At 65.4% G+C, this 56,250-nt stretch carries 51 protein-coding genes (1 of these 51 only partly in view); 26 read left to right on the top strand and 25 right to left on the bottom strand.

Going from position 1 to position 56,250, the window contains the following annotated elements; genetic code table 11:
* A protein-coding gene (metH, locus tag AC1DD3_RS18840) for a methionine synthase (RefSeq protein ID WP_476882254.1) crosses the window boundary here: on the top strand, window positions 1-2,990 show its 3' portion. It extends 661 nt beyond the left edge of the window; the window shows 2,990 of its 3,651 coding nt (coding positions 662-3,651); its start codon lies beyond the left edge, outside the window; the stop codon is at window positions 2,988-2,990.
* Here the strand turns inward: metH and AC1DD3_RS18835 are convergent.
* From AC1DD3_RS18835 to AC1DD3_RS18805, 7 genes are all read right to left on the bottom strand, one after another.
* Complete coding sequence (locus tag AC1DD3_RS18835; RefSeq protein ID WP_476882253.1) at window positions 2,980-5,835, bottom strand: ATP-binding cassette domain-containing protein; 2,856 nt, start codon at window positions 5,833-5,835, stop codon at window positions 2,980-2,982. The two genes, metH and AC1DD3_RS18835, sit on opposite strands and share 11 nt — an antisense overlap.
* Complete coding sequence (locus AC1DD3_RS18830) at window positions 5,832-6,389, bottom strand: hypothetical protein (RefSeq protein WP_476882252.1); 558 nt, start codon at window positions 6,387-6,389, stop codon at window positions 5,832-5,834. Before AC1DD3_RS18830 ends, AC1DD3_RS18835 begins: the two co-directional genes overlap by 4 nt.
* 148 nt (window positions 6,390-6,537) lie before the next feature.
* On the bottom strand, window positions 6,538-8,124 hold the full coding sequence (locus AC1DD3_RS18825) for an APC family permease (protein ID WP_476882251.1): 1,587 nt from the start codon (window positions 8,122-8,124) through the stop codon (window positions 6,538-6,540).
* 125 nt (window positions 8,125-8,249) lie between these two features.
* Window positions 8,250-9,890 carry a GMC family oxidoreductase gene (locus AC1DD3_RS18820; RefSeq protein ID WP_476876799.1) on the bottom strand — a complete coding sequence of 547 codons (1,641 nt, stop codon included), beginning with the start codon at window positions 9,888-9,890 and terminating at the stop codon, window positions 8,250-8,252.
* Window positions 9,891-11,429, bottom strand: coding sequence for an aldehyde dehydrogenase family protein (locus AC1DD3_RS18815; RefSeq protein ID WP_230120374.1), 1,539 nt, complete (start codon window positions 11,427-11,429; stop codon window positions 9,891-9,893).
* Window positions 11,430-11,528: 99 nt separating this feature from the next.
* A complete protein-coding gene (locus AC1DD3_RS18810) occupies window positions 11,529-12,155 on the bottom strand; it encodes a TetR/AcrR family transcriptional regulator (RefSeq protein WP_230120376.1) in 627 nt (208 codons plus the stop codon).
* Between the two features lie 106 nt (window positions 12,156-12,261).
* A complete protein-coding gene (locus tag AC1DD3_RS18805; RefSeq protein ID WP_476882250.1) occupies window positions 12,262-13,185 on the bottom strand; it encodes a LysR family transcriptional regulator in 924 nt (307 codons plus the stop codon).
* A gap of 263 nt (window positions 13,186-13,448) precedes the next feature.
* Here AC1DD3_RS18805 and AC1DD3_RS18800 point away from each other — a divergent pair, with 263 nt between their 5' ends.
* From AC1DD3_RS18800 to AC1DD3_RS18790, 3 genes are all read left to right on the top strand, one after another.
* The gene (locus AC1DD3_RS18800) at window positions 13,449-13,796 is read left to right on the top strand and encodes a CBU_0592 family membrane protein (protein WP_476882249.1); all 348 of its coding nucleotides are present in this window, start codon (window positions 13,449-13,451) and stop codon (window positions 13,794-13,796) included.
* 186 nt (window positions 13,797-13,982) lie between these two features.
* Complete coding sequence (locus tag AC1DD3_RS18795) at window positions 13,983-14,858, top strand: aminoglycoside phosphotransferase family protein (RefSeq protein WP_476882248.1); 876 nt, start codon at window positions 13,983-13,985, stop codon at window positions 14,856-14,858.
* A 58-nt stretch (window positions 14,859-14,916) separates the two neighbouring features.
* Window positions 14,917-16,341: an HNH endonuclease signature motif containing protein gene (locus AC1DD3_RS18790; RefSeq protein ID WP_476882247.1), complete on the top strand. Its 1,425-nt coding sequence runs from the start codon at window positions 14,917-14,919 to the stop codon at window positions 16,339-16,341.
* A 120-nt stretch (window positions 16,342-16,461) separates the two neighbouring features.
* Here AC1DD3_RS18790 and AC1DD3_RS18785 read toward each other — a convergent pair whose 3' ends face one another.
* On the bottom strand, window positions 16,462-17,700 hold the full coding sequence (locus AC1DD3_RS18785; RefSeq protein WP_230120956.1) for an NYN domain-containing protein: 1,239 nt from the start codon (window positions 17,698-17,700) through the stop codon (window positions 16,462-16,464).
* 100 nt (window positions 17,701-17,800) lie between these two features.
* Window positions 17,801-18,601 carry an IclR family transcriptional regulator gene (locus tag AC1DD3_RS18780; RefSeq protein WP_476876795.1) on the bottom strand — a complete coding sequence of 267 codons (801 nt, stop codon included), beginning with the start codon at window positions 18,599-18,601 and terminating at the stop codon, window positions 17,801-17,803.
* Window positions 18,602-18,722: 121 nt separating this feature from the next.
* Between AC1DD3_RS18780 and AC1DD3_RS18775 the strand changes: the two genes are divergently transcribed.
* The 8 genes from AC1DD3_RS18775 to AC1DD3_RS18740 all read left to right on the top strand — a co-directional run bounded on the left by AC1DD3_RS18775 (window position 18,723) and on the right by AC1DD3_RS18740 (window position 25,943).
* A complete protein-coding gene (locus AC1DD3_RS18775) occupies window positions 18,723-19,226 on the top strand; it encodes a tripartite tricarboxylate transporter TctB family protein (protein WP_476882246.1) in 504 nt (167 codons plus the stop codon).
* A 2-nt stretch (window positions 19,227-19,228) separates the two neighbouring features.
* A complete protein-coding gene (locus AC1DD3_RS18770; protein WP_230120962.1) occupies window positions 19,229-20,731 on the top strand; it encodes a tripartite tricarboxylate transporter permease in 1,503 nt (500 codons plus the stop codon).
* 64 nt (window positions 20,732-20,795) lie between these two features.
* Window positions 20,796-21,797 (top strand): tripartite tricarboxylate transporter substrate binding protein, encoded by a 1,002-nt coding sequence (locus AC1DD3_RS18765; RefSeq protein WP_476882245.1) that lies wholly within the window; start codon window positions 20,796-20,798, stop codon window positions 21,795-21,797.
* Between the two features lie 36 nt (window positions 21,798-21,833).
* Window positions 21,834-22,463: an RraA family protein gene (locus tag AC1DD3_RS18760; RefSeq protein ID WP_476882244.1), complete on the top strand. Its 630-nt coding sequence runs from the start codon at window positions 21,834-21,836 to the stop codon at window positions 22,461-22,463.
* Window positions 22,464-22,482: 19 nt separating this feature from the next.
* Window positions 22,483-23,271: an NAD(P)-dependent oxidoreductase gene (locus AC1DD3_RS18755; RefSeq protein ID WP_230120967.1), complete on the top strand. Its 789-nt coding sequence runs from the start codon at window positions 22,483-22,485 to the stop codon at window positions 23,269-23,271.
* Window positions 23,272-23,349: 78 nt separating this feature from the next.
* Complete coding sequence (locus AC1DD3_RS18750) at window positions 23,350-24,687, top strand: TRAP transporter large permease subunit (protein WP_476882243.1); 1,338 nt, start codon at window positions 23,350-23,352, stop codon at window positions 24,685-24,687.
* A gap of 12 nt (window positions 24,688-24,699) precedes the next feature.
* A complete protein-coding gene (locus AC1DD3_RS18745; RefSeq protein WP_476876791.1) occupies window positions 24,700-24,957 on the top strand; it encodes a hypothetical protein in 258 nt (85 codons plus the stop codon).
* The gene (locus AC1DD3_RS18740; RefSeq protein WP_230120973.1) at window positions 24,954-25,943 is read left to right on the top strand and encodes a cyclase family protein; all 990 of its coding nucleotides are present in this window, start codon (window positions 24,954-24,956) and stop codon (window positions 25,941-25,943) included. The genes AC1DD3_RS18745 and AC1DD3_RS18740 overlap by 4 nt, the downstream gene beginning before the upstream one ends.
* 105 nt (window positions 25,944-26,048) lie before the next feature.
* Here AC1DD3_RS18740 and AC1DD3_RS18735 read toward each other — a convergent pair whose 3' ends face one another.
* Window positions 26,049-26,750: an SCO1664 family protein gene (locus AC1DD3_RS18735; protein ID WP_476876790.1), complete on the bottom strand. Its 702-nt coding sequence runs from the start codon at window positions 26,748-26,750 to the stop codon at window positions 26,049-26,051.
* A gap of 3 nt (window positions 26,751-26,753) precedes the next feature.
* On the bottom strand, window positions 26,754-27,425 hold the full coding sequence (locus tag AC1DD3_RS18730; protein WP_230120977.1) for an MSMEG_4193 family putative phosphomutase: 672 nt from the start codon (window positions 27,423-27,425) through the stop codon (window positions 26,754-26,756).
* A gap of 87 nt (window positions 27,426-27,512) precedes the next feature.
* Here AC1DD3_RS18730 and AC1DD3_RS18725 point away from each other — a divergent pair, with 87 nt between their 5' ends.
* Complete coding sequence (locus AC1DD3_RS18725) at window positions 27,513-28,901, top strand: sigma 54-interacting transcriptional regulator (protein ID WP_476876789.1); 1,389 nt, start codon at window positions 27,513-27,515, stop codon at window positions 28,899-28,901.
* A gap of 14 nt (window positions 28,902-28,915) precedes the next feature.
* Window positions 28,916-30,922 (top strand): vWA domain-containing protein, encoded by a 2,007-nt coding sequence (locus tag AC1DD3_RS18720; RefSeq protein ID WP_476876788.1) that lies wholly within the window; start codon window positions 28,916-28,918, stop codon window positions 30,920-30,922.
* Between the two features lie 18 nt (window positions 30,923-30,940).
* Here AC1DD3_RS18720 and AC1DD3_RS18715 read toward each other — a convergent pair whose 3' ends face one another.
* From AC1DD3_RS18715 to AC1DD3_RS18705, 3 genes are all read right to left on the bottom strand, one after another.
* A complete protein-coding gene (locus AC1DD3_RS18715; protein WP_230120988.1) occupies window positions 30,941-31,390 on the bottom strand; it encodes a CBU_0592 family membrane protein in 450 nt (149 codons plus the stop codon).
* 167 nt (window positions 31,391-31,557) lie between these two features.
* Window positions 31,558-33,747 (bottom strand): amylo-alpha-1,6-glucosidase, encoded by a 2,190-nt coding sequence (locus AC1DD3_RS18710; RefSeq protein ID WP_476882242.1) that lies wholly within the window; start codon window positions 33,745-33,747, stop codon window positions 31,558-31,560.
* A gap of 171 nt (window positions 33,748-33,918) precedes the next feature.
* Window positions 33,919-34,173 (bottom strand): hypothetical protein, encoded by a 255-nt coding sequence (locus tag AC1DD3_RS18705; protein WP_230120991.1) that lies wholly within the window; start codon window positions 34,171-34,173, stop codon window positions 33,919-33,921.
* A 241-nt stretch (window positions 34,174-34,414) separates the two neighbouring features.
* On the opposite strand from AC1DD3_RS18705, the gene AC1DD3_RS18700 reads away from it, so the two are divergent.
* From AC1DD3_RS18700 to AC1DD3_RS18690, 3 genes are all read left to right on the top strand, one after another.
* Complete coding sequence (locus tag AC1DD3_RS18700; protein WP_476882241.1) at window positions 34,415-35,173, top strand: SDR family NAD(P)-dependent oxidoreductase; 759 nt, start codon at window positions 34,415-34,417, stop codon at window positions 35,171-35,173.
* 740 nt (window positions 35,174-35,913) lie between these two features.
* Complete coding sequence (locus AC1DD3_RS18695) at window positions 35,914-36,075, top strand: hypothetical protein (RefSeq protein ID WP_230121067.1); 162 nt, start codon at window positions 35,914-35,916, stop codon at window positions 36,073-36,075.
* 48 nt (window positions 36,076-36,123) lie between these two features.
* A complete protein-coding gene (locus AC1DD3_RS18690; RefSeq protein ID WP_230121065.1) occupies window positions 36,124-36,363 on the top strand; it encodes a TetR/AcrR family transcriptional regulator in 240 nt (79 codons plus the stop codon).
* A 72-nt stretch (window positions 36,364-36,435) separates the two neighbouring features.
* Here AC1DD3_RS18690 and AC1DD3_RS18685 read toward each other — a convergent pair whose 3' ends face one another.
* The 3 genes from AC1DD3_RS18685 to AC1DD3_RS18675 form a co-directional block, all read right to left on the bottom strand.
* Window positions 36,436-37,254, bottom strand: a complete 819-nt coding sequence (locus tag AC1DD3_RS18685; RefSeq protein ID WP_230121064.1) for an IclR family transcriptional regulator — start codon at window positions 37,252-37,254, stop codon at window positions 36,436-36,438.
* A 299-nt stretch (window positions 37,255-37,553) separates the two neighbouring features.
* Window positions 37,554-38,360: an HpcH/HpaI aldolase family protein gene (locus tag AC1DD3_RS18680; protein WP_230121062.1), complete on the bottom strand. Its 807-nt coding sequence runs from the start codon at window positions 38,358-38,360 to the stop codon at window positions 37,554-37,556.
* Between the two features lie 122 nt (window positions 38,361-38,482).
* Window positions 38,483-39,766: an MFS transporter gene (locus tag AC1DD3_RS18675; RefSeq protein WP_476876785.1), complete on the bottom strand. Its 1,284-nt coding sequence runs from the start codon at window positions 39,764-39,766 to the stop codon at window positions 38,483-38,485.
* A gap of 378 nt (window positions 39,767-40,144) precedes the next feature.
* On the opposite strand from AC1DD3_RS18675, the gene AC1DD3_RS18670 reads away from it, so the two are divergent.
* From AC1DD3_RS18670 to AC1DD3_RS18640, 7 genes are all read left to right on the top strand, one after another.
* A complete protein-coding gene (locus AC1DD3_RS18670; RefSeq protein ID WP_230121058.1) occupies window positions 40,145-41,545 on the top strand; it encodes an LLM class flavin-dependent oxidoreductase in 1,401 nt (466 codons plus the stop codon).
* A gap of 38 nt (window positions 41,546-41,583) precedes the next feature.
* Window positions 41,584-42,885 carry a flavin monoamine oxidase family protein gene (locus AC1DD3_RS18665; RefSeq protein ID WP_230121057.1) on the top strand — a complete coding sequence of 434 codons (1,302 nt, stop codon included), beginning with the start codon at window positions 41,584-41,586 and terminating at the stop codon, window positions 42,883-42,885.
* Window positions 42,882-43,391 carry a flavin reductase family protein gene (locus tag AC1DD3_RS18660; protein WP_230121055.1) on the top strand — a complete coding sequence of 170 codons (510 nt, stop codon included), beginning with the start codon at window positions 42,882-42,884 and terminating at the stop codon, window positions 43,389-43,391. The genes AC1DD3_RS18665 and AC1DD3_RS18660 overlap by 4 nt, the downstream gene beginning before the upstream one ends.
* Window positions 43,392-43,423: 32 nt before the next feature.
* Window positions 43,424-43,975: a flavin reductase family protein gene (locus AC1DD3_RS18655; RefSeq protein ID WP_230121053.1), complete on the top strand. Its 552-nt coding sequence runs from the start codon at window positions 43,424-43,426 to the stop codon at window positions 43,973-43,975.
* Window positions 43,972-44,388 carry an ester cyclase gene (locus AC1DD3_RS18650; protein WP_230121052.1) on the top strand — a complete coding sequence of 139 codons (417 nt, stop codon included), beginning with the start codon at window positions 43,972-43,974 and terminating at the stop codon, window positions 44,386-44,388. Before AC1DD3_RS18655 ends, AC1DD3_RS18650 begins: the two co-directional genes overlap by 4 nt.
* A 92-nt stretch (window positions 44,389-44,480) precedes the next feature.
* Window positions 44,481-46,064 carry an aldehyde dehydrogenase (NADP(+)) gene (locus AC1DD3_RS18645; RefSeq protein ID WP_476876784.1) on the top strand — a complete coding sequence of 528 codons (1,584 nt, stop codon included), beginning with the start codon at window positions 44,481-44,483 and terminating at the stop codon, window positions 46,062-46,064.
* 105 nt (window positions 46,065-46,169) lie between these two features.
* On the top strand, window positions 46,170-46,955 hold the full coding sequence (locus AC1DD3_RS18640) for a 2-keto-4-pentenoate hydratase (RefSeq protein WP_230121048.1): 786 nt from the start codon (window positions 46,170-46,172) through the stop codon (window positions 46,953-46,955).
* Between the two features lie 75 nt (window positions 46,956-47,030).
* Here AC1DD3_RS18640 and AC1DD3_RS18635 read toward each other — a convergent pair whose 3' ends face one another.
* Window positions 47,031-49,187 carry an amylo-alpha-1,6-glucosidase gene (locus AC1DD3_RS18635; RefSeq protein ID WP_476876783.1) on the bottom strand — a complete coding sequence of 719 codons (2,157 nt, stop codon included), beginning with the start codon at window positions 49,185-49,187 and terminating at the stop codon, window positions 47,031-47,033.
* 441 nt (window positions 49,188-49,628) lie between these two features.
* Between AC1DD3_RS18635 and AC1DD3_RS18630 the strand changes: the two genes are divergently transcribed.
* Complete coding sequence (locus tag AC1DD3_RS18630; RefSeq protein ID WP_476876782.1) at window positions 49,629-50,489, top strand: FG-GAP repeat domain-containing protein; 861 nt, start codon at window positions 49,629-49,631, stop codon at window positions 50,487-50,489.
* Window positions 50,490-50,592: 103 nt separating this feature from the next.
* Here AC1DD3_RS18630 and AC1DD3_RS18625 read toward each other — a convergent pair whose 3' ends face one another.
* On the bottom strand, window positions 50,593-51,798 hold the full coding sequence (locus tag AC1DD3_RS18625) for a glycerate kinase (protein WP_476876781.1): 1,206 nt from the start codon (window positions 51,796-51,798) through the stop codon (window positions 50,593-50,595).
* 172 nt (window positions 51,799-51,970) lie between these two features.
* Here AC1DD3_RS18625 and AC1DD3_RS18620 point away from each other — a divergent pair, with 172 nt between their 5' ends.
* A complete protein-coding gene (locus AC1DD3_RS18620; protein ID WP_476876780.1) occupies window positions 51,971-52,645 on the top strand; it encodes a GntR family transcriptional regulator in 675 nt (224 codons plus the stop codon).
* A gap of 92 nt (window positions 52,646-52,737) precedes the next feature.
* On the opposite strand, the gene AC1DD3_RS18615 is transcribed toward AC1DD3_RS18620, so the two are convergent.
* From AC1DD3_RS18615 to AC1DD3_RS18590, 6 genes are all read right to left on the bottom strand, one after another.
* Window positions 52,738-52,965 carry a hypothetical protein gene (locus AC1DD3_RS18615; RefSeq protein WP_230121039.1) on the bottom strand — a complete coding sequence of 76 codons (228 nt, stop codon included), beginning with the start codon at window positions 52,963-52,965 and terminating at the stop codon, window positions 52,738-52,740.
* On the bottom strand, window positions 52,962-53,693 hold the full coding sequence (locus tag AC1DD3_RS18610; protein ID WP_230121037.1) for a GAF and ANTAR domain-containing protein: 732 nt from the start codon (window positions 53,691-53,693) through the stop codon (window positions 52,962-52,964). Before AC1DD3_RS18610 ends, AC1DD3_RS18615 begins: the two co-directional genes overlap by 4 nt.
* A 123-nt stretch (window positions 53,694-53,816) precedes the next feature.
* Complete coding sequence (locus AC1DD3_RS18605; RefSeq protein ID WP_230121036.1) at window positions 53,817-54,527, bottom strand: GAF and ANTAR domain-containing protein; 711 nt, start codon at window positions 54,525-54,527, stop codon at window positions 53,817-53,819.
* Window positions 54,528-54,856: 329 nt separating this feature from the next.
* Window positions 54,857-55,282, bottom strand: a complete 426-nt coding sequence (locus AC1DD3_RS18600; RefSeq protein ID WP_230121034.1) for a MarR family winged helix-turn-helix transcriptional regulator — start codon at window positions 55,280-55,282, stop codon at window positions 54,857-54,859.
* Between the two features lie 6 nt (window positions 55,283-55,288).
* Entirely contained in the window at window positions 55,289-55,930 is a 642-nt protein-coding gene (locus AC1DD3_RS18595) for a DUF3618 domain-containing protein (protein ID WP_476876779.1), read from the bottom strand.
* On the bottom strand, window positions 55,927-56,250 hold a 324-nt coding region (locus AC1DD3_RS18590), incomplete at its 5' end, for a phage holin family protein (RefSeq protein ID WP_476882240.1). The genes AC1DD3_RS18595 and AC1DD3_RS18590, both read right to left, overlap by 4 nt.

The raw sequence follows: 56,250 nt of genomic DNA, 5'->3' as shown, positions 1-56,250 counted from the left end.
TCGGCGCGGCCCTCACCGCGCTCGAGCCGCTCGGCGTCGACGCCATCGGCCTGAACTGCGCCACCGGGCCGGACGAGATGAGCGAGCACCTGCGCCACCTGGCGAAGCAGTCCTCCGTGGCAATCGCCTGCATGCCCAACGCCGGCCTGCCCGTCCTCGGTGCCAACGGCGCGCACTATCCGCTCTCACCCACCGAACTCGCCACCGCGCACGAGCAGTTCGTGCGGGAATTCGGCCTGGGCCTGGTGGGCGGATGTTGCGGTACGACGCCGGAGCACATGGCCGCCGTCGTCGAACGTCTTGCGCCCTTGCGCGCCAGCGCCGCTGTCACCAGCGGCGGGAGGGGCGCCGACGGCAGCCGCGTTCCCACCGAGCGTGAAGCGGGCATCGCTTCCCTCTACCACCATGTGAATTTCGACCAGGAGTCCGCGTACCTCGCCATTGGCGAGCGCACCAACGCGAACGGTTCGAAGGCGTTCCGCCAGGCGATGCTCGAAGAGCGCTGGGACGACTGCGTCGACATCGCCCGCGAGCAGGTCCGTGTGGGCGCGCACCTACTCGACGTCTGCATCGACTACGTGGGGCGCGACGGCGTGGCCGACATCAAGGAGGTCGTCTCACGATTCGCGTCGGCCTCCACGCTCCCGCTCGTCATCGACTCCACCGAACCGCCCGTCCTGCAGGCCGGGCTCGAACACATCGGCGGACGCCCGGTGGTCAACTCCGTCAACTATGAGGACGGCGACGGCCCGAACAGCCGCTTCGCGCGCATCATGCCGCTGGTGAAGGAACACGGCACCGCCGTGATCGCCCTGACCATCGACGAGCACGGCCAGGCACGCACCACCGAGGGCAAGGTGGCCATCGCCTCGCGCCTCGTCGACGCCCTGGTGGGCGAATGGGGGATGCGCGTCGAGGACATCATCGTCGACGCCCTGACCTTCCCCATCGCCACCGGCCAGGAAGAAACCCGCCGGGACGCCATCGAAACCATCGAAGCCATCCGCCAGATCACCGCGAAGTACCCCGGCATCAACACAACACTCGGCGTCTCCAACGTGTCCTTCGGCCTGAACCCGGCAGCGCGCATGGCCTTGAACTCGGTGTTCCTGCACGAGGCCGTGCAGGCCGGCCTGACCAGCGGCATCATCGACGCCGCCAAGATCGTGCCGCTCGCTTCACTGCCGGAGGAACAGCGCAAGGTGGCCCTGGACCTCGTCTGGGACCGCCGCGAATACGACGCCGACGGCAACCTCACGTACGACCCGCTGGCCAGCATGCTGGACCTGTTCGCCGGCGTCGACACCGCAGCGCTGAAGGACCAGCGCGCCGCAGAACTCGCGGCGCTGCCCACCGGCGAGCGCCTGGAGCGGCGCATCATCGACGGCGAAGGAAAGGGCCTTGAAGAGGACCTGGACCTGGCCCGCGCCGAGGGCATGACCCCGCTCGGCATCATCAACGACTACCTGCTCGAGGGCATGAAGGTGGTGGGCGAGCGCTTCGGAGCCGGCGAGATGCAGCTGCCCTTCGTGCTGCAATCCGCCGAGGTGATGAAGACCGCGGTGGCGCTGCTCGAGCCGCACATGGAGAAATCGGATGCCTCGGGCAAGGGCACCATGGTGATCGCCACGGTGCGCGGCGATGTGCATGACATCGGCAAGAACCTGGTGGACATCATCCTCACCAACAACGGCTACAAAGTGATCAACCTCGGCATCAAGCAGCCGATCGCCGACATCATCGCCGCGGCCGAGGAACACAACGCGGACGTGATCGGCATGTCCGGCCTGCTCGTGAAGTCCACCGTCGTGATGAAGGAGAACCTTGCGGAGCTGCAGTCCCGTGGCCTGGCCAAGAAGTGGCCGATCATCCTCGGCGGCGCAGCCCTCACCCGCGCCTACGTCGAGCAGGACCTGGCGGGGCAGTTTGAGGGAGAGGTCCGCTACGCGAAGGACGCCTTCGAGGGCCTGTCCCTCATGGAGCCGCTGGTGCAGGTGGCCCGCGGCGCCGACCCTGCAGAGGCGGGCCTGCCCGCGCTGAAGAAGCGGATCCACCGAAAGGGCGGGACGCTCACCCTGACTGAGCCGGAGGCTATGCCCGGCCGTTCCGACGTCGCCGCCGACAATCACGTGCCTTCGCCGCCGTTTTGGGGCACCCGCATCGTGCGCGGAGTCTCGCTCCACGACTTCGGGGCGTTCCTCGACGAGCGCGCCACGTTCATGGGGCAGTGGGGGCTCAAGCCGGGCCGCGGCGAGGACGGCGCCTCCTATGAGGAACTGGTGGAACGCGAGGGCCGGCCCCGCCTGCGGTACTGGATGGACCGCATCCTCGGCGAGGGAATGCTTGACGCGTCCGTCGCGTACGGCTACTTCCCGGTGGTTTCCGAGGGGGAACAGGTGGTGGTGCTGCACCACGGGGAGGACCGCGACGGCGTCCTCGGCACCGCAGGCCTGCTCGCCCCCGACGGCGGCTCAGGCGGTCCGCTCGGCACCGAGCGGCTGCGGTTCGACTTCCCGCGCCAGCGCCGCGACCGGCACCTGTGCCTCGCCGACTTCGTGCGCTCGCGCGAATCGGGGCAGGTGGACGTCCTGCCGGTGCAGCTGGTCACCGCCGGCGGCAATGTCGACCAGGTGACTGCCAAGCTCTTCGCCGGCGACCACTACCGCGACTACTACGAGCTCAACGGCCTGGTCATGCAGCTCACCGAGGCGCTCGCGGAATTCTGGCATGCACGCATCCGCTCGGAGCTCGGTTTTGCGGCCGAGGAGCCGAAGGACAAGGCCGGCCTGTTCAAGCTCGACTACCGCGGTGCGCGGTTCTCGCTCGGCTACCCCGCGTGCCCGGACATGGAGGACCGCCGCAAGGTAACGGAACTGCTGCGTCCCGAGCGGATGGGCGTGGTCCTGAGCGATGAGCTGATGCTGCACCCCGAACAGTCCACCGATGCGTTCGTGTTCCACCACCCGGAGGCGAAGTACTTCAAGGTGTGAGTTGGTGTCGGTCCCTGCCCTGCGTCGATGGAGCCTGGGTGGAATGAGCCTGCCCGGCCTGCCTGTCCAGGCTGGAGACCGGCTTCACTCGCCGGAGTGCGGCGAGAATGGCCCGCCCCACGACGGCGATTCCGACGATCGTGGTGATGGCACGCAAGGTGTCCCAGCCCGCCGTCGACGTCACCAGCGAGTAGAGCAGGAAGCTGCTGAGGTTGGTGCCCAGCGGCGCGCCCGGCACGTAGGAGATGCCGGTGCCGGCGCCCACCGCGAAGGGCCAGAACCACAGGTTGGTCAGCAGGCCGAACAGGTAGGACGCCAGGATGCCGTAGCCGCACAGCATCCACAGTTCGGCTTTGCCCCGCACCCGCCGGGGAAGCAAGCCGGCCCCCGCGCCCACCCACGCGCAGGCGAAGATCTGGAACGGTGTCCACGGCCCGATGCCACCCCACAAGGCGCTTGAGAGGGCGATGGTGGCGGCGCCGAGGAGCATGCCGAAACGGGCACCGAACGCCCGGCCGGCCAAGATCAGCAGGATAAAGACTGCCTCCACGCCGCCGACGCCGGTGCTCGCCACCCGCACCGCGGAACCTACGGCGGCCAGGACGCCGAGCAACGCCACCGTGTGTGCGGAACGGACCGACCCGTCCATGCAGACAACGACGGCGACGGCGGCGAGCGGCGCAATGGCCAGCGCCGCGTACGGGAGGGCCGCGGCGGCATCCTCCGGAAGGGCCGCCGCCAGCAAAGGCCAGCAGAATGCTGCGAGAGCCAGAAGGTTTGCAGCTGCGAGAACTGCCAGCTCGACGCCCCGCGGCATCCGGATGCGGCGCCGTCTTTCCGCTCCCGGGGAGTCTGCTGGTTCGATGGCCCGCGGCCTTGGTCCGGTACCCGCTTGCCGGGAAAGCGGGAGGGGCGGTTCAGGTGCATTGGCCGGCACAGAAGAGGGCACGACGCCGTCACTCATCTGCAGGATCCGGGCGCCGAGGCCGTGGGCAAAGTCGAGGTCGTGGGTGGCGATCAAGACCGCCGCTCCGTCGTCCGCTGCCGCCCGCAGCGCTGCCGACACTGCTGTGCGCGCCGCAGGATCGAGTCCGCGAGTGGGCTCATCGATCAGGAGTACCTGGGGGTCGTCCATGGTCTGCAGCGCGATGGCAAGGATCCTGCGCTCTCCTGCAGAGAGATCCCGCGGATGCTCATGTCCAATGGGAATCCGGACGTCTCCCCGCAAACGGGCAAGACGAGATGCCGCGGCGCAAAGCGTGGGCTGTCCGCCGTTCTTTCGGCGCGTAAGGCGCCGATCCGCCGCGAGGAGCTCTGCTGCCACCGTATCCCTGGTGAAGAGGTCATCCGAGGCGTCCGGGACGAGGGCGACGCGGCCGCCGTCGACCGTTCCGCCGTCGACAGTGCCTTCACCGGCTGTACCCTCACCCAGTGCGAGCGCCACAAGGAGGGACGACTTTCCGGCCCCGTTCGGCCCCACCAGGGCCACCACTTCACATCGGTGCAGGGTCAGGGATGCGTCGCGCACGAGCGACGTGCCCTTGCGGTGCACCGCGAGATTTGTCGCAGTCAGGACGGGCACGTGCCCGGTATCTGCAACGGGCGTTGGATGCGCAACCGTCGGGGAAGCGGATGGTGCAGCACCCGGCACCAGGGCGCCGTCGTCGATGGTCCACCACGAGTCGGCAACCGGGACGAGCCGCTCCGCCCGGTGCTCCGCCACGATGACGCAGACACCGTCGTCGCGGGCGAGGGCGTTGAGCACGGCGATGACGTGTCCGCGTGCCGCGGTGTCAAGGTCGGCCAGTGGCTCGTCAACCAGGAGCAGGGCCGGATGCTCCACCACCGCGGCGGCAATGGCCACGAGCGTTGCCTCACCCGCCGAGAGGGTGCTGACATTCCGGTCCAGCAGCGCCGACACTCCGATATGCTGCGCGACCTCCAGGACCCGGGCCTTGGCGGTCGTGGATGTCATGCCGCGCAGCTCAAGTGCGAGGGCGATTTCGTCCCGGACCCGAGTGGTGGCGAAGGCGGCGCGGGGATTCTGTAATACGACGCCGACGACGCGGGCGGTATCGCGGGGCGGCGCAGTGGCACGGTCCGTTCCGGCGATGCTAACGGTGCCGGAAATTTCTCCACCGTCAACGTGTGAGAGCAGGCCGGCGATGCCTCGCAGGATGGTGGACTTGCCGGAGCCCGTCGGCCCGGTAATGACCGTTATTGACCCGCTCGACGGCGTGAACCCGGCGACGCGCACCTGCGCGTCGCCGATGCGGAACTGTGCGTCCCGGACCAGAAGCGGTGCCTCGGTACCGCGGCCGGGTTGATGGGCTGCCCGGCTCCCGAAGCCGCGCAACTCCAGGGCCGCGGCAACCCGGCCGGCGTGCTCAAGGGTGCGCTCGAGCACGGGCACAAGGGCGCGGGGTCCGAAGCGTTCGCCCCGCAACCGAAAGGCCAGGCGTACGGAGGCCACGGCGTCGGAGAGCGCCGGGAGTGCCGCCCAGGCCACCACGAGCGTCCGGGCCAATCCCTGCAGGGGGCCGCCGCGGGCCAGGTGCACGAAACCGCGGGCCACGTCCACCCAAGCGTTGAGCAGGCCGAAACCGAGGATCATCCCGGCAATCGGCAGGGCGGACAGGACCGCCTCCCGCAGGCCAGGCGCCGTTACCGGACCGAGGAGGACCACATGGGCGTACGGGGCGGGCAGCGGCACCGCCGGCAGACTGAACAGGACCGGCTCACCAATGCCGGCCCCGTTGAAAAGGATGCGGTAGATGACCCGCGCCGCGATGAAGACGGCGGCGAGAGCCGCCGCTGCGCGTAACGGCGCGGGTCGAAAGGTCATGCCGCGGGTGCGGCCGGTGCGCCGTCCACCGTGTAAAGCAGCTCGAGGCTCTGGCCGGGGCTCACCTTCAGGGTGGCGAGGCCTTCCTGCGCGTATGCCCAGGCGCCGGAGGCCGGCTTCACCCAGAGAGCCCAGTAGGCGAAGGCGGCGGGCATCTTGCCGCAGTCTTCCCGGTACGTGCCGCCCTTGTGGGCGATGTCGAAGTCCGCGGCGGGCACACCGTTCACGCGGCAAACCAGTTCCTTGGGATATTGGGCAGTGCCCTCAGTCTTCACCTTTGCCTCCTCGAGCACCTTGGAAGCGGGAGTCGCCGCGTCGACGGGCACGCAAACGGATGTGTCAGCGGCAGCCTGCTTCAGGGCGCCTGAATCGACGATGACCTTCACGCCGGCGCAGGGTCCGGCTGCGGCGCTGGATGAAGCCGTTGCCGTCGACGCCGGGGCAGAGGTAGTTGGCTGGGTGGCGACCGGCGTGGAACAGGCGGCGAGGGTAAACAGGAGACCTGCGGCGGCGAGGGAGCTCGCGGCGGCGGTGCGGATCTTAGTCAAAGTCACGTGTCAAGGGTAGGGCGTTGCATGTCCGGATCCGGATGCCGTCGCGTTGTGTGACGTTAGGTCTCTCATATGCGCGTGGGCCACCGACGCAAAAGGGCCGACGACGGCGCTCAGGTGAGTGCCGTCGTCGACCCTTCCGGGGGCGTTACTAAGCTTCCGACGCGGCCATCTTCACCGCCGGCGCATCCTCCGGGGCTTCGTACTGAGCGGCGCCGTACTGCGCGGCGCCCGACGACGGATGTGCTGCGACTGCCGCGGCGTGCTCGGCCAGCACCCCGGTCTGGTGGCGGATCTTCAGGCGGTAGAGCAGGGTCCCGCCAATGATCACGGCGGCCACGAAGATCACGCCGCCCCACTGCAGGTACCACTCGAACGGCGGCACCGAGTTGTAGATCTCCGGCCTCGGCCAGATGAGGTTCAGGGTCATGGCCCCGCCCCAGAGGACCGCCAGGATGTTCACCGGCAGTCCCCATTTGCCGGTACTGAATCCGGCTTCGGACTGCTCATCCCGCAGCGGCCACTGCTTCAGGAGCCGCTTGCGCAGCAGGGGAACCGTCACCAGGAGGTAGGACAGGTAGATCAGGACGATGCTGATGCTGGACAGGATGGTGAAGATGGCCGGCTGCATGACGTTGACCAGCAGCGGGATCACGGCCATGACACCGATCACGATCGCCGCGACCTTCGGGGTCCTGCGGACCGGATCCACCTTGCTGAGCTGCCGGCTGAACGGCAGGTTGTTGTCCCGGGCCATGGCGAACATCATGCGGATGGCAGCGGCGTGGACGGCCAGCGTGCAGACCACCACGGCAACCACGATGCATGCCAGGAACGCCTTGCCGAATGGTCCACCCAGAACGGAGAGCACGATGTGCTGGAGGCCGCCGTCGGCAGCCCCCACCTGCGGGTCGCCCAGGTCCGGTGCGGCCAGGATGCCGAAGAGCAGGATCAGCCCGCCCAGCAGGAACGAGGCAGTGACGGCGCGCAGGATGGCCTTGGGTGCCGTGCGCTTGGGGTCCTTCGTTTCCTCCCCGAGCGAGCTGGCGGTGTCGAAGCCGTACATGACGTAGCCGGACGCCATGGCGCCGATCAGGAAGACGCCGAAGAAGCCGAGATCGTGGCCCTCGCCGAAGCCGTTGGTTTCGAAAAAGACCTCCGGGCCGCGCACAACATGCCAGGCCAGCGCGAGGATCAGCAGGACGGCCGCGGTCAGCTCCACGAAGACGCCGATGCTGTTGATTCTGGTCATCAGCTTCACGCCGAACGCGTTGATGAGGGTGGAGATGGTGATCATGATGGTGGCCAGCACCACGCCATTCATGGCGAAGTCGTAGGGGCCGGTGCCGTCACCGACGAACTGGAAGCCGGACCAGAGCTGCGGCAGGGTGATCTGCAGGGCCAGCGCCACGGATCCGAGCGCCATGATGGAGGAGAGCAGGAGCAGCCAGCCCGCCAGCCAGGACGAGGTCCCCGACGCGAGGCGCTTGGCCCAGTTGTAGACCGATCCCGCAACGGGGTAGCGGCCGGCCAGCTCGGCGAAACAGAGCGCCACCATCAGCTGGCCGACGAAGACGATGGGCCAGGACCAGGCGTACGCCGGGCCGGCCATGGAAAAACCAAAATAGAACAGTTGGAAGACGCCGGTGAGGATGGAGATGTAGCTGACGCCTGCGGCGAAGCTGGCAAACTTGCCGATGCTCCGGTCCAGGGTCTGGGTGTAGCCAAATTCGTCCATGCCGCTTGAATCAATACTCTTGCTGGGTTCCAAAATGTGAACTCCTAAGTCAGAAAAGTACGCTCGATGCAACCCGCGGCCGCCATTGGATGCGGGTGAAATCAATAGCCTCCGGAACTTGCCTCTCAGGCGAAGGACGGACTGAGCTCCACCTCTTTCCTTACAGCGCCACCGGTGTGGCCGGTGCGGATGAGCTCGGCGCAGCGCTCGCCGATCATCATGACGGTGATGTTGGGGTTGACGGTGACGTGTTCAGGCATCACGGAGGCATCCGCCACGCGCAGACCGGTGACGCCCTTGACCCGCAGCTCGGGATCCAGCGGTGACATCCCGTCGTCGGCCGGGCCCATCCGGACCGTGCCCACCGGGTGGTACACGGTGTTGTGGGTCTTGCGGATGTACTCCCGCAGCTCCTCGTCCGTCTGCGCCTCGACGCCGGGGGATAGCTCGCGGCCGGTCCATTCGGCCATGGCGGGCTGGGCGGCGATTTCGCGGGCCTTGCGGACGCCGGCCACCATGACCCGCATGTCGTGGCCTTCGGGATCCGTGAAATAGCGCGGATCCACCATGGGCTTGTCGCGGAAATCGCGGCTGCGCAGCCTGACGGTGCCGCGGGAGCGGGCGTGCGTGACGTTCGGGGTGAGGCTGAAGCCGTTCTCCGTGGTGGGGTAGCCGTGCCGCAGGGTGTTCATGTCGAACGGGACGGAACCGTAGTGCATCATCAGGTCCGGGCGGTCCAGGCCGTCCTCGGTGGGGGTGAAGATGCCGATCTCCCACCATTGGGTGGACGTTTGCACCATGGGCTGCCTGGCCTCGAACTGGACCACGCCTTCGGGGTGGTCCTGCAGGTTTTCGCCCACGCCGGGGGAGTCCACCAGCACCTCGATGCCGTGCTGGGCCAGGTGCGCTGCCGGGCCGATGCCGGAGAGCATCAGCAGTTTAGGGGAGTCGATGGCACCGGTGGAAAGGATGACCTCGCGGTGCGCGGAGAGCCGGTGGGTCCGGCCGAACGCGGAGTCCACCACGTCCACGCCGGTGCAGCGCTTGTCCGCGTCGAACACCAGCTGGCGGGCGCGGAGGCCTGTGAGCAGTGTGAAGTTGTCGCGGTCGACGATCGGGTGGATGTAGGAGACCGAGCTGGACGACCGGGTGCCGTCCGCGCGGCGGTTGATCTGGAAGAAGTTGGCGCCGTTGATCACGGTGGTGCCGGTGTTGAACTTTGTGCGGGGGATGCCCGTCTGTTGGCAGGCGTCCAGGAGCGCGACGCCGGCAGGATCCACCGGGGGCACGTTCATCAGGTGCACGGGCCCTGAGTCCCCGTGGTGGGGTGCGTCCGGCCCGGCATCCTCATTGGTTTCCAGCCGTTTGTAGAGGGGCCAGGCAGCGTCGGCGTTCCAGCCGGTGGCACCGTACTTGGACTCCCATTCGTCCAGGTCCTCCCGGGGTGCCCAGAAGGCGATGCAGGAGTTGTGGCTGGAACAGCCGCCCATCACCTTGGCGCGCGCGTGGCGCATGAAGGAGTTGCCGTTCTCCTGCGGTTCCACCGGATAGTCCCAGTCGTAGCCGGACTCCAGCAGCTCCATCCAGCGGTCCAGCTGCAGGATTTCGGGCAGGTTGCGGTCATCCGGGCCGGCCTCCACGAGGGCCACGGTCACGTCTGGATCCTCGCTCAGCCGGGCGGCGACGGCGGCACCCGCGGATCCGCCGCCGATCACGACGTAGTCGAACCCGCGCTCGGTGACGTCGTCGATGTTGTCGTAGTGCATCTAGTTCTCCTTGCCGTGGTCAGCAAACCAGCCGGTTACCTGCGGGCTGGTGTTCTGGTAGATGTGCTTGGCTTCCTGGTATTCGGCCAGGCCCGTGGGGCCCAGCTCGCGGCCGACACCGGACTGGCCGAAGCCGCCCCACTCGGCCTGGGGGAGGTAGGGGTGGTAGTCGTTGATCCAGATGGTGCCGTGCCGCAGCCGGGATGCCACGCGCTGCGCCTTGCCGGCATCCTGGGTCCAGACCGCGCCGGCCAACCCGTAAATGGTGTCGTTGGCAGTGACCACGGCCTCGTCCTCGGTGCGGAACGTCTCCACGGTGACCACCGGGCCGAAAGCCTCGTCCACCACCACCGACATTCCCCTCTGGACACGGTCCAGGATGGTGGGCTGGTAGTAGAAACCGCCGTCGTACTTTTCTCCTTGCGGCGCCGCACCGCCGGTCCGCAGCCGCGCACCCTCCTGGATGCCGCGCTGGACATAGGCGTGGACTTTGTCGCGGTGGGCCGCGGAAATCAGCGGCCCGGTTTCGGCGGCGTCGTCAAAGGGGCCGCCCAGCCGGATGTCCCGGGCACGGCGGACCAGCTCGTCCACGAAGCGTTCGGCGATCGATTCCTCCACCACCAGCCGCGCCCCCGCGGAGCAGACCTGCCCGGAGTGGACGAACGCGCCGTTCAGGGCATTGTCGACGGCGGCGTCGAAGTCCGCGTCCGCGAACACCACGTTGGGGTTCTTGCCGCCAAGCTCCAGTGCCACCTTCTTGACGGTGCCGGCGGCGGCCGCCGCGATGCGCTTGCCGGTTTCCAGCCCGCCCGTGAAGGAGACGAGGTCGACGGCGGGGTGTTCGGAGAGCGGGGCGCCCGCCTCCGCGCCGGGGCCGGTCACGAGGTTGGCGACGCCGTCGGGCAGGCCAAGGTCGTGCAGCAGCTGCATTGCCAGGATGCTGGTGGACGGGGTCAGCTCGGAGGGCTTGAGGACGAAGGTGCAGCCGGCGGCCAGCGCGGGCGCGATCTTCCACGCCGCCTGGAGCAGGGGGTAGTTCCACGGGGTGATCAGGCCGCAGACGCCCACGGGTTCGTACACGATTTTGCTGACGACCGTGGGGTTCCCGGCGTCGACCATGCGGCCCGCCTGCTGCCCGGCGAGCCTGCCGAAATACTCGAAGCAGGCGGCAATGTCGTCCATGTCGATGCGGCTTTCGACCATTCGCTTGCCTGTGTCCAGCGACTCGGCGCGGGCGAACTTTTCACGGCGTTCGCGTAGTCCGGCGGCGACCTTGAGCAGGAAGGTGCCGCGCTCGGGTGCCGGCACGGAGGACCAGACGCCGGAGTCGAAGGCTGCACGGGCTGCGGCGATGGCGCGTTCGGCGTCCTCCCTGCCGGCCTCGGACACTGTGGCCACCGACTCGCCGTCGGCGGGGTTGCGGATTGCGCGCACAGCGCCGGAGGCGGCTGGCTCCCATGCGCCGTTGATGAACAGGGTCGATGCTGTCTCGGTTCTTGCGATCCGAACGACGTCATGGGCTGGTGTGGCGTAAGTCATACGAGGGACAGTACTGCACATTGAACGAGTGTTCAATACTTTTCTTGAACAGTTGTTCAATGCTGCTTATGGAGCTCACTCTGCCCGGTTGCCGGTGGTTCAGGACTCGTGAAGCCGGTGATCCTTGATGGTGCGGTCCTGAAGCGGCGCGAAGGCGATTTGCTCCGTCCGGGCGATGCTTCGCTGGATGGAGGCCTCATCAACGCCGAGAAGCGCCGTCAGCCACATGCCGTTTTGGATGACGACAATGTCAGCCGCCCGCTCCCTGCATGCCTCCCATGAAAGATGGGGTTGGGCGTTGGAAACCAGCGCAGCGAGGCCGTCGAGATAGCGGTCGAAGGCCTCGGCGTTGATCTGTGCATAGCCCTCGTCCGCCTGGGCGAGGGCCCAAAGGTGCAGGCGCAGGGACAGATAGCGGGTGGTCAGCAGATCAGCGGCTGCCACTCGCCGCAGGGCCTGGCGCAGCTGTTGCTCCGGGTCTGACGACGGGTCGGGCGCCACGAGCAGAAGGTCGTGTTCGTCGACCCGGCGCAGGGCTGCCCGTATCAGGCTCGTCTTGTCGTCGTAGTAGTAGTTCACCAGGCCGAGCGCGACGCCGGCTTCGCGGGCCACGGCCCGCATGCTCACACCCGAAATCCCATGGCGGGACAGCAGATCCAGCGCCGCCTCGAGAATGCGCGACTGCCTGTCCATTTGTTCGCCGGAGTTCACGGCATTGGTCCCCATCTGGCCAGACTATTGCCTAACCCGTAACGAGTGCACTTTCCGGGGTCGCATGACCTTGCTTCGAAGTCCCGTCCACACGCCAAAAGGCACGAAAAGTTGTAGGCGGTCAGGACGTCGACCGCGTGTCGAACGCCGCTGCCGATTCCCGTAGAAGGCGCGCGACGGTGTCCACGGGCATGCTGGCTGACCGCCGGCGGTCGAACCGTCGCAGGACGATGCGTCGCGTGCCCAGTCCAGGGACGTCCAGGACGTCCACCCCGTCATGGCTGACGCCGCTCAATGCCAAGGTGGGTACGATGGCGACACCCTCCCCCGCCGCGACCAGTGCCAGTGCGGTCAGCGTTTCCTGATATTGATGCACCGTCTCCATCTGGGCACCGATGGACTGACGGAGCCGGCCGAGCACCGCAGCGTTGGCGGCTGAGGAGTCGACACCGAGCCAGAGAAGTGGCAGATGCCCAAGGTCGATGTTCTCTGTAGTGAGCAGGGCGCCCGCGGGAACCACCAGTTTCCAGGGCTCGTCCAGCAGGGGCTCCTCGATCATTCCGGCGGAAAGTGAACGTTGGCCGGCCGTCATCGAATCGAGCTCGACCACAACAGCGTCGAGCTCGCGCTGCCGGAGCAGGCGTAACAAGTCAGGGAAGTCGTCTTCAATCAGCCGGATCTGCAGTTGCGGGTACCGGATGCGCCACTCGGGCAAACGCGGGATCACCACCGTGCGAACAAAGCTGGTGAATCCGCCCACCCGCACCACCCCCGCGACCTTGGCCCCGCCCTGTATCCGGGCGCGGGCGACGCTGAGGGCGCGTTCGATCTCTTCGCCGGCTTCTGCAACGGCCATGCCGGCGGGTGTCAAAACCGAGCCTTTGGGTGTGCGCACCACCAGCGCATGCCCCGTCTCGTCCTCTAGTTTGCTGAGCTGCTGGGACACGGCCGAGGGCGTGATTCCCAGTTCGTCAGCCGCGGCGAGCACCCCGCCGGTGCGGGCGATCGCAAGGAGAACTCGCAGCCGGCGCGGATCAATATCCATGTTAAGTAGTTCTAAACCACATCTTCAGAGGAATGCAATTGAACTACACGCCTGTCGTGCTCATAATTGCTTTTGAAAGCCAAAACCAACAGCGGAAATCCAGACTGGCGGTCCAAGCGAATGAAGCCCTCGCGCGGACGGCGGAGCAAACGCTGATCCAGTGATTCAGTCGGCAAGGGCCTCTTCCAAAACGCACACCAATAGCCCGCCAGCTCCACTCCGCCCGGCGGATGGCAGCCGGGCACCACCCCTGAAAGGACATCATGGAACTGCTGTTTGAAATTTCCGGCTGGGCAGGTGCGGTTGCGATTCTCAGTGCTTTCCTGGCGGTGTCCATGGGGTGGCTGAAGGCTGGCAAGGGCTTCCAGGCCGCGAATCTCCTGGGTGCTTGTGCCTTTATTATCAATGGCGCCTTCCACGAAGCATGGCCGTCCGTGGTCACGAATATCGCCTGGTTCCTCATTTCCGCGGTCGCACTTCTTCGCATGCGGTCCGCACAGGATTCGCCGGCGGCCGCTGCTGCGGCCCCGCAGCTGCAGTTTCCTGGCGGCCCTGACACCACCGGCCAACTGGCCATCGTTGAAGTGACTCGGGCAGCCAGCTTTACTTAGCCAGCTTTTCCTGAGCGGACGACGGCGGGAAGTCCCGCCGTCGTCCGCTTTATCGCCTGACTTCGCGCCTAAACCTGGCTGCGCGAAGGCGCCCCATCCGCTCTCGGGAATCTGGACTATATTCGGACAAGGGAGAGGACCATATTGCATCGCAGGAACAGGGAGGCGGATCTCTGAATGGCGGGGATGCCACCAGTAACGGTGGAAGTGAGTGACGCCGTCGTCCAGTGCCTCGTCCGGGACCAGCGGCCCGACCTCGGCGGTCGCCCTTTGGCGCGGGTTGCGAATGGCTGGGACAACGCGACCTTCCGGCTCGGCGACGACCTGGCCGTGAGGCTGCCGCGCAGGGCGGAGGCCGTTTCGCTGATACTGCATGAGCGGCGCTACCTTCCCGACATAGCCCGCCGCTCCCCGGTTGCGGTTCCTGTGCCCGTCCATGCCGGCCGGCCGACGTCGGACTTTCCTTGGCCGTGGAGCATCGTGCGGTGGGTCCCCGGAGCCGCCGCGGCCGATGTCGGCCCGGCAGACCGCAGGCCGGCGGCTGAAGGCCTGGCCGATTTCCTCCGGTCCCTCCACGTGCCCGCCGAAACCGGCGTCCCGGTGAATCCTTTCCGCGGCGTGCCGCTGACGGACCGTGACCCTGCGGTGGTGGAACGGCTCGGGGACCGCGAACGCTACCCGCAGGCGGCAGCGCTGAGAGCGGTGTGGGCGCGGGCCTGTGCTGCTAAAGCCTGGGATGGTCCGGCGATGATGCTCCACGGGGACCTTCACCCGGGCAATATCCTGCTGGCGGACGACGGCTCGCTGGCTGGGGTCATCGATTTCGGCGACGTCGGGGCAGGGGACCCTGCTGTCGATCTTGCGGTGGGGTGGCTGATGTTCGACACCGGCGCCCGCCGCCGCTTCATCGACGCCTTTGGCCCCGCAGTGGAAGGGGACACCTGGATGAGGGCCCGGGGCTGGGCTCTCATCCTGTCCACCGCCATGCTGAGCAACTCCGACGATAATCCGCGGATGTTCGCCGTCGGAAAGTTCGGGATCAGGCAGATCCTGGAAAGCTGACATTGCCTGCAACTCCGAGGCCGGCGTTAATGTCAGTGCCTGCTGTCATGCTGTGCGTATGGATGGCAGAGCAGTCGCGGAGACGTTGGAGGCCATGAAGGCCTCCCTTGCTGCGTTGGCTGCATTTGCCGGTCGCGGGGCCGGGAACGTGGCCCCGCCTGGTGCTGATCTTCTTCAGGACGAAGCGGACGCCTGCCTGGACGGTCTGGCTGAGGCGGGCACCATGGAAGCCATGATGGCCGCGCTGAAAGTGCACTTCGCCGCCGGATGCGCCCACGCTGCCGCAGCCATGGCGGCCCCGGCGGTTTCGCCGCAGGAGCGCACGGCCCAGGAAATGGCAGTGACAGCAGAGGTGGCCTGTGTCATGACGGTGAGTGAGAGATCGGCAGCGGCGATACTGGCGGACTCAGCCACCCTGACCACCGGGTTGCCACTGACGCTCGCTGCGCTGCTGGCAGGGAGCATTTCATGGCAGCACGCGCGGGTGATGTGCGATGAAACATCGGGTCTGGACCCTGCCGCGGCTGCTGCCTTGGAGGCTCATTTCCTGGACCCCGAAGCCCCCTTTGCAGCGCGTGGCTGCCCGGCCGGGGAGCTGGTGCCGGGAAGGTTCCGCGCCAAAGCGCGCAGCTGGCGTGAGCGGCACCATCCCGTAAGCATCGAAGCGCGCCACCGCAGGGGTGCGGAAGGCCGCCGGCTGGAATATGTCCCGGACCGGGACGGCATGGCCTGGCTCTCGGCCTATGTGACTGCGGATGTGGCAGCGGCTGTTTGGTCCCGTGCCACGGAAGCGGCGCGTACCCTGCAGGGGCCGACCGAATCCCGGACTCTGACCCAGCTCCGTGCGGACGTCGCCGCTGACTGGCTGCTGGTGGGGGTGGCGGAAGGAACCCCGTCGCCCAAGGCGCAGGTCATGGTGACCGTTCCGGTGTTGTCGCTCTTGGGCACCGGGACGGACCCGGCCACGCTGGACGGGTACGGTCCTATTCCGGCGAGCATGGCCCGCCGGCTGGTCGCGGATGGCGCCGGATCGTTCCTGCGAGTGCTGACCGATCCGGGCAGCGGAGCGCCGCTGGAGATCGGCCGCACCAGCTACCGGGTTCCGAAGGCGATGCGCCAATGGTTGCGGCTTCGGGATGGACGCTGCCCTTTTCCCGGCTGCAACAACCACTCCTTGGATAATGAAGCGGACCATCTGCTGGCTTGGTCCGAGGGAGGCGGCACCGGCATCACCAACCTGGGCCAGCCGTGCCGGAGGCACCACCGACTCAAACACACCTCAGCGTGGAGGCCAGGTGACGCCACCCGGGACCAGCCGCCAAGCTGGATCTCACCCGCGGGACGCTCCTATCCCAGCGAACAACAGGAGTGGGAACCGCCCGACTGGCCGCACGTACTTGCCAGTGCCGCCGGTCCCGGAGAGACCGGGCCACCATTACCGGTGGATCCCTTGCCTGGCTGGGCACTATTCATCGCGGCGTAGGGTTGACTCTCGACGGTCTTGCTGACGTCGACAACCAGCAAAACCTAACCCGTGCCCACCAGAGTGCAGCCACAGCGCGGGGCTAAATCAATGTCGGCGGCGGGGACGTCCCGCCGTCGGCTAGCTCTCCAGCAGCCCGCCGCCGGCCCAGCGCCGGAGCGCGAGCTTTTCTGCGTCGTCGAACTCCATGAGGGCAAGCCGGCACAGCTCTTCAACATTTCTTGTCCACGCGGCAGCGAGGTCCCTGGCCGGCATGTCGTCCGGGAGGGATCCGCCCGCGTACACCACGCCTTGGATCACGAAGTTGACGGCTGAGCGGGACACCGGCTGCCCGGCCGCAACACAGTCGTCCCGGACGGACCGTGCCAGTTCGCTGCGATTGCCCGAGTGCTCGCGCAACTTCGCCTCCAGCGACAGGAAAACCTGACGGAACTGTTCGGACGACAGCGCCGGCACGTCAGTGACCCGGGTGACCTGCTCCTCGATCGCCGGCCGGCCCTCGGGTGCCAGCGCGGAGAGCTCCGGCGAAAACCGCTTGGCGTCCCACACCCAGCCGGGCGACGGCGTGGACGAGTACTGCACGCCCTGGCCGATCTGGGCGATCCAGGCCCCGAACTTGCCGAAGCCGCCCCAGTCGGTCTTGAGCGACGGGTCTGCGGTCAGGGCCCTGTGCGCCGCAACCGCCCCGGTGACCGGGCCCGGCGCAGCCTGCACCAGGGCGCGGACCTCGTCGGCCGCCGCCGTCGCGGATCCTGGGACACCTGGTGCGGTGCGGAGCGGTGCACCAAGTCCGGCAGACGCCACCATGCGGGGGACTCCGGCCGGGGTCCCGTTGAGAATTGCCACGAAGTCGTGGGACTCCACCACGTTATCGGCCATCTCCCGGTACGCGAATGCTACGGCGCCGGCGGCAATGACGGTTGTCATGCGGTCAGCCGCCCGGAACCGCTGGATCAGGGACGTGAAGTCCGCATCCGCCGACGCGATGAAGAATTGCTCGACTTGTGCCGCGCCGGACAGGGCGTCCATCGCGTCCAGCACCAGATTGATGTCGGTGCTGGACTTGCCCCGTTGCGTGAGGGAGGGGCAATCGATCACGCGGAAACCCGCCCGGGTCCAGTACGGCCTGTACTTGGAGTAGACCACCGGATTGAGATAGCAATTGCGGATCAGGAAGCGCCGGGATTCCTCACCTGCGCCGCCATCGGCCAACGCTTCCGTCCAATGTTTGGGATCCTCTGCGAATCTCCTGGCCGCGGCCGGGTCCAATGCCATCAGGCCCGTGTAGACGTTGTCGAAGTCAACGAACATCGCGGCGCGGATGCCGGGCCGCCTGGACTGGTGTTGAGGTTCCGTCATCGGCTCAGTGTGCCAGCAAGAGCGGCGGACAGACCAGATGTGTCCCACACTTTGGCGCCCTTTGAACCGTGGCTTACCCCGCTGGCATTCTCGAGGCGTACTAGTAGACGGAACCTTCGAGGAGTTCCGAGAGCCTGCCGGCGGCGCGCCGGAGTTCCGGAACGCCGGCATTGAGGCCGCCTTCGCTGGCTGTCTCGACGGGACTGGTCAGGGCGATGGATTCGCTGGGGCGGCCACCCCTGTTGGGCACGGCGACGGCTACGGACAAGACGCCGGTGGCCCGCTCATCGGCGGAATAGGCGTAGTCGACCCCTGGTTCCGGCAGGCGCGCCCGAAGCTCGTCGGCCGTGAACGTACTGTCTTCATGCCCGGCTGCGATGGCTGCAGACACCACCTGCTGAAGTTCTTCCTCCGAGACCGAGGCCAGCAGGATCTTCCCGGCCGCCCCCACCGTGAGGGGGAGGCGCTTGCCCAGCGGCAGGTCGTAGCGGAGGGGCGAGTCGCCGTCGACGCGTGCCACGAGGATCCTTTCGAAGCCGAGCCTCGTGTACAGCGATGCCGTTAGCCCGGTCTGGGAGGCCACCTGCTGAAGGATCGGTCGCGCGGCCACGACCAGGGGGTCGTTCTCTAGATAGCTTCGGGCGGCAGGCAGGACCGCCGGCCCTATCCGGTAGGACTTGTCAGTCTGGCTGACCATGCCGAAATCCTGAAGGACGCGCAGGATCCGCAGCGTGGTCGGCAGGCTCATGCCGCAGGCCCTGGCCAGGTCACTGAGGCGCTGTGGCCGCTCCGCGCGTTGCAGTTCGGCGTAGAGCTCCATTGCCCGTGACAGCGAGCGCATGTTCCCGGACTTCGGGCCGTCCTCGGGAGAGCTGGCTGAGTGTGTCGAAGTCACCGTCATTCTTTCATTGTATGTAACTTCCTTGCGCTTGACAGGGCCTGTGTCGCCTGTCACTATTTCTTCAGACGCAATATTCTTTCATTGTATGAAATGAACTAACACGGAGCGTAAGAAGGAAAAGATGACAATGGAGTCAGTAGTGACCAAACCAAGGAGCACCAGCCGCGTCGCTCCCTCGGTGCTGACAGGTATCGGTGCGTTCACCGCCGTCGGCGTGTACGTCCTGGTCAGCTCGGTCGGCCTCGGCCTGTGGACATCGCTGGGCCCTGGCCCCGGCCTGTTCCCGTTCGCCATGGGAGGGGTGCTGGTGGCCATGTCAGCTCTCTGGTTGGTCCAGGAGCTTCGCCGGCCGAGCGAGAGGTCCGAGGGGATCGACCGGGGGGTAGTGATCGCCGTCGTGGTCAGCCTCGTTGTTCTGGCGTCGGTCATGGACTTGCTTGGCTTCCAGCTGAGCATGTTCCTGTTCCTGCTGTATCACCTGAAACTGCGCGGCGGCCGGACCTGGGTGTCTTCGCTGATCATCGCCCTCGCCGGAAGCGTCGGCGCGTTCTATGCCTTTAGCTACGGCCTCAACGTCGCACTTCCCGTTTCGGCATTCGCTCCGCTGAACTTGATCGGACTCTAATCGTGGACACACTCACCGAACTGCTCGGCGGCTTCGCGGCCGCCATGACATGGCAAAACCTGATCTTCGCCTTCCTGGGCTGCCTGCTGGGCACCATCATCGGAGTCCTTCCCGGCGTCGGCCCCGTAGCAGGCGTGGCACTGCTGATCCCTCTCACCCTGAACCTGGATCCGACCGGCTCGATCATCATGCTGTGTGCCATTTTCTACGGCACCCAGTACGGCGGAACCATCACCAGCGTCCTTTTGAACACACCGGGTGAGGCATCGTCGGCGATCACTACCATCGACGGCTACGCGATGACCAAGCTCGGCAGGGCAGGTGCCGCGTTGACCCTGGCCGCGGTGGGATCCTTCGTTGGCGGAACCATCGCCACCATCGGCTTGGTCGCCGCCGCCAAGCCACTCGGTGAACTGGGCCTGCTCGTCGGCCCGCCGGAGTTCTTCGCACTCATGGTCGTCGGCATCTCCCTGCTGGTTGCCTTGGCCGGCAAGTCAATGGTCAAGGCCCTCATCTCCGGGGCCCTGGGCCTGCTGATCTCCATGGTGGGTATCGACCCCGTCGCCGGCGCCCCGCGCTTCACCTTCGGGATGGACCGGCTCCTGGACGGCGTCAGCTTCGTCGCCGTCATCGTCGGCGTCTTCGGGCTCTCCGAAATCCTGTCCTACCGCAAGAACGCGGAGACCCCCTTGGTGCACGCCCCCGGCATGCGCTCACTGCTCCCGACCCGGGCGGAATGGCGCCGCAGCGCCCCCGCCATGGCCCGGGGCACAGGCGTCGGCTTCGGCCTCGGACTCATTCCAGGCATGACCGGATCGGTGTCGTCCCTCCTGTCTTACGCCGCCGAGAAGAAGTTCTCCCGCTTCCGCCACCAACTCGGCAAAGGCGCGGTGGAAGGAGTGGCCGGCCCCGAAACAGCCAACAACGCACACGCCAACGCCGCCCTGATCCCGCTCTTCACCCTCGGCATCCCGGCATCCCCGACCATCGCCGTGCTGATGGGCGCCTTCCTCCAGCAAGGCCTGACGCCCGGACCCAGCCTGTTCACTGAACACTCCGACATCGCCTGGGCCATCATCGCCAGCCTCTTCATCGGCAACCTGCTACTGCTGCTGCTCAACGTCCCCCTGGTCGGCCTCTGGACCTCTATCCTGCGCGTCCCCACTCCCATCCTGACCGCCCTGATCCTGCTGTTCATGGTCATCGGTGCCTACACCATCAACTTCAGCGTCTTCGACGTCTTCGTCATGATCGGCTTCGGACTCCTCGGCCTGGCCCTGAGGAACCTGGACATCCCACTGGCGCCGATGGTCCTCACCCTGGTGCTGGGCCCGCTGATGGAACGTTCACTGCGCGAATCCCTGGAAATCTCCCAGGGCGACTTCAGCGTCTTCGTCAACCGCCCCATCTCCGCCGTACTGATCGGCCTTGGGGTGCTGATCATCTGCAGTCCGTTGCTGAAGTTCCGCAAGCCCAAGGCCCTCACCGAGGACCCCGAAGCCTAACCCTGCTTTATCCCCTACGTCCGACTACCTACCAACCCACACCTCTCTTCGAAGGAGAAGACCCTTGTCACGCATAAAAATCACCGCAGCCTTCGCCGCTGCAGCCCTCATCGCTCTCACCGGCTGCGGCGCCAACGCCGGCGCCTCCACCGTCTCCGGGGACGACTTCCCCAAGAAGGGCAAGTCCATCGACCTGATCGTGGCCTTCTCCTCTGGCGGTGCCGTGGACACCGCGGCCCGCCTCGTCCAGCCCATTCTGGAAAGAGAACTAGGCACGAACGTCGAGGTCATTAACAAGCCCGGCGCCGGCGGGCAGATCGGCTACACGGCACTGACCAGCGCCAAGCCCGACGGTTACACCATCGGCGCAACGGGCTCCCCGTCGGTCGTCGTCTCACCTCTGGACCCGGCCCGCGGCGCCAAGTACACCCGGGCCAGTTTCCAGCCCCTCGGACGGCAGGTTGTCGATCCGGCCGTCATCGCCGTGCAGCCGGACAGCCCCTACAAGACGCTGAAGGAACTCCTCGACGCCGCCAAGGCCAATCCGAAATCCATGACCGCCAGCACCACCGGACTGCAGACCGGCGAACACTTCGCCCTGGCCCAGATTCAGGAAACCACCGGTTCCGAGTTCGCCCCGGTGCACTTCTCCGATGGCGCATCCCAGGCCACCACCGCGTTCCTCGGCAAGCACGTGGATGTCCTGGTCGCCAACGTCAGCGACGTGACCGACCTGACCAAGCAGGGCAAGGCCCGTGTCCTGGGCATCATGACGGCCGAACGCTCACCCTCGCTGCCGGACGTCCCCACCTTCAAGGAATCCGGCTACGACGTCGAAGCGGGCACCGCCCGCGGATACTCCGCACCCGCCGGGCTCCCTGACGCCGTCGCCAAGAAGCTCGAAGCCGCCCTGCAGAAGGCCATCGAGGACCCTGCCGTCAAGGAAAAGATGAGCGCCCTCGGCCTTCAGACCAGCTACCTCTCAGGCGCCGACTACGAGAAGTTCTGGGCCGGACAGGAAGAGGACTTCAAGAAGGCCCTTCCGCTGGTCCAGAAGAAAAACTAGCCCCTCCTCCTGCCGCCACCCACGGAAGAATTCACCATGACAACGCCCGTCCTTGAAGACACCAACGCGGACTTCGCCCGCCCCGACCGGGCCCTAGTCGAGCGCCTCGCCAAGCTCCCCGCCGCCAACATCGGCGACGCCATGGACCGCCTCGGAGTCGCCGACTCAGCCATCCAGGCCATCTGGCCCGGCGCCCGCCTGGCCGGACCCGCCTTCACCGTCTGGACACGCCCGGGAGACAACCAGGGCATCCACCGCGCCCTGAAGCTCGCCCGACCCGGAGACGTCATCGTCGTTAGCGGCGGCGGGGACGAATCCCGGGCGCTGCTGGGTGAACTGATCGGTGAACGGGCCATCAACCTCGGCCTCGCCGGATTCGCCCTGGACGGCGCGGCCCGCGACGCCGAAGCCCTCGGCGAGATCGGCATGCCCGTCTTTGCCCGAGCCACCACCCCCGCCGGCCCCTACAAGGACGGGCCCTCCCGCTTGGGGACACCCGTCTCCTTCGGAGGTGTCCCCGTCCTGCCCGGAGACATCATCATCGGCGATTCAGACGGCGTCGTCGTCATCCCCCGGGAACAGGCAGCAACCGTGGCGGAAGCCGCCGAGGCCGTCTTCGCCGACGAAACCGACCGCCGGGCCACCATCGTCGCCTCCCGCCACTAAGCAAGAAAGACACAAACTCATGACAGCATGCACCGTCATCGGTCTCGGAGAAGCAGGGGCAACCTATGCATCAGCCCTGGTCGCAGCAGGCCACAGCGTTACGGGATTTGATCCTGTCGCCCCGTCCACTCCGGCCGGAGTCGTCCGGGCGGCAACCGCCGGCGAGGCCTGCCTCGGCGCGGACATCGTCCTCGTCCTCACCGGGGCGGCCGCCGCGCGAAGCGTGGCCCAGGAATGCCTGCCGGTCCTCCCTGCCGGCAGCTGCTATGCGGACTTCACATCCTCCTCACCCCAGGTGATGCAGGAACTGGGGCGGCTGCCCGGCGCCGCCCTCTTCGCCGACGTCGCCATCCTCGGACCCGTCCCCACCCAGGGTGTAAAGACACCCCTGATGGTCAGCGGCCCCGGCTCACAGGCGGTGGCCCAGCTCCTGTCCCCGCTGGGCGCCGACGTCGACATCGCCGCCGGGGAACCGGGAGCCGCGATGGCCCACAAACTGCTCCGCAGCGTCCTGATGAAAGGCATGGCCTCAGTCGTCGTCGAAGCGGTCACCGCCGGACGGGCCGCCGGGCTGGAAGGCTGGATCCGCACCCAGATCGCCGGGCAACTCGCCGGCGACGGCCAGGCAGTCATCGACAGGTTCCTGACCGGCACCACCAAACACGCCCTGCGCCGCTCCAAGGAAATGCAGGACACCGCCAGCTATCTCTCCGAGCTCGGAGTACCCGCCGAAATGACGGCAGCCTCAGCCACCGCCATGACACGCATGGCCCAGGAAACGGCGCCGATGGCGCCGGCCTTGCGCTGACCCCGGCATCGGGCAGAATCATTTACAGGAACCAACGATGAACCTTCTAGTACGAAATTCCCTGTCAGGAGCAGCAGCATGATCGGCATCTGGGCCCTTGGGGCCTACCTGGCCGTCATCCTGCTCTGGACGACACTGATCAAACGCAGCGTCGGAGAAGCCATGATCCTCGGCTTCCTGGCCGTGCTCCCGTTCACGGGAGCCGCCGCGGCACAGATCGGCTGGTCCTCCCTGTACTCGGCCGCCACGGACGAAATCGTCTACGCCACCATGGCGTTCGTCTTCATGGGATACCTGCTCGACAAAACGGGCGTGCTGGACAGGCTCATCGACCTGCTGAACTCCCTGATCGGCGGCGTCAAGGGGGGCCCCGCCTGGGTGTCCACCGTGGCGTCCGCCGGTCTGGGCGGGGTCGTGCACAACCAGGCTGCCATCGCCGCGACCGTCGGCTCGGTGACCATCCCCTGGATGGAGAAATCCCGGCTCGACAAGCCCTCGGCCGCGACGCTCGTGGCCGGAAACGCCGGAATGGGCATCACCTTCCCTTTCAGTGCCTCCATGTTCGTCCTCGTCGGGTCCGCCACCGTCGGCCCCCTGCTGAACGCCAATTCGCTCGTTCTTCCCCTGCTCATCGGCGGTCTGTGGTGCTTCCTGCACCGGCTGATTGTCACCTGGCTGCTGATCCGCAAGAGCGGGATGACGCCGCTGGACCCCGCACACCGGCTGACTGCCCGGATAGCCTTTGGGCGTGGCTGGGCCACCCTGCTGCTGTTCATTGTGGTGGCCATCCCGCTGATCATCACCTCCGGCGCCATCGCCACGGCACTGTCGGAGTGGACCGGAGGCGACATCACCAAAACCGTCAGCGTCATCGTCTGGATCCCGGTCGTCCTCCTCATCACCGGGGCCCTGCTGGGCAGGAAACAGCTTCCGGGCAGCGGCCGCGCCTGGTGGGCCCTGCTGCGGGAGTCCTCCCCGAGGTTCGGCATTGTGGGGGTAACGGTAGTTTTCGCCTTTGCCGGGGCCAACGCCCTCGCCGCCACCGGGCTGCCAAAACAGATGACGGCGCTGCTCAACCAGCTGAACCTGCCCCTGTGGCTCCTCGCAATCCTCATCGGGCTGATCGTCATCGCCGTCGCCGCGCCGCTCTCCGCCACGGCCACGATGGCCGCCGTCGGAACCGTGGGCGTCGCCACCCTCGTTGCCGCCGGCGTCCCGGCGACCACCGCCGCCGTCGCCGTGCTGATCTTCTCTTCCTGCGAAGCGGCGGTTCCCCCTGGAGGCGCGCCGCTCTACGTCGCCTGCGGCATCGCTGATGTGGACCCGCTCAAGACCTTCGCCCGCCTGCTCACCCACTATGCCCTGCCGCTGCTGGGAATCGGCGTGCTGATCATCGTCGGCATTCTGCCGATCTAAAGGAACCAAGACATGCACCAGACCAGACGAGCCATCGAAGCCATCTTCGTCCTGACCCTCGCTGCACTCCTCCTTGGCGGCATTCTGTTCGTGGCAGGCCAGGCCATCGCCCTCACCACCGGCCAAGGCGATTGGCTGGGATTCTTCAACGAATCCATCAAACCCCCGCTGTGCATCGCGGCCTCCGTGTGCGCCGTCGCCGGCTTCCTCCTCAGCTACAAGCACCCCCAGAAACAGGGACAGACACGGCAGGAAGCAACCACACGATGACAAACCCGACCGGCGACGGCACCTACCCGAGGTTCGCCGAACTGCTCGAAAGGGAAGGCCGGCTTGCCGGGACATCCTGGGGATTGTTTCCCGAACCGGACCGCGGAACGCCATCCTTCATCGTCCAGGACACCATCCTGGAAGCCAGGAGCTGCATCAGGACCGGCACGGTCTTCGGCCTCGACTACCCAGCCGACGCCTTCGATCCCGGAATGTCACTCAAACGCAGTGCACCGCGCCACACGATCTACTCCTCCCATCCTGCCCACCGCGACGACTACCTGGACGGGTACTACCTCCAGGGATCTACCCAGATCGACGGACTGCGCCACCGCCGGGCGGACGACGTCGGCTTTTACAACGGCACCCCGGATGACCGGATTAGGGAAGGCACGCCGGACCTCGGCATTCAAGAATGGGCAGACAAACCCATTGCCGGCAGGGGAGTGCTGATAGACCTCGAGGGATATCGCGCCGGCCAGGGTTCTCCCATCGACCATGCTGGAGGCGAACCGCTCGGCCTTGACCTGATCCAGGCGGCAGCCGAGGCCCAGTCCGTCAGCCTCCGGCCGGGCGACATCGTCATGCTCCACACCGGCTGGTGCGAATGGTTCCTGGACCTGACACTGGAGGACAAACAACGGACCCGTGACAGCCGGCGGGCCACCGGCGTCGGTCAGTCACAGGAGTTTGTCGCCTGGGCGTGGGACCACCGGGTCGCGCTCCTTGCCGCCGACAACTTTGCTCTCGAATGCCTACCCCCGGTCCCAGCAAGCCCCTTCCTTAGCAGTGCCCCCCACGACCACGGCATGATGCACCAGCAACTCCTCGCCAAACTCGGCATGCCCCTAGGCGAACTATGGCGGCTCGGACCCCTCAGTCGATACATGAAAAGCGCCGGCAACTGGGACGCGTTCATCAGCATCAAGCCTCTGAACATCACCGGAGGAACCGGTTCACCCGCCAACGCCACCGCGTTTATGTGATTCCGGTTGAAGAGGCAGAGCGCACGGAACTGGACCAATGGCGCGACCTCAGCCTCAGGCCGGGCATCGACGGCTGAGGTGCAGCCGTCAAAGAGTCCTGGACACTCACACCAGCGGCCACGGGTACCGCATGCCGGTGCGGTCAACCGGCAGCACCCTTTCGTGCAGCATGCGCCGCACCCGGCGCTGCAGTGCGGTGACCTCCGCGTCGTCGAGGAGCTCGGCCACCTCGACAGGCACGGCCTCCGCGAGCGGAGCGATGTCCTCGAGCAGGGCGCCGTGGATGGGTTCACCCGCGAAGTCCCAGATCACGGTGCGCAGCTTGAACGCTGCCGAGAAGCACAGCCCGTGGTCTATGCCCCACACCCGTCCGTCATGGCCGCGCAGCACGTGCCCGCTCTTGCGGTCGGTGTTGTTGGCGATGTAATCGAACAGGGCGATCTGGGACAGGTCGCGATGGGTCTCTGGTGCGTCGGCATACAGAGTGAAGTAATGCTCGCTGAAGTCGCACTCGATGAACCACTGAAGCGAACCGATCCCCAACGGGGCGTCCTCGCGAATCACCGTCAGCGGCACGATTCCCCACTCCAGGGCCTCGCTGAGCAGGTACGCCGCGCGTTCCCGACGGTACAGTCCGGGCTCGAAATCGGACAGCGGCCGTTCCCCGGTTTCCGGCTTGTAGACCGCCCGAGCGGAGTCGTCCCCACAGGAGACCTGAACAAGGAACGTCTCGTTGCTGCTGCGCGGGAGGCGTCCGAGCAGCTCGACGCGTCCCGCGCCGAGCAGTGTCACCTCCCGCCCCGACACCCGCTATCCCGCCCTCAGCCCACTGAGGGGTTCCGACGTCGAATTCACCATGAGCACAGCGGGCGCCTGGCCCTCCACATACGCGATGGCCGAAACCGACCCCGGGCTGATGGCGATCCGCTGGAAGAGGTCCAGGTGCGTGCCCAGGGCGTGGGCCACAGCGGCCTTGATGGGATCTGCGTGGGAGAAGCATACGACGACGCCCCCGGCGTGGGCTGCGCACAGTGCCTCGAGCGCCCCGACGATCCGCGCCTGCATTTGCGTGAAACTCTCGCCGCCTGGGAAGCGGAAGGCCGACGGACTGTGCTGCACGGTCTGCCACTGCGGCAGGCCCGCCAGTTCGGCGAGCTGGACGCCGGTCCACTCGCCGAAGTCGCACTCGATGAGGCCGGCGTCCTCTTGCACCGCCAGTCCGGTGCGGGCTGCCGCGGGCTCCGCTGTCTCACGGGTGCGCTCCAGCGGCGAGGAGTAGACGCCATCGACCGGAAGGCCCGCGAGCCGTTCCGCGACCCGGTCAGCCTGGGCCCGGCCCCGGTCGGACAGATGCAATCCCGGGGCCCGCCCCGGCAGGACCTTGCCCGTGGTGGGCGTTTCCCCGTGGCGCACCAGCAGGAGAAGGGTTCTCTGCGGTCCCGACGGTGGTGCCGGTGGTGCCGCCGGCGCTGCTGCAGTCATCAGGATCAAGCGTAGCGGCAGGGGCCCCGACCGGGAATCGGAAGAATTTGCTCGATTCCCCGCACGTTCGAGGACTACCGTAGAGAGGTGAGTGACCGTCCCGATATCTTCACTGTTGGCGAACTGCGTGCAGCCGGCCACGTCCACAAGGACCTGCGCCACGAAATCCGCGACAACCTCCTCGCTGCGCTCGCCGCCGGCCGCGATCCGTGGCCCGGGATGTTCGGTTTCAGCCGGACCGTCCTTCCCCAGCTCGAGCGTGCCCTGATCGCCGGCCACGACGTCGTCCTGCTCGGCGAACGGGGACAGGGCAAAACACGGCTGCTCCGCACGCTTGCCGGGCTGCTGGACGAGTGGTCGCCAGTGATCGAGGAATCGGAGCTGAACGAACACCCGTACGAACCGATCACGGAGCACTCCCGAGCCCGCGCCATCACCGAAGGGGACCGGCTGCGGGTGGCGTGGCGGCACCGCTCGGAACGTTACGTCGAAAAGCTCGCGACGCCGGACACTTCCGTCGCCGACCTCATCGGCGACGTCGACCCGATGCGGGTGGCCGAAGGCCGCCGTCTCGGGGACCCGGAAACCATCCACTACGGTCTTGTCCCGCGCTCCAACCGCGGGATCATCGCCATCAACGAGCTGCCCGACCTCGCCGAGCGGATCCAGGTGGCCATGCTCAACGTGATGGAGGAGCGCGATATCCAGATCCGCGGCTACGTGCTGCGGCTGCCGCTCGACGTGCTCGTCGTCGCGTCTGCCAACCCTGAGGACTACACGAACCGCGGCCGGATCATCACGCCCCTGAAGGACCGCTTCGGCGCCGAGATCCGCACCCACTACCCGATAGAGCTCGACGACGAGGTTTCCGTAATCCGGCAAGAGGGGCGGCTGGTGGCCGATGTCCCGCCCGTCATCCTCGAGATCCTGGCCCGCTATACACGAGCACTGCGGCAGTCCCCGGCCATCAACCAGACCTCCGGGGTTTCCGCGCGGTTCCCCATTGCGGGCGCCGAAACGGTGGCCGCCGCGGCCCTGCGCCGGGCCAGTATGCGCGGGGAGGACGAGGCCGTCGCCCGGATCGTCGACCTGGAGGCCGCAGCGGAAGTCCTCACGGGGAAGCTTGAGTTCGAGTCCGGTGAGGAAGGGCGTGAACAAGGCGTCCTTGACCACCTCCTGCGCACCGCCACCGCCGAAGCGGTGCGGGCGCACTTTAAGGGTCTCGATATGGCCCCACTTGTGGCTGCGCTCGACGGCCACAAGACCGTAACTACCGGGGAACAGGTCACCGCGCGGGAGTTCCTCCAAAACCTCCCGTCCCTTAACGGTTCCCGCCTTTACGACCAGATCAGTGAGCGCCTGGGCGCGAAAAGCGACGGGCAGCGGGCTGCCGCCGTCGAACTTGCATTGGAAGGTCTCTACCTCGCCCGGCGGATCTCCAAGGAGTCCGACGACGAGGCGACGACCTACGGCTAGGTACAGGAGGGGTCATGGGCGTTCACAACCGGTCCTCCAAATACGGCCGGTACACCGGAGGGCCGGATCCGCTCGCCCCGCCGGTGGACCTGGCGGAGGCACTTGACGCCGTCGCCGAGGACGTCATGGCAGGCTACTCGCCCCGGCACGCCCTGCAGGAGTTCCTGCGGCGCGGCGGCCGGAACCGGGAAGGGCTCGACGACCTCGCCCGGCGCGTTCAACAGCGCCGGAGTGAACTGCTTAGCCATCACCGGCTGGACGGCACCCTCAGCGAGGTCCAGAAGCTGCTCGACACCGCGGTGCTGGAGGAGCGCAAGCAGCTCGCCCGCGACGCCATGATGGACAACACCGACCGTGCCTTCCGGGAGCTGCAACTGCAGAACCTGCCCCGATCCACGGCAGCAGCGGTCAACGAACTCGCCTCCTATGACTGGCAGTCGAGCGCCGCCCGGGAAGCCTACGAGAGGATCAAGGACCTGCTGGGCCGCGAAATGCTTGACCAGCGGTTCGCCGGCATGAAACAGGCGCTCGAGAACGCCACCGATGAGGACCGCGCAGCCGTGAGCGAGATGCTGCGCGACCTCAACGAGCTGCTCGGCAAACACCGGCGCGGTGAGGACACCGACGCGGACTTCCAGGAGTTCATGGCCCGGCACGGCCAGTTCTTTCCGGAAAATCCACAATCAGTCGAGGAGCTGGTGGACGCCCTCGCCCAGCGGGCTGCTGCCGCCCAGCGGCTCCTGCAATCCATGTCCCCGGAGCAGCGCGATGAGCTGATGCGGCTGTCCGCCCAGGCGTTCGGCTCGCCCGAACTCATGGGCCAGCTCGGTCAACTCGACTCCAGCCTGCGCGCCCTGCGCCCCGGCGAGGACTGGAGCGGCTCCGAACGTTTCGAGGGTCAGGAAGGACTCGGGCTGGGCGACGGCACCGGCGTGCTCCAGGACATCGCCGAACTCGACGAGCTGGCCGAACAGCTCTCCCAGTCGTACAACGGGTCGCGCCTTGACGACCTGGACCTCGATGCCCTCGCCCGCCAACTCGGACAGAATGCTTCCGTGACGGCCCGCACCCTCGCCGAAATCGAGCGGGCGATGCAGGACGGCGGCTACTTGCGCCGCGGGGCCGACGGCGACCTTAGGTTGTCGCCGCAGGCCATGCGACGGCTAGGCAGGTCGCTGTTGCGGGACACCGCCAGGCAATTGTCCGGCCGGCAGGGGCGCCGCGACGCGCGCGTCGCCGGGGCGGCCGGCGAGCAGACCGGGTCCAGCCGCCAGTGGGAGTTCGGCGACGCAGAGCCGTGGGACGTTACCCGTACCATGACCAACGCGATCCGCCGGACCATTGCCGACGGCGGTGATCCCAGCCGCGGCCTGCGCCTTGGCGCTGGTGACATCGAGGTGACGGAGACGGAGGCGCGCACGCAGGCCGCCGTCGTGCTGCTCGCCGACGTGTCGTTCTCGATGGCCGCCGAGGGGCGATGGGTGCCCATGAAACGCACCGCCCTCGCCTTGCACCACCTCGTCTCAACCCGGTTCCGCGGGGACCGGCTGCAGCTGATCACGTTCGGCCGCTACGCCCAGTCCATGGACATCGGCGAGCTCACGGCCCTTCCGGCCCTGCGGGAGCAGGGAACCAATCTGCATCACGGTTTGCTGTTGGCTGGCCGTTTCTTCCGCAAGCACCCTTCGATGCAGCCCGTCCTCCTCGTGGTGACCGACGGCGAGCCCACGGCGCACCTGTTGCCCGACGGCGAGTCGTGGTTCTGCTGGCCGCCGGACCCGGAAACCATCCGCGCCACGGTCGCCGAGCTGGACCGCCTAGGGCGTGCCGGCACCCAAGCAACGTTCTTCCGGCTCGGCGATGACCCAGGCCTCGAATCGTTCGTCCAGCGTATGGTCCGCCGGATCGACGGCCGGGTCGTTGCGCCCGAGGCCGGGGACCTGGGGGCTGCCGTTGTGGGGGAGTACCTCCGCGCCCACTTCCGCGGCCGCGCCTACGACGACACCGACTGGGCGGTTTAGAACTTCGCCCCGGACCGTCTACGCATGTGCATTGGCAGGAACGACTGAAGGGCCCATATCGCAGGCCGAAGCGGGTTCGCGGTATCGTTCAGCACCCGGCAAGCAGGCGCCGGACTGATGTCCCGTAAATTCCGTTTGGCATCCTCCCGGATTCTGCGAAACCGATGTAATTTGCCCCTGCGCCGATGCGGTTTGCAAAGAACCGATGCTGATTGCTGGTTCAGCGGCGTTGCCCTTGCGCAGGATCCGCAGGAGGCCAGTGACCGAGATGAGGAACCAGACGATGTTGGTCACTACGGAGGGCCAGGCGCCGTGGTAGGCGCCGTTGATGATGAAGGCGAATGAACCTAGGAGATTGCCCACTTGGAAGCGCCGTCCCGTCCGGACCCAGCCCATGGATACGGACAGGTAGGCGGTCAACATCACTGCTGCTCCAGTCCATCCCGCGATCTCGGACAGCACGTCCATGGTTCTCCTTCTGCTTTTTTGTGTTCTTCAGGGCTGGCGGGAGCAATGCCAGGGCTTGAGGGGGTTGCGTGAACGTTATGTTCACTCCGTGAACGTTCAGCTAATTGTGGCACGGCAAAAGGCCGGATTCAACGCCGGCGCCTGCTTACCCCTCGCTTAAAACCTCTTTAACCTGAGGGCGGCCGGTCCGCCTGGCGGCGTGCTTCAGTTCGCCGGCGATGGGCCTGCTCGACCAGTTCAATCATCCACGGACGGTGCCCGCGGTGGAACGCCATCCCTTCAGGCAGTCCCTGGACGGAGGGGACGGAGTTGGCAATATCGATAGTGATGCGGCCACCGCCCAGCGGAGCGTTGGTGATGTGCAGGTCCCCATACGACTCCGGAAGAACGGGATCCATCCATACGCCGCCGGCGGAAACGACCGGGTCATACCGCATCAGGCTGGTCACGAGCTGGATCGGGGCGGTCGCTGCCCAGGCCTGCGGCGAGCACGCCGTTGGATAGGGCACGGGTGTGGCGAGCTGCTCCCGGCTGAAGCCGCAGAACAGCTCGGGGAGGCGGCCGTCGGAGTGCTCGGCCGCATCCATCATGCCGGTGGCGATCCGTTGCGCCTCGGCCACGAAGCCGTAGCGGAGGAGTCCGGCGGCGACGATTGCGTTGTCGTGGGGCCAGACCGATCCGTTGTGGTAGCTGGCGGGGTTGTACGCGCCCATGTCGCTGGCCAAAGTACGTACGCCCCAGCCGCTGAACATTTCCGGGGACATCAGGCGTTCCGCCACCTGCGGGGCCTTGTCCTCGTCAATGAGGCCCTGCAACAGGCAGTGCCCCATGTTCGAAGCGCACGCGTCGACCTGCCGCTTCTTGCCGTCGAGGGCGATGGCATAGTACCCGCGTTCAGGTATCCAGAACTGCTCGTTGAACTGTTTCTTCAGCCGCGCCGCCCGGTCGGCGAGTTCGTTCGCAAAAGCCGTGTCCCCGGCGTCGTACGCCAGCCACGCGCGCGACAGATACGCGACGTAGACGTAGGCCTGGACCTCGCAGAGTGCGATGGGCGGCTCGGCCAAGGTTCCGTCGGCGAAGTTGATGCCATCCCACGAATCCTTCCAGCCCTGGTTGATCAGCCCCTGGTCATTGAGGCGCTGGTACTCGACGAAGCCGTCGCCGTCCCTGTCCCCGTAGTTCATGATCCACTCCAGCGCACGGTCCGCATGGGGCAGCAGGGCAGCTATGGTATCCGCGGCGAATCCCCAGCGGCTGACCGCCCCGAGCACCATCAGGAACAGGGGCGTCGCATCGACGCTGCCGTAGTAGTTTGATTTGCCGCCCAGAGATAGCCCGCTGGAAACGTCGAGCCGGACCTCGTGGAGGATCTTGCCCGGTTCCTCCTCGGTCATCGGGTCCACCACGGTTCCCTGGCGGTCTGCCAGGGTCTGCAACGTGCCCAGGGCCAGGGACGGGTCCACCGGCATCGCCATTACCGAAGCCCACAGCGAGTCCCTGCCGAACAGGGTCATGAACCACGGCGCGCCAGCGGCCACCACGACACGTTCCGGATGATTGGGGTCCTCGATCCGAAGAGCGCCCAAATCGTCGTAGCTGCGACGCAGGGTCCTTTCTATCGAGCGGTTCCCCATCTGCAGGACCGGAATCTTCGCCACCCAATCCCGTCGGCGCCGGTCCCGGGGGGACAATCCCTCCCCCTCAGAATGGACAAATGCCGTCGCGGAACCGGCTCCCTCGGTGCTGGGCAGCACGGTCAGGACTGTGCTCCAGTGTCCGTGCGACGGGACGGACACCCGGTACGTCACGGTATCCGCCGAAATGTCCGCACCGGGGGCTTGGACAACCACGCCCTTCCGGACGTCCTGCCAGACGCCCCGAACGGTGAGAGCGTCGGCGTCGGCCTGGCGGCTTTCTTCCCAGCGCCGCTGGATCCGTGCCTCTTTGACCTCGAAGAGGTCCGCGAAGTCCGCCTCGATCCTCAGTGCTATTACGCAGTCGGCCGGTTCCAGGGAGTAGTTGCGAACGGTGACCTGCTCCTGGATGCCGGCCCCCACTTCCCGCAGGCGCTCCACGATCAGGGGGCTGTCGGCGTAGCCGTCTGAGCGGGGAACCCGTCCGACAAACAGCGCCCGGTACGGCTCCTTCGTTTCGGCCGCCAGCGGCTCAAGCGGCTGGCCGTCAACCGTAAGGCTCCAGCCCGAGAGGATGCGGGCGTCTTGCACGAAGAGGCCATGGGGATGTTCGGCACGGATGTCCCCGTTCGGCAAAGAAATGCAAAAGGATGAACCCTCGACCAACGTGACCGTCCCGGCCCCCAGCGGGCCGGCCGCCGTATCAGCATTCCACCCAGCCATCGAGGCCACCTCCGAGCAACTAGCGACAGCGTGCCGTCACCTGTGAGTCCTGCGGCTGCCCGCGCCGTCGTTTCTCCGACCGACGCTACGCTTGCTGGCTCCCCCAAGCTAGGGGCTGGCGTCGGTAGTGCTTTGCGAGGTTAGCGTGGGTGACATTGGATGCTGATTTCTCTATTCGCCGTACATCAGACCAAGGAGGAATGCATCCAATTCCTTGCTGACGCTCCGGGAGGATTCGGTGCCGCCGGAGGCATCAATCTCGTCGCCCTCCAGGCATAGGCCCACCCACGGCAGGCACGTTAGCTGAGGGGAGCGACGGTGTGCCTGCACGTCCGTTTCAACCTGGCGCGGGGAAGCAGCAGCCGCGGCGAACGTGCGGACCGGGTGCTTCTGGCCGATGGCGACGGCCCGATGAATGATCGACATGATGTCTTCCTTTCTGACTGTGCCGCGGGGAACGTCTATGTTCTCTCGGCGGACATTTACGGGGAGCGGGGTCTAAGATAATTGAACGTGACGTTCATTTCTCGAACGACTGCGTTTCATTGTGGCATGGCTCACCTTGGGAATCAATGCCCTTCCGGAGAATCCTGCTTGCGCCACCGAACGAAACGCTAGGGTTCTGCAGATCTTGCCAAAATCGGCAGGCAAAATGATTGGAAGAGCTATGCAACTTGAAGGCAAGACCGCCCTGATCACCGGCGGGGGACGCGGAATAGGCCGCGGTATCGTGGACCGCTACCTGGAGGAAGGAGCCCAAGTCGCCGTGGTCCAACGCCAGCCACTCGAGCCCGCCCTCGAGGGGCGCCCGGGCCTTCTCGGCATCCAGGCGGACCTGAGCGTCCCGTCCGCTGCAGCTGAGGTTGTCGATGGCACAGCTTCGCACTTCGGCGGCATCGACATCCTGGTCAACAACGCCGGGATCATGTTTGAGCGCAGCGTCTCCGAAATCCTGCCGGCCGAGTGGGATCTGATGATGGCCCTGAATATGCGGGCGCCGCTGTTTCTGGCCCAAGCCGCGTTACCGCACATGCGCCGGCGAGGCGGGGGAAGCATCATCAATATCGGCTCCATCGAAGGTCTGGCCGCCAACCCCGGCCATGCCGCCTACTGTGCGTCCAAAGCCGGCATTCACGGGATGACCCGCGCCATGGCGGTGGACCTGGGTGCGGACAATATCCGGTGCAATGCGATTGCGCCAGGATGGATTGCTTCCGAACTGAGCGAAGCCTACCTGGCCTCCCAGCCCGACCCGGCAGCCGCATACAGGGCCCTGGATCGCCTACACCCTGTGGGGCGCATAGGGCGCCCCGCCGACGTCGGCGACCTCGCCGTTTTTCTGGCAAGCGACAGGTCCAGTTTCATGACCGGGGAGATCATAGTGCTCGACGGTGGCAGGACAGCAAAGCTGCCCCTGCCATTTTGAAGCGGCCGGCACCCGAAAGGCGCGGGTCCTCCAAGAATGCCCGGCCCGCCCGCCCGGCAGGCGTCGTGCCTGGCCTTCAGTCCGCTCCTGGGGCCGCCTTGATGACCAGGGCTTTATCGAGCCTGCAGATCATGACTCTTCCCAGGCCGGCATCCTGGATCATCCAGAAGACGCTGCGGTCTATGGCAATCATGTCTATCCTCCCGGAGATGGCGCTTCCGTCACTCCGAAGCACGCGAACAGCGTCACCCCGGGAGAGATGGGACCAATCCGGTACTGGCCGGGAAGGAAGGGCCGTTCTGCGGGTAAGGTTCCTGGGCCCTCTTGGAGTCACCTTCAGGTCTGGGGAAGCTGATTGCAGTGCTTGATGTCGCATGATGGCCGTCCGTTGGGGCTCGCTCTCGAATCCTGATTCGGCTGATGGGGGCAGTGGGCTTGAACGCGGTCGCCGTTGACGGCACTGCCAGACCGCCCCACATCTCAGGGTGTTCATACAGTGAACACGACGTTCAAGTTACCGTGACGTGGGTAACTCGTCAAGAGCGCGCCACCTTCACCCGATCTGGTTCGCGACTCCGTTGAGAAAACCTCTTGCAAAGCCAGGTGAGTCGCGCCACAATAGGAATACGTTCATAAATTGAACGTTACGTTCAGAAATAAACGAGCCGGGTGCGTTTCCCAGCCGAAAGTTTGCTCCCGTGGAACCCCTGGTTCCCTTCCCGGTCAGTGAGGACCTCATCATGAATGCTCTCCAGCGGACTCTCGTCACCGCCGTCGCTCTTTTCCACCACGCCACTACCCAGCCTGACCCAGGCTCCGGCTCCGCATCACCCGCCGCGGCCGGGGCGGGAGTTATAACCTGCGGCCCCTGGGAAGGGTTGTACTTCGAGGGCAGCGCCTAGCTCCCCCGCGGTACATCGGATCTTAGGACGACAGTCAGAGGTGAAGACATGACCCACTGGCGGCAGAAGCCCAAGCGAAACGACCCCAAGGTGGTCGGCGAGGTCCTCCGCGAACGAAACGAAAGAAGAACAGCTGCCCTGATCGCCTGCATCAGCGAGATGAGCAGGAGGCAGGGTCCGGACGCGGTTACTCATGCCCTGGTTGCTGAACGCGCCGGCGTGCCCGTCCAGTACGTGCAATGGAAATACCCCTCGCGCGAAACGCTCATCGCCCTCGCTCGTGCCTAACCCTGCGGGCGCATCGCTCCCGGAAGCAGGTCAAGGGAGGGGGCCTCAGTTGCGGCCAGGATTTTGAAGCTGCTAGGACAAAGCCTTCGCGACGTCGCGGGCCGCCTGGCGCAGCTGGTCGATGGTGTCGGGCAGCCGGTCCGATTTGAGGCGCTGGACGGGGCCGTTAACCGAGAGTATGCCGACCAACGCACCCGCAACGTCGCGGACGGGGCAGGCGACCACGAAGAGCCCCTCTTCAAGCTCGTCGTCAAGGATGGCGTATTCCTGCTCCCGGACCTGGCGCAGCTCCTTCATGAGAGCCTTCCGGCTGGTGATCGTGTGGGGAGTGTAGGATTCCAGCTTCTCGGGCAGCTCCGTTGCGATTTGCTCATCGCTCAGTTCGGCCAGCAGGACCTTTCCTGTTGCACTGGCGTGTACCGGGTAGGTTCCCCCCAGGTAAAGGTGCGAGACGTTCAGGTAGCGTGAGGCCGAGGCCTCGGCTATCACGTCATAAGCCAACTCACCCCGGACCATGGCGAAGCTGAATGTTTCATTGAGCTTCGCTGCATATTCGTCCAGAACGGGCTGAATCCTGGCGACAGCACCGGTGTAGGGATCGGCAATCCTGCCCAGACGGGCCATCTGCCATCCCAACAGATAGCGGTTGTCGACGCGGTCCACGAAGCCTGTTTGCTCGAGGCTCAGGAGCAGGCGGAAGGCTGTTGGGCGTGTCATCCCCACAGCGTGGGCCAATTCGGTGACGGTGATGCCTTGCCGGTGACGGCCGAGTTCGCTGAGGAGCACGGTCGCCTTGATGACGGACTTGTTGGTCAGGTCCACGGACTCATCGGCAGTCGGCGCTTCGGCTCCTGCCAGTTCCTGCACGTCTGCGCTTCGTTCCGTTGCCATGTCCGCTCCCGGTTCGAGTACTCAAGGCGGGCGGCCTTGTGATGTCGATACCCATCCTATGCTCTTTCAACTAGCGAACGGCGCGTTCAACCGGGGCTTCGAACACCGGCGCTTCCCTGCCACAAATGCGGTATGCGAACTCGTCCAGCCCCCTTTGCCGGTGAGCAGGACCGCGGCCACGCTCTCGGGCAACGGTTCCCGGCTCCGCAGATTGCTGCTGGCTCCAACGACTTCTTCGCTGGTGCTCATGGAACTCCTAAGTTCGTACGTGCCGGGCTTTGCCGGCTGTAGTCCTCGTGTCAGCTCATGACCTTTGCTGCATTGACCTGCCTGGATGCAGCAACGGCGTTGCGGGCCGCGACGGACAGCAGCCCGGTGTCAGAGGCGGTGGGCATGAAGCGGAATCCGAGGGCGGCCATCCTTTCGGAGAGTTCCGGCTCTCCGGTGTAGATACCGGGGGTGACGCCTGCTGCTGTGCAGCGGCGCGCGATGTCCGCGAGGATCCCGTCCGGTCCTTCGCCGGTCAGTTCCTCCAGTGTCACTCCCAGGCTGAGGGACAGGTCGTACGGTCCTACGAAAATGCCGTCCGGTCCGGTGGCGAGAATCTCGTCGAGATTGGCCAGACCGGCGGCTGTTTCGATCATCAGGATGCACAGGGTGTCATCCTGCGGGTTGCCCGTGGCGGGCTTTGGGTACCGGGGGCTTCGGCGGGTTGGTCCGTAGCTGCGGTTTCCGCGCGGGGGGAAGCGGCAGGCGGCTATGAGTGAAGCTGCTGACGCCGCATTCTCCACCGTGGGGAAGATGATTGCGCCTGCACCCGCGTCCAGGATTCGGCCGATGATTCCCATGTCGTGACCGGGAACGCGGACGATGGACGGTACCGAAAACAGGTGCGCAGCTTCGATCAGCGGCTGCATTTCGTGGGTTTCCGGGCCTCCGTGCTGGCCGTCAACGCAGATCCAGCCGAACCCTTCGGCTGCCAGGGTGTCCACGACGGCAGGATCGCGGAAGCTGACCCAAGCCCCGGCATGGATCTCACCGTCGTCGAGGATTAGACGCGGAGTCCGCAGCCCGCTGTTCCGTTCACTTTCACCGTAGATCTTCATTTCTTCGTTCTCCTTGTTGTCAAAGGTTGTTTGGGGCGAATATGCGCTTCGAACGGAAGGGCGCCCTGCCGACGCAAGCCCGGTCAGAGCACCCTTCCGTTCGCGTTTGCGTAGCCGCAGAGTTACTTGACTGCCACCTTGGCCAGGGGTGCTGAGGTGTCGCTCAGGCTCAGGCCTTTGGTCTCCGGTGCCAGGTACTGGGAGATGACAGCACCCAGCACACAGATGCCGGCGGCGATCAGCATCGTGGTTCCCACGCCCAAGCTGTCCACCGACATCGGGAGGATGAATGTTCCCGCTGCTGCGCCGATTCGTGAAAACGCAGTGGCGAAGCCGACCCCGGCACCACGGATTTCCGTGGGAAAGACCTCGCCGGGGTAGACCCCGGTCAGGGCCGTAGAGACGGCGTTGAAGAAGGAGAAGATGATGAAGCAAACCAAGATAACCATCGGCGAGACGTGTGCGAACAGGCCGATGACCACCAATGCGACGGCGGCGATCCACATCGGCGGGATGGACAGCTTGCGGCGTCCGACCTTTTCGATGAGGAACATCGCGGCCAGGGAGCCGGCCACCACCACGCCGTTGAGCAGCAGCGCTCCGGCCAGGCCATCTTCAACGCCCAGGCTCTCAAGCACGATCGGCGCGAAGGTGGCGATCGCGAAGTACGGGGTGACGTTGCAGACCCAGTACATGCACACGAAGATCGTCGCGTTGCGGTATTGCGGGGAGAAGAGTTTGCGGAAATTGGGCTTCTCCGCCTTCTCGTACGCCAGGTCCCTGACGTCTGCTTCCTCCATGAACTCCTGGGCAACGGCGAGCCCCTCCTCAATCCGCCCCTTGCTGATGAGCCAGCGCGGGGATTCGGGGGAACCGAGCCGGAGCAGGAAGACGATCAGGGAAGGGACGGTGCTCATGCCCAGGATGATGCGCCAGTCGGCGTGGATCGATGTGGACAGGTAGTACCCCACGGCGTAGGAGATCAGGTAGCCGACGTACCAAGCTACCTCCTGGAATGCCATGAGCTTGCCCCTCAGCTTGGCCGGAGAGAATTCGACGAGCAACGGCCAGCCGATCGCGTAATCGGCGCCAATTGCCATACCCATGACGAGGCGGATCAGGAACAACTGCCAGGCATCCGCGACGAAGAACTGAGCAGCGGAGCCAAGCAGGAAGATGGCGAGGTCGACGATGAACATCGGCTTGCGCCCGACCTTGTCGGCCAAGTAACCGCCGATGGGGCCACCAAAGAAGATGCCGATCAAGGCAGAAGCGCCGATCAGGCCCTGCCAGGTGGCGGAGAGGCTCAGATCCGACGTCAGCGCCGGCATGACGAGCCCGATGCCGCCCAGGATGAAGCCGTCGATGAACATGCCGCCGGCGATCACCGCGCTGAGCTTGTACAAGAACCGCCTCTTTTGCGGATCCGGGGCGACCGACGACTGCAAAGATGGCCTCGGGGCCGGGGTAACAGGTGTATTCACGATGGACTTCCTTGTAGATCGTGCTATTTCGAACGGGATGAAAGCTCGCCTGCGATGTCAGCGCGGCGGATTTGGGGGGCTGAGTAGTCAGGCCCGATTCGTTCATTTTTCGAACGTCGTGCTCAAAAATATGGCATGCGCCACATCCCGTGTCAATAGCTGTTGCGTAATCTCCCTGACGAAAAAAGAACCCTTGACAGTGAGCTGGCTACCTTCTAAATTGAACGCAGTGTTCAGTTTATGAACGTAGATCCCTAGTTGTCGCCTTGCCAGGCACGAGTCCAAGGAAGCACCGCTGCCATGAAAAATGAACCCCTGAGCCTTTTCGCCTTTGACGTCTTCGCCCCGTCCCATCTGACATCGGGGTCATGGCGCGCTGAGGGCGACCAAGGCTCCCGCTATACGGACCTGCAGTATTGGACGGGCGTAGCGCAGATGCTGGAAAAGTCGGGCTTCGACGGCATTTTCTTCGCCGACAACCTCGGCTATCACGATGTGTTCCGGGGGAACAGTGATGCCGCGCTGCGCGACGCCGCGCAGTTCCCCATCAATGACCCGACCGTGTTGATCAGCGGCATGGCGGCCGTGACGAAGCACCTCACCTTCGGGGTGACCTGCTCGGCGACGTATGAACCGCCCTATCTGCTGGCCCGCAAGTTCAGCACCCTGGACCACCTGACTTCCGGGAGGGTTGGCTGGAACATCGTGACCTCGTACTCGGAGGCCGCGGCCCGCAACCTCGGCAAGGTGCAGCAGCTTAGCCCGGCTGAGCGTTACGACCTTGCCGATGAGTACATGGACGTCGTCTACAAGCTCTGGGAAGGTTCATTCGAGGAGGACGCCGTGGCCCGGGATGCCGAATCGGCTACGTACATCGACCCGGCGAAGGTGCACCCGATCAACCACTCCGGCCAGCACTTCACTGTGCCCGGCTTCCACCTGTGCGAGCCGTCCCCCCAGCGCACGCCTGTGCTGTTCCAGGCCGGGTCGTCCTCCAGGGGCATGGAATTCGGCGGCAAGCATGCTGAGGCCGTCTTCATCCAGAGCACCTCCGTGGAGGGTGCCAAGCGCTCAGTGGCCAAGCTCCGCCAGGCAGTGGCAGACGCGGGCCGCGACCCCCGCGACGTCAGGGTAGTCATCCTGCTCACTGTGGTGGTGGCTCCCACCGACGAAGAAGCCCAAGCCAAGTACCAGCAGGCCGTGGAGAACGCACCAATCGATGGAATCCTGGCACGCTTCAGCGGTTGGACCGGCATCGATATGTCCGAGTACGACTTGGACACCCCCTTGCGGTCCGTTGGAACGAAGGCAGGGCAGTCGATGGTGGACATGTTTTCCAAGGCCGACCCCGACCGGGACTGGACCCCGCGCCAGATCGCCGAATTCCTCGCCGTCGGCGGTACAGGTTCCACGATCATCGGCTCCCCGGAAACCGTCGCCGCAGAACTGCGCCGCTGGCGTGACGAGGCCGACGTCGACGGCATCAACCTCAGCTACATCACCAAGCCCGGCAGCTGGGAAGACTTCATCGAGCTGGCCCTGCCCGAACTCCGCGCCCAGGGAATCGTTTCCCCAGCCCGCCCGGAAGACCAGGAACCGGTAACACTGCGGGAAAAGCTCTTCCCCGGCCACAAGTACACGCTGGACTCCCACCCCGCCACCGAACACCGTACCAAGCACCTGAGCGAAGCCACCCGCTGACGCCCAGCTGAACCAGCAATATCAACGGAGATACTTCAATGACTAAACAGACAGACGTAGTCGTCATCGGTGCCGGTCTTGCCGGCCTCATCACTGCCCGTGAGCTCGGCAACCGCGGCCACAACGTGGTCGTCCTGGAAGCCCGCGACCGTCTTGGCGGCCGCTTGTGGACCGATCGCCGCCTGGGCCAGAACCTGGAGATCGGCGGCAACTGGCTGCACTGGACCCAGCCGCATGTCTGGGCCGAGGTCACCCGCTACGGCCTCGAGGTTTCCCGCGGCCCGCGCTCCGAGGAAACGTTCTGGCTCGCCGGGGACGAAGTGCGCCGCGGCACGCTGGAAGACTTCATGTCACTGATCGACCCCGGCATGACCCGGCTGCTCGAAGACACCATGAAGTGGCTGCCCCGACCGGATGCACCGCTGACGGTGGAGAACCTGGCCGACGTCGACCAGTACAACCTGCAGGAAATGCTGGACAAGCTGGACCTCTCCGAGGACGAGCGGAACGCGAATGAGGCAGCCTGGGTGGGCCACTTCAACGCACCCCTGGACCAGTGCGCCTACGTCAACGCCCTCCGCTGGACCGCCGCATCATCCGGCCATTGGCACCTCATGCACGAGGCCTCAGCGATCTTCCGTCTGAAGAACGGCAACGACACGCTGACCAAGGCGATCGCCGAGGACACCAACGCTGACATCCGCCTCAACGCCCCGGTGACCGCCGTCCGCCGCAACAGCGGGGGAGCCACCGTCACCTACGGCGATGGCCAGGAAATCGAGGCCAAGAAGGTCGTCATCACCCTGCCGCAGAACGTGCTGCACAAGCTCGATGTCCAGCCCGCCCTGTCCGACGGCAAGCTCGCCGCCAGCCGGGAAAAGACCGCGTCCCAGGGCGTCAAGGCCTGGATCCGGGTCAGGGGACCCATCAAGCCGTTCTTCGCCTACTCGGCCCAGGACAAGCCCCTGTCCGTAATCCGCACCGAATTCATCGGTGAAGACGACGCCGTCCTGGTCGGCTTCGGTGCCGACGCGGACCGCATCGACGTGACCGACATCGAACAGGTCCAGGAAGCCATCAAGGTATGGCGCGACGACCTGGAAGTCCTCGAGGTGGCCGGCCACCACTGGATGTCCGATCCTTACGCCGAGGAGACCTGGCAGATCCAGCGCCCCGGCCAGCTCACCAAGTACCACCGGGAACAGCAGGTCAGCGAGGGCGCACTGCATTTCGCCAGCGGCGACATTGCCAACATCTGGGCCGGCTTCTTCGACGGCGCTGTCGAGAGCGGCCTGCGCGCCGGCCGCAACATCCACGCAGAGCTCCAGGAACAGCCATGAGCGCCCCCGCACTCGAAGGTCGTCGGATCGACTCCGACCAATACCGGGCCGTCATGCGGCACCTGCCCACCGGCGTTGCCGCGATCTGCTCCACGGACCCGGTCACGGGGGCCCAAAACGGCATGATCGTGGGAACCTTCGCCTCACTGTCAATGGAGCCCCCGCTGGTGACCTTCAGCGTCACCCACACCTCCACAAGCTGGCCCAAAATTGCAGAGATCGGACGGTTCAGCGTCAGCCTCCTCTCCGATGACCAGCAGCAGGTCTGCCGTGCACTCTCGGCGAAGGGTGAGGACAAGTTCAGCGCCGTGAACTGGTCCGAATCCGGGTGGGGCACTCCACACATCCACGGTTCGCTTGCCTGGTTCGACTGCCGGACCGAGCAGCAGATCGTTGCCGGAGACCACCTGATCGTCGTCGCCAGCGTGCTGGAAATGACGCCCGGCGAGGGAACTCCCCTCATCTTCCACGGCGGTCGCTTCGGAAGCTTCCGTGAAATCGCCTGACCTGCGAAGCCGCCTGATCAAGGAGCACTGATATGGACATCACCCCAGCAACAGCCGCCACCCCCGTGGCCGACATCACGCCCGCCTACTACCGACAGGTACTGGGCAAACTTCCCACCGGCGTCGTGGCCATCACCGGCGTCAACGATGACGACGAAAGACTCGGCCTCGTCGTCGGCACCTTCCAGTCCCTGTCACTGGACCCGCCGCTGGTCATGTTCTGCGTCGACAAGTCGTCCTCCACCTGGCCGAAACTGCGCAAGCTCCAGAACTTCACAGCCAACATCCTCTCCGATGACCAAGTCAGTATCTGCCGGTCCCTGTCCCGCAAGGGACCCCAGAAGTTCGAAGGGCTCCCCTGCACCACAGGCCCCTTGGGAACCCCGCACCTGGACGGCGCGACTGCCTATATCGACTGCGTCGTCACAGCCGAGGTCGTGGTGGGCGACCACTACATGGTGGTCGGAGCCGTGACCAACATGAACGAAGGAACCGGCAACGCCCTGATCTTCAGGGGCGGCAAGTTCGGCCAGTACCAGCCCATCGAAATCCCGGCACCGGAAGTAGCAAGGAGTGCATCATGAACCGACGGGAAACCATTCTCAACGCCTGGAACCGCGCCTGGGGCGACGGGGACCTCACGGACTTCGAGCAGCTGCTCGCACCCGGGTACGTCCGCCGATCCAAGTCAGGCAGTGAAGATTACGCCAGCCTGAGGAAAACCATCGAGGCCACCCACGCAGCCTTCCCGGACACAACCACCGAGATCCTGCACATCATCGAAGACGGAGCCACCGCCGCGATCCACTGGCAGACCCAGGGCACGCATCAGGGTGAATTCATGGACGTCCCCGCGACCGGCCGGAGCATCACCGTTTCCGGCGCATCCTTCCTCCGCTTCGAAAACGACCAACTTGCAGAGGAATGGGTGGTCTGGGATCCACGCGAGCTCCTCTCAGCTCTCGGCATCTGGCACCTGGGACCCGGCAACGCCTAGGCAGAACGCCCACGGGCGCTTACCGACCACGGGCAGCAGCCCCTCCCGCACCGCCGCCCACACATGCTTTCAACCGCCCAGGAGGCGCGACAATGACTCTTCAAGGACATTCCCTCATCGCTGGGGAGACCGTCACCGGCACCAGCGGAACGACCTACGGGATTAACCCCGCCACGAACGAACAGCTGGAACCGGCCTACACCCTCATCAGCGAGCAACAGCTGAAAGCGGCCACGGACGCAGCCACCGATGCCTTTGACTCCTTCAGCACCCTCGAACCCGAGCAGCATGCGCGGTTCCTGGACGCAATTGCCGAGAACATCGACGCCATCGGTGATGAACTGATCGAGCGGGCCTCCACAGAAACCGGGCTCGGCGCCGACCGGCTGCGGGGCGAACGGGCCCGCACCACAGGACAGCTGCGGCTCTTCGCTGACGTCGTGCGACGGGGAGACTTCCGTGGTGTCCGCATCGACCCGGCTCTGCCCGACCGGGCTCCCCTTCCGCGGGCCGACATCCGGCAGCGCCAGATCCCGCTCGGCCCCGTAGCCGTTTTCGGCGCCAGCAACTTCCCGCTGGCCTTCTCCGTCGCAGGCGGCGACACAGCCTCGGCCTTCGCAGCCGGCTGCCCGGTGATCGTCAAGGCACACAACGCCCACCCCGGCACCGCCGAGCTGGTCGGCCAGGCCATTGTCAACGCCGTCCGCGACCTTGACCTGCACCCGGGCGTCTTCTCCCTTATCTACGGCTCGGGTGCGAGCATCGGCCAGGCGCTGGTGGCGGATCCCGCCATTAAGGCGGTGGGCTTCACCGGTTCCCGCGGCGGCGGTACCGCGCTGATGCGCACGGCTGCAGCCCGCCCGGAACCGATCCCGGTCTATGCGGAAATGTCCTCCATCAATCCTGTCTACGTTTTCCCCGGCGCGCTGAACGGGGACGTTGAAACGCTCGCCCAGCAGTACGTCGCCTCCGTCACCGGCAGCTCGGGGCAGCTCTGCACGTCGCCCGGGCTGGTTTTCGTTCCCGCCGGTGAGGCCGGAGACCAGTTCACGGCGGCCGTAACCGAGGCTGTCACGCAGCTTTCCGGACAGACCATGCTCAGCGGCGGGATCGCCTCTGCCTGGGAACACGGCCATAATGCGCTGGAGTCCGCCGCCGACGTCGAGCTGATCGGCCGGGGCAAGGGCGGCCCGACCGCGAACGCGCCAGCCCCCGCAGTGTTCTGGGCGGACCTGGATGTCTTCACCACAAACCCGGTGCTGCATGAGGAGGTCTTCGGCGCCGCCAGCCTCGTCGTCCGCTACAAGGGAGTTGAAGACCTGATCGAGGCCACCCGATTGCTGGAAGGACAACTCACGGCCTCGCTGCACGTGGCCGAGGAGGACTACCCCGTTGCCTCGGGCCTGATCCCTGCCCTGGAGCGCAAGGTCGGCAGGATCCTCATCAACGGATGGCCCACGGGTGTGGAAGTCGGCCACGCCATGGTCCACGGCGGCCCCTACCCGGCCACGTCCGATTCGAAGACGACGTCGGTGGGCACACTGGCGATCAACCGGTTCCTGCGCCCGGTGGCGTATCAGAACTTCCCGGAGCAGCTGCGCCCGGCACCCCTGCAGGATGCGAACCCGTGGAACGTCAACCGGCTGGTCGATGGCAAGCCCGAACAGGCTGGCTAGAAACTTCCGCGCACCTCATGCTTCCGGCCCCGGATAGACCTCTCCCAACACAGAATCATCCGGGGCCGGAAATCCACCTTTACCAGGCAGACAAAGGACTTCATCATGCCAACCATTACGCTCGAAAACATCGCGGACACCCTCCGCACGGCCCGCCTTCAGGGCGAACCGATCGCAGCCCCGACCGAGACGTGGCCGTCTCTTGACGCGGATGCCGCATTCGAAGTGCAAAAGATCAACGTCAGCCACGCCGTGGCCGACGGCGACCGTCTGGTGGGCTACAAGCTCGGCAACATCGCCAAGGTCATGCAGGACGCCTTCGGCCTCGACCAGCCGGACTACGGGCATCTGCTGGCCAGCACCTTCACCTACGAGGGCACCACGCTCGACCGGAATAAGTTCATCGAACCCTTCGTTGAACTCGAGCCCGCATTCGTGCTGAGAGGGCACCTCGGCGGCCGCAACACCACCATCGCAGACGTCATCAATGCCATCGATTACGCTTTGCCGGCGATTGAAATCATCGACTCCCGGGTCAAGGACTGGGCGATCGGACTCCCGGACACGCTGGCGGACAACGGCTCCACCGGGGCCATCATTCTCGGCGGCACCCCCCGGCACGTCACGGACCTGAACCTGCGCGACACACGGGGCGTCCTGCGGTTCAATGACCGGGAAGTTATCGCCGGGACCACCGGCAACATTCTCGGCAACCCGTTCGCCGCCGTCGCCTGGCTCGTCAACCGCCTCGCCGACTACGACGTCGAGTTCGAACCCGGGCAGGTCATCCTCCCCGGCAGCTGCCTGCAGGCAGTCCCCATGAAGGATGCCGGCCGCTGGTCAGGGACCTTCGAAGGCTGGGGCACCATCGAATTCGACGTCTCGGTTTAGCAGAGAGCCGAACCGGTGTGCCCGCCCCTGTACGGGCCGGGCACATCGGTCAGAACCTGCTTCAAGACGGTCTGGCTAGTCCTCGTTTCCCAGCCCCGCTTGCTCCATGAGTTCCGTCAGCCATGGCCGGTGTTCACGGTGGAACGCTATCCCTTCGGGCAGACCCTGAACGGTTGGTTCAGATCCCTTGATATCGATGGTGATGCGGCCGGCCGCCATTGGCGCATTGGTGATGTGCAGGTCACCGTATGAATCGGGGAGTGCCGGGTCCATCCAAAAGCCGCCACGGGAAATGTGGGCGTCGTACCGCATCAGGCTTGTAATCAACATGATCGGCGTGGTCGCTGCCCACGCCTGTGGGGAACAGGCCGTTGGATAGGGCACAGGCTCGGCGACCTGGTCACGGCTGAAACCGCAGAAGAGTTCCGGGAGACGGCCGTCGCTGTAATCGGCCGCCTCGAACAGGGCGGTGGCGATGCGCTGTGCCTCTTCCACGAAGCCGTACCGCATCAGTCCGACGGCGATGATCGCGTTGTCATGCGGCCAGACCGAGCCGTTGTGGTAGCTCGCGGGGTTGTAGGCGCCCATGTCGCTCGCGAGTGTTCGCACACCCCAGCCGCTGAACATCTCGGGGGACATGAGCCTTTCGGCTACCAGGGGGACCTTGTCTTCATCCATGATGCCGTGCCACAGGCATTGCCCCATGTTGGAGGCGCATGCATCGACTTGCCGTTTCCGGCCGTCCAGGGCGATAGCGTAGTAGCCGCGGTCGGGCATCCAGAATTCCTCGTTGAATTTCTTTTTCAGCTGTGCTGCTTCCGCGGCGAGCCGGGCCGCCAAAGGCGCGTCACCGGCGTCGTACGCCAACAAAGCCCGGGCCAGATATGCGCTGTAGGTCAAAGCCTGGACCTCGCACAGCGCGATAGGGGGTTCGGCGATACGACCGTCCGCGAAGTTGACGCCGTCCCAGGAGTCCTTCCAGCCTTGATTGATGAGGCCTTGGTCATTGAGGCGCTCATACTCGACGAAGCCGTCGCCGTCCCTGTCCCCGTAGTCCCGAACCCAGTCCAGCGCGCGGTCGGCGTGAGGCAGCAGTGCGGCGATGGTGTCCTTGGCGAAACCCCAACGGCTAACCGATGCGAGTGTCATCACGAACTGTGGAGTCGCGTCCACGCTGCCGTAGTAGACGGACTTGCCGCCCAGGGAAAGCCCGCTGGAGACGCCGAGCCGGACCTCGTGAAGAATCTTCCCCGGTTCCTCCTCGCTCATGGGATCCACCACGCGGCCTTGGCGGTCAGCCAGCGTCTGCAACGTGCCCAGTGCCAGCGACGGGTCCACCGGTAGGGCCATTTCCGAAGCCGTGAGCGAGTCCCGGCCGAAGAGCGTCATGAACCAGGGCGCCCCGGCGGCCACGACGATCCGCTCCGGATGGGCGGGATCCTCAATGCGCAGCGCGCCCAGATCGTCGTAGCTGCGGCGCAGAGTCCGTTCGATGGAACGGTTGCCTATATGCAATTTGGGAATCCTCGCTACCCAATCCTGGCGCCGACGGTCGCTGGGAGACATCTCACCTCGAACCGGACGAACAAACGACGCCACCGGTGCAGAGCCGTCGACAGTGGGCACCACGGTCAGCAGGGTGCTCCACTGTCCATGTGGCGGGACAACCACCCGGTAGGTCAGGGCCTCCGGGGTGACGTCGGCGCCGCTGGAATAAACGACGACGCCCTTCCGGACGTCCTGCCAGACCGCCCTAATGGTCAGCGAGTCCGCGTCCGCGTGACGGGATTCTTCCCAGTGCCGTTGGACGCGCGCCTCTTTCACCTCGAAGAGATCCGCGAAGTCCGATTCGACGTTCAGGTTTACCACGCATGCGGCTTCGTCCGAGGAGTAGTTCCGGATGGTGATCTCCTCAAGGACCCCGACACCCACTTCCCGCAGGCGTTCCACGATCAGCGGACTGTCCGCGTACCCATCGGAGCGGGGGACGCGGCCAATGAACAAGGCCCGATAAGGTTCCTTCGCCGATGCTGTCAGCGGCTCCAGAGGCTGCCCATTGATTGCCAGGTTCCAGCGGGACAAGATGCGGGTGTCCTCGTGGAAAACACCGTGCGGATGCTCCGGATGGATGTCACCATTCGCCGACGAAATACAGAAGGATGAACCCTCCACCAAAGTAACCGTGCCTGCCCCCACAGGCCCGGCAGCCGTGTCAGCATTCCATCCAGCCATCCCCGCCTCCTTCAACGGTTCAAGACCGGGGCGGCGTTATGCGAGGCTGGGTCCAGCCATCGATCGCCCTTACCCCGTTGGCTAGACGCTACGCCTGTACTGCCTCGGATAATAGGCACTCGGCCCGTCCAACATTGAGCCTGGTCGCAGTCGCGTCCTTCGACTCCTAAGTACTTCTGCTAATTCTCTGTCGCCCACCCGCACACGCACTTCGGGGGCAGCGGAAATCGATTGGTTGAACAGTGGTCGGGAGGGGAGAGGCCGCGCACTGACCAGAAAATGCACTGTAGGGCACCTCGCCAAAACGCAAACGGACGACGGCGGGACGTCCCGCCGTCGTCCGCTGTGTTGACCTTGTTTCGCTCCGATGTAATAAACGCGACTTCCCCGGAAACTAAGCGAGTGTACTCACAACGCATATTGGGGAGGCTCGACAGCTACATGAAAAAGACCATTCGCACCAGAGCAGGGCTGGTAAGTATCGCCGCCGCACTGTCCCTCGCGGTATCCGGCATCCTGCCTGCCCAGGCGGCAGACACACCGCACACCAACTGGAACTTCGCAATCGACTCAACCGCGAATGTGGTTGCTTATGATGGCGCCGGCACTCTCTGGTCCTATTCCTGGATGTCACCCGGGGTGACGCCGCAGCGCAGGGCCATTGGGCCGGCAGGGTCTACGGTCCCGAAGGTTTTCTTCGTTACCAACTGGAACTCTGACGATGCCGGTGTTCCGGATCTGATCGTGCAGAACAAGAACGGCACCCTGACATACCGTGAGGGAATCAGCACCGGCGGGTTCCACGATTACGCGATCGGCACCGGCTGGCAGAACTACGAGATCACCGTGGGCCAGTGGAAGAAGACGGACAAATACCCGTCCATCATCGCCAGGAACAACGCCACGGGTGACTTGTTCCACTACGGAAACCCGTCGGGGAAGGGTCTTTCACCGCGGGTGAGGATCGGCCGCGGCTGGAATGGGCTGTCCTTCAATCTGCTGGACTGGGATAGGGACGGCAACAACGACGTTGTTGCCAAAAATTCCTCCGGGCAACTCAAGTTGTACCGGACCAACGGTGCCGGATCGTTCATCTCCGAACCCCGCGCGACTATCGGCACCGGCTGGAACGCCATGAGCTCCATCCGCGCCATGTCAGGACTCACCGGCAACGGGACGGTCGGCCTGATGGCTCGGGACAGTGCGGGGGTCCTTCACTACTACCCGGCAAACAGGAGCGCTTGGGCGCCGCGGCAGACCTTCACCAAGGGCTGGGCTCTGTACACCATCGCAGGCAACTGACGGCGTGGTGTGTCACGAAGGACTTATTTTGGGCCGCCTGCGAGCACTGCCGACGGGCGTCAGGGGCGCTGGAAACATCCCGTATTTAGGCCACGCCCGGGATTTATGGCGCGAATGGGCCTGAGGCGAGGGCGCGGAGAATTCGCCCGGCGTTCTGCAGTGCGTTGGTCGCCTGGGCTGGATCTTTGGATGTGTCTTGGGCCGTGAGGTCCCGCAGCGCTATTACCTTTGACAGGCCTAGTTGGCGGGCTGCTTGCTGGTCCAGGGTCGAGGCGCCAACGACTGCAGCCACCGGGGTGTTTCCTGCGCGGCTGCATACGGCGGAGATAAGTTTGCCGCCTGATGTCTGGTCGTCGAGGCGTCCTTCTCCGGTCACGAGCATGTCGCACTGCTGCGCGTGCGTGTCGAAGCGCAGCAGATCCAGGAAGTAGTCGGCTCCGGAGACGAGGGAGCCGCCCAGAAGGAGGAGGCCGAAGCCGATGCCCCCGGCGCTGCCGGCTCCGGGGATATCGGCGAGGGCGGGCGCGTCGATGTTTGGGATGGTGTTGCAGGCTTGGACGAGGGCGCGGAGGCCTTGGTCGAGCACCGCGACCAGCTCAGGGTCCGCTCCTTTCTGCGGTCCGAAGACGTGCGCGGCCCCTTGAACTCCGCATAGGGGGCTGGTTACGTCGCTGGCACCGATGAGTTCAATTCCATCGAAGTCGAATGCGGTCCTCAAATCGACGTGCGCTATTCGGTGAAGTGAGCCTCCGTCCGGTTCCAGCAGGCGTCCTTGTTCGTCCCGAAACTCCGCGCCGAGGGCGGCAAGCATTCCGGCCCCGCCATCGGTGCTGGCGCTGCCTCCGAGGGCAATGACGATGGTCTTCGGTTCCAGGAGCGCAGCAGCCAGGATGGCTTCGCCCAAGCCCCGGCTCGACGCCGCCAAGGGACGTAACGGGCCCTGCACCGTGGCAAGACCGCAGGTTCCTGCCACTTCCACCACCGCTGTTGTCCCGTCAAAGGCGATCTGGGTGAGCTGCACTTCGCCGTCGGCGTTGTGGACCTCAACTGTTTGCGCCCGTGAGCCGGCGAACACGGCTGCCTCGACGCTCCCGTCTCCGCCATCGGCGAGGGGGAGGACTGTTACCTGGACCTGTGCGTCGGTGGTCAGGGAGTCGATTCCTGAGCGGATGGCTTCGGCGACGCCAAGCGCACTCAGGCAGCCTTTGAACTTGTCAGGGGCGACCAGAACGCGCGTGGCACGGGGTGCGGCGTCACGGGCATGCGGACCGGATTCCTCGCGGGGGCGGCCGGCTGTGAGTTGACTCATGCTGTTTCCTTCAGTGCGGTGTTGGGGAGGGCTATGCGTCGTTGCTGTGTCCAACAAAGTAGACATCACAAAACTCATATTGTCTAGCAATTCACATAATTTTGTCTGACAATCACAAGTGGATGTGCCTAACCAAAGGCGATAAAGTGGCGGGGAAACAGAGGAGTTCCCAGTGACAGCCCAGCCAGCGACCGCGTCCCGCGTCGATGTCATAGCCGATGACATGCGCTCGCGAATTCTGCGCGGCGAATACGTTGGCGATACCTCCTTCACCGAAACGGACGTCGCCACCCGCTACGACGTAGCCCGGCCCACCGCGAAGGCCGCAATAGAAAAGCTTGTTTCCGAATCAGTGCTCGAGCGCAGCACGAACAAGACGGCAAGAGTCATCAAACTCGGGCCCGAAGATGTCCGCGACATCTACTTCACGCGGGCGCGGCTTGAAAAAGCCGTCCTCCTGCAACTGGCGCAGGCACGTTCGGTTCCGGCCGGAGCAATAGCCGCCCAGCGGGAACTCGAACTACTGGACGGCAACTCCGGCTTTGACACCGTGGACCCGGACATGCGCTTTCACATGGCACTCGTGGACAGTATCGGCAGTCCAAGAACCAGCCGCATGTACGGCTCACTCGTCTCCCAGGTCAAACTCTGCATGGCCCAGATCCAGGGCCTCCAGCTCGTCCAGCCCGAACGCATCATCAAAGAACACCAACACCTGCTCGAACTCATAGAAGCCGGCGACGGAGCCGCTGCCAGCAACGTCCTCGACGAGCACCTTAGCCGCCCCAGAGAACGCCTCGTGGCCGCCGTGGGCGGAGTGCCGGGCCCGGAAGCGTTCCGCGACTAAATCCCGGGACTCGCCATCTCCTTCCCTGTTGGAGACGCGAGGGTGCCGGCCCGCCCCTGACGGTCACTTCTGATCCCTGCCGGGTTCACGGCTCACGCCTTCTGAGCGTTGCCAAGTTCGTAGATGGCGTGGTCCAGGAGGTCCCGCTGGATGGGGCGCAGCATGTATGAGCCGTGGAGGTAGGCGTCAATTTCCATGGTTCCCGCGTCTCCGCCGATGCTGAAGTAGTGCATCCATAACTCATCGACATCAAGGTCGGCCTGCCGGAATGCTTTGGCCGTCAGGTCCCGTTGAGCCTCGCCGTCCGAGTCAACGCTCATGGCGTTCGGTCGAGGTCCGTCGTCGGTTCAAGAGTCTCGTGGGCTACGGCGCTAAGAGGGATCTCCTGCGTGCGGGCGCGTGCGATCATGACCTGCAGGGCGGCCCTCTCGCTCACGCGGAGGCGCTCCATGAGCACGCCCTTGGCCATGTCAATCAGGCTCCGGCTGTGCAGGGCGTCCTTCAGTGCGTCACTGAGTTGCTCGGCGCGTTCCCGGGCCTGGAGGTTGGCCAGGATGAGCGCAGCAGGTCCGGCAAGAAGGGACAAGACCTGTTCGCTGCGTTCGTCGAAGGCGTGGGGCACATCTGCATAGACCTTCATCGCGCCAATAGCCTCGGGTTCACTGCGTCCGGTCACGTCCGGAACCAGGAGGGGAACGCTGATGCAGGACAGTAAGCCAAGACGGGCGCCCGCCCTGCTCCATTCCGGCCAGTGTTGATCATGGCGAAGGTCGTCCACCCGCACCGTCTGGGCGCTCGCCCAGGCCGCGAGGCAGGGTCCATCGCCGAGATCGTACTGCAGCCGGTCGGCCCGCTTCACGATGCTGTTGGTGGACGCTGTGCTCGTCGGCCGGCCGTGGGCATCGATGAGCGTGCCTCCGGCGCCGACGCTGCCGGGCAGGCTTTGGTGCGCTGCCTGTGCAATGTTGGCGACGGCCCGGTCAACCACTGGTTCTGTGAGCAGGAGGCCCGTGACCCGAGCGAAGATCTCGGGCAGCTCGCCTGCCATTGGGTGCTTCCGCGTCACTGGCTGGCCTCACATGTCATCAGGGTCGTGAGCATCCCTCTGGAGGGATACGTCCGGCAGGTGCTTCCCATCATAGTGCTGCGCCCTGCAAGGACTGCCGTGGGCTTACTGCTGTGCTTCGTCATCACGTTTCACCTGCTCTGGGAGCTTTGAGCCGTTCAAGATGTCCGTGGCTATCTGCTTCAGTTGTTGTTTGCTGGACCGTGCCATCTCATGCAGAAGAGTGGCAGCATCCTCGCGGCTGCCCCGGGTTTGGGCCATGATGAGGCTCAGGGCGGCGTCAATGATTGCCCTGGACTGCAGCGCCCCGTGCAGGCCTTCGGGATGGATCTCCAGCCGGTGCACCCGAAGCGCCAAGCGGAGAATCCGGGACAGCGGCACCGCATACGATTCCACCGCGGCAATGGTTGCCGCATTAAACGTGTGTGTGCTCCGGGCATAACAATTGAGAGCTGCCGCTGCGTTCGGTCCTGCATTTACCGGAACGGCAAGGACCGATGTGATGCCGTCGTCCGTGACCGCCTGTGAGTACCGACTCCACCGTTCGGACGTTTTGAGGTCCGAGACGAGGACGGTTCGGTTTTCCCGGAGCGCTGTGAGGCAGGGGCCGTCGTCGAATCCGTACTGTCTTTCGTCCATCTGCTTGGCACTGTCGCTGCTGCTGGCCGCGGTGACCGGCCGCCCGTCACGCTCGAGTGAAATCGCGCACAGCATCGGTTCGGGTGCGGCGAGTTTCGAAGCAGAGAAGACCGTCAGTTCAAGGAGGAAATCGTCAAATCCGGGGCTTTCCAGCAGGAGATCCTGCAGTTGTTCCATCGTCGGCGACGGGAGTTGCCCTGGCGCCGGTGGCCGGCCAGACTCAGCGGTCATCGCATGCCTCGATCCACTTGGAGCCGGGTCCCCCGATCCGTCTTTTTTGGCCGGATTCAACGTCCGGGGATGATCGCGGACTCCTTGCGTCCACGGCCATGACGCGACAAACAGGCCGAATACGACCCCGGGAGTCCTGAAGTTGGCTCCGCACTTGGTGATCGCTTCGCCGCTGATTCTGAGCCTACTCTCCATGGACCGCGCAGGAAACAAGTGCAAGCAGGGGCCCCGGAATATCTGCGGCGGCCTGGGCGCCGGAGGCCAGACGTGGAACGCTACATCCGCAGGTCGCGGATGTAGCGTTCCAGGTCGAGTCGCAGGGCGGATTCGGTATCCGGCCTGCTCCGTTTAAGCCGCTGGACGAGCGTTTCGGCGGTGGCGAGCACTTTCCGGCCGTTGTGCGTGAGCCGGATATTTGTGTAGCGGCGGTCGCCGGCGCGTTCTCTGCTCAGGAAGCCAAGCCCCTGGAGTCGGCGGACCACCCTGCCCAGGCTTTGCTTGCTCACACAGAGCAGCGCGGCGAGGTCGGACACGGTGACCGGCTCGAGTTCCGCCACCGACTCCATTATGTCCAGCGAGGCTTTGGTCAAGCCCAACTGCGTGAGGTTGCGGTTGATCTGCAGCTCATCCAGACGGGCAGCGATGCTGAGGAGCCGGTGTGTTGGCCAGCGTTCCGGTCCTGTCGAATGAGCCAGGCTCATGCTGGCTCACGTGTTTTGGACGTGGTCCTTGGCATCCGTGGCGGTCTCTTTGACCTCGGAGGCGGCAGTTTGCCCTTCCTCCTTGACGTGCTGGGCGGCGTCGGTGGCGGTGGCTTTGACGTTTTCCATGGCTTCTTGGGCGGGTTCCTTCAAACCCTGCGCCATGTCCTTGGCTGCTTCGGCCAGCTGCGTGGTGACCGGTTCCGCGGCGGATTTTAGGGCGTCGGCAGCCTCGCGTTCCTTCTCGCTCGGCGGGATCAGCGAGGAGACCAGCAGCCCGGCGCCGAACGCGATCAGGCCGGCGGCGAGAGGGTTGCCCTGGGTTTTGGCGGCCGCCTTGTGCGGGACATCGCCGATGGCCTCGCCTGCGTCGTGAAGGGTGGAGCCGACCGCGTCGGTGGCGTCACTGATGGCGCTTCCGGTGCTGTGGGTGGCGTGGTGTGCGGTGCCGGAGGCGCTGTGAGTGGCGTGTTCGGCGGTGCCCATGACTTTCTCCTTTACTCCGAAAACGGCGTCCTTGACCTTGCTGGTCTGGCGGTGGACGATGTTGGACGGTGTTACTTTGTCGGCCACGGCGTCCACGTTGGTGCCGAGGCGTGCGCGGGTGGCTTCGATGTCGGCGCGGATGGCGTCCGGGTTTTCACTCATCGGTGGTCTCCATTGGGTTTCAGGGTGGGCGGGATTTCCTGGACGGTCTCAACGGTCTGGGGCATGCCCTTGATGGCCTTGAGTTCCTTGCGTCCTACCGATGCGAGGACCGCGGCGATGATGCCCCAGATGACTGCAACGACGACGGCGGACCAGCCGAGGCCCATCAGTTCACCGAGGGCGTACCAGAGGGCGATGGACAGGAACAGGAGCACGAAGTGCCCGGCCACGCCGGCGCCGGCGAGCATGCCGCCGCCCTTGCCGGCCCGGGTGCCGGACTGCTTCAGTTCGGCCTTGGCGAGTTCTATTTCCTGCCTGAT

The organism is Arthrobacter sp. 05T444, from assembly GCF_056395905.1.
This window is presented reverse-complemented; position numbering and strand designations above follow the sequence as displayed.

Bases quoted from the DNA above. Each gene is read 5' to 3' on its own strand.
- AC1DD3_RS18750 (WP_476882243.1), top strand. From the start codon at position 23,350: ATGATCGGCATCTGGGCCCTTGGGGCCTACCTGGCCGTCATCCTGCTC.
- AC1DD3_RS18800 (WP_476882249.1), top strand. From the start codon at position 13,449: ATGGAACTGCTGTTTGAAATTTCCGGCTGGGCAGGTGCGGTTGCGATT.
- AC1DD3_RS18640 (WP_230121048.1), top strand. From the start codon at position 46,170: ATGCCAACCATTACGCTCGAAAACATCGCGGACACCCTCCGCACGGCC.
- AC1DD3_RS18815 (WP_230120374.1), bottom strand. From the start codon at position 11,429: ATGACTTACGCCACACCAGCCCATGACGTCGTTCGGATCGCAAGAACC.
- AC1DD3_RS18645 (WP_476876784.1), top strand. From the start codon at position 44,481: ATGACTCTTCAAGGACATTCCCTCATCGCTGGGGAGACCGTCACCGGC.
- AC1DD3_RS18705 (WP_230120991.1), bottom strand. From the start codon at position 34,173: ATGTCGATCATTCATCGGGCCGTCGCCATCGGCCAGAAGCACCCGGTC.
- AC1DD3_RS18710 (WP_476882242.1), bottom strand. From the start codon at position 33,747: ATGGCTGGGTGGAATGCTGATACGGCGGCCGGCCCGCTGGGGGCCGGG.
- AC1DD3_RS18715 (WP_230120988.1), bottom strand. From the start codon at position 31,390: ATGGACGTGCTGTCCGAGATCGCGGGATGGACTGGAGCAGCAGTGATG.
- AC1DD3_RS18605 (WP_230121036.1), bottom strand. From the start codon at position 54,527: ATGGAACAACTGCAGGATCTCCTGCTGGAAAGCCCCGGATTTGACGAT.
- AC1DD3_RS18660 (WP_230121055.1), top strand. From the start codon at position 42,882: ATGAGCGCCCCCGCACTCGAAGGTCGTCGGATCGACTCCGACCAATAC.
- AC1DD3_RS18615 (WP_230121039.1), bottom strand. From the start codon at position 52,965: ATGAGCGTTGACTCGGACGGCGAGGCTCAACGGGACCTGACGGCCAAA.
- AC1DD3_RS18655 (WP_230121053.1), top strand. From the start codon at position 43,424: ATGGACATCACCCCAGCAACAGCCGCCACCCCCGTGGCCGACATCACG.
- AC1DD3_RS18695 (WP_230121067.1), top strand. From the start codon at position 35,914: ATGAATGCTCTCCAGCGGACTCTCGTCACCGCCGTCGCTCTTTTCCAC.
- AC1DD3_RS18825 (WP_476882251.1), bottom strand. From the start codon at position 8,124: ATGGACGAATTTGGCTACACCCAGACCCTGGACCGGAGCATCGGCAAG.
- AC1DD3_RS18775 (WP_476882246.1), top strand. From the start codon at position 18,723: ATGACAATGGAGTCAGTAGTGACCAAACCAAGGAGCACCAGCCGCGTC.
- AC1DD3_RS18650 (WP_230121052.1), top strand. From the start codon at position 43,972: ATGAACCGACGGGAAACCATTCTCAACGCCTGGAACCGCGCCTGGGGC.
- AC1DD3_RS18685 (WP_230121064.1), bottom strand. From the start codon at position 37,254: ATGGCAACGGAACGAAGCGCAGACGTGCAGGAACTGGCAGGAGCCGAA.
- AC1DD3_RS18625 (WP_476876781.1), bottom strand. From the start codon at position 51,798: ATGAGTCAACTCACAGCCGGCCGCCCCCGCGAGGAATCCGGTCCGCAT.
- AC1DD3_RS18680 (WP_230121062.1), bottom strand. From the start codon at position 38,360: ATGAAGATCTACGGTGAAAGTGAACGGAACAGCGGGCTGCGGACTCCG.
- AC1DD3_RS18810 (WP_230120376.1), bottom strand. From the start codon at position 12,155: ATGGGGACCAATGCCGTGAACTCCGGCGAACAAATGGACAGGCAGTCG.
- AC1DD3_RS18785 (WP_230120956.1), bottom strand. From the start codon at position 17,700: ATGACGGAACCTCAACACCAGTCCAGGCGGCCCGGCATCCGCGCCGCG.
- AC1DD3_RS18820 (WP_476876799.1), bottom strand. From the start codon at position 9,890: ATGCACTACGACAACATCGACGACGTCACCGAGCGCGGGTTCGACTAC.
- AC1DD3_RS18595 (WP_476876779.1), bottom strand. From the start codon at position 55,930: ATGAGTGAAAACCCGGACGCCATCCGCGCCGACATCGAAGCCACCCGC.
- AC1DD3_RS18700 (WP_476882241.1), top strand. From the start codon at position 34,415: ATGCAACTTGAAGGCAAGACCGCCCTGATCACCGGCGGGGGACGCGGA.
- AC1DD3_RS18720 (WP_476876788.1), top strand. From the start codon at position 28,916: ATGGGCGTTCACAACCGGTCCTCCAAATACGGCCGGTACACCGGAGGG.
- AC1DD3_RS18730 (WP_230120977.1), bottom strand. From the start codon at position 27,425: ATGACTGCAGCAGCGCCGGCGGCACCACCGGCACCACCGTCGGGACCG.
- AC1DD3_RS18610 (WP_230121037.1), bottom strand. From the start codon at position 53,693: ATGGCAGGCGAGCTGCCCGAGATCTTCGCTCGGGTCACGGGCCTCCTG.
- AC1DD3_RS18795 (WP_476882248.1), top strand. From the start codon at position 13,983: ATGCCACCAGTAACGGTGGAAGTGAGTGACGCCGTCGTCCAGTGCCTC.
- AC1DD3_RS18760 (WP_476882244.1), top strand. From the start codon at position 21,834: ATGACAACGCCCGTCCTTGAAGACACCAACGCGGACTTCGCCCGCCCC.
- AC1DD3_RS18780 (WP_476876795.1), bottom strand. From the start codon at position 18,601: ATGACGGTGACTTCGACACACTCAGCCAGCTCTCCCGAGGACGGCCCG.
- AC1DD3_RS18745 (WP_476876791.1), top strand. From the start codon at position 24,700: ATGCACCAGACCAGACGAGCCATCGAAGCCATCTTCGTCCTGACCCTC.
- AC1DD3_RS18600 (WP_230121034.1), bottom strand. From the start codon at position 55,282: ATGAGCCTGGCTCATTCGACAGGACCGGAACGCTGGCCAACACACCGG.
- AC1DD3_RS18630 (WP_476876782.1), top strand. From the start codon at position 49,629: ATGAAAAAGACCATTCGCACCAGAGCAGGGCTGGTAAGTATCGCCGCC.
- AC1DD3_RS18665 (WP_230121057.1), top strand. From the start codon at position 41,584: ATGACTAAACAGACAGACGTAGTCGTCATCGGTGCCGGTCTTGCCGGC.
- AC1DD3_RS18635 (WP_476876783.1), bottom strand. From the start codon at position 49,187: ATGGCTGGATGGAATGCTGACACGGCTGCCGGGCCTGTGGGGGCAGGC.
- AC1DD3_RS18805 (WP_476882250.1), bottom strand. From the start codon at position 13,185: ATGGATATTGATCCGCGCCGGCTGCGAGTTCTCCTTGCGATCGCCCGC.
- AC1DD3_RS18740 (WP_230120973.1), top strand. From the start codon at position 24,954: ATGACAAACCCGACCGGCGACGGCACCTACCCGAGGTTCGCCGAACTG.
- AC1DD3_RS18670 (WP_230121058.1), top strand. From the start codon at position 40,145: ATGAAAAATGAACCCCTGAGCCTTTTCGCCTTTGACGTCTTCGCCCCG.
- AC1DD3_RS18835 (WP_476882253.1), bottom strand. From the start codon at position 5,835: ATGACCTTTCGACCCGCGCCGTTACGCGCAGCGGCGGCTCTCGCCGCC.
- AC1DD3_RS18690 (WP_230121065.1), top strand. From the start codon at position 36,124: ATGACCCACTGGCGGCAGAAGCCCAAGCGAAACGACCCCAAGGTGGTC.
- AC1DD3_RS18790 (WP_476882247.1), top strand. From the start codon at position 14,917: ATGGATGGCAGAGCAGTCGCGGAGACGTTGGAGGCCATGAAGGCCTCC.
- AC1DD3_RS18755 (WP_230120967.1), top strand. From the start codon at position 22,483: ATGACAGCATGCACCGTCATCGGTCTCGGAGAAGCAGGGGCAACCTAT.